General features: G+C 34.2%; 46 protein-coding genes and 1 other RNA gene (2 of these 47 cut by a window edge). 21 read left to right on the forward strand and 26 right to left on the reverse strand.

The genetic code is table 11. From position 1 onward, the window contains the following. Window positions 1-545 carry the beginning of a phosphoglucosamine mutase gene (gene glmM / locus RB619_RS14200; protein WP_308098551.1) on the reverse strand. It extends 844 nt beyond the left edge of the window, so the window shows 545 of its 1389 coding nt (coding positions 1-545); it begins with the start codon at window positions 543-545; its stop codon lies beyond the left edge, outside the window. Between the two features lie 252 nt (window positions 546-797). Between glmM and RB619_RS14205 the strand changes: the two genes are divergently transcribed. From RB619_RS14205 to RB619_RS14235, 7 genes are all read left to right on the forward strand, one after another. Next, complete coding sequence (locus tag RB619_RS14205; protein ID WP_308098553.1) at window positions 798-1382, forward strand: acyl carrier protein phosphodiesterase; 585 nt, start codon at window positions 798-800, stop codon at window positions 1380-1382. A gap of 30 nt (window positions 1383-1412) precedes the next feature. Beyond that, window positions 1413-3095, forward strand: coding sequence for a gamma-glutamyltransferase (gene ggt / locus RB619_RS14210; protein WP_308098555.1), 1683 nt, complete (start codon window positions 1413-1415; stop codon window positions 3093-3095). Between the two features lie 80 nt (window positions 3096-3175). Next, window positions 3176-4960, forward strand: coding sequence for a chloride channel protein (locus tag RB619_RS14215; RefSeq protein WP_308098557.1), 1785 nt, complete (start codon window positions 3176-3178; stop codon window positions 4958-4960). A 143-nt stretch (window positions 4961-5103) separates the two neighbouring features. Further along, window positions 5104-7935 carry an excinuclease ABC subunit UvrA gene (gene uvrA, locus RB619_RS14220; RefSeq protein ID WP_308098559.1) on the forward strand — a complete coding sequence of 944 codons (2832 nt, stop codon included), beginning with the start codon at window positions 5104-5106 and terminating at the stop codon, window positions 7933-7935. Between the two features lie 433 nt (window positions 7936-8368). Further along, window positions 8369-9097: a TIGR00730 family Rossman fold protein gene (locus RB619_RS14225; RefSeq protein ID WP_308098561.1), complete on the forward strand. Its 729-nt coding sequence runs from the start codon at window positions 8369-8371 to the stop codon at window positions 9095-9097. A gap of 303 nt (window positions 9098-9400) precedes the next feature. Continuing rightward, the gene (locus RB619_RS14230) at window positions 9401-12151 is read left to right on the forward strand and encodes an aminopeptidase (protein WP_308098764.1); all 2751 of its coding nucleotides are present in this window, start codon (window positions 9401-9403) and stop codon (window positions 12149-12151) included. A 188-nt stretch (window positions 12152-12339) separates the two neighbouring features. Further along, window positions 12340-14751, forward strand: a complete 2412-nt coding sequence (locus RB619_RS14235; RefSeq protein ID WP_308098563.1) for a thiamine pyrophosphate-dependent enzyme — start codon at window positions 12340-12342, stop codon at window positions 14749-14751. A gap of 189 nt (window positions 14752-14940) precedes the next feature. Here the strand turns inward: RB619_RS14235 and kdsB are convergent, their stop codons facing one another. The 4 genes from kdsB to RB619_RS14255 form a co-directional block, all read right to left on the reverse strand. Continuing rightward, window positions 14941-15675, reverse strand: coding sequence for a 3-deoxy-manno-octulosonate cytidylyltransferase (gene kdsB, locus RB619_RS14240; RefSeq protein WP_308098565.1), 735 nt, complete (start codon window positions 15673-15675; stop codon window positions 14941-14943). 154 nt (window positions 15676-15829) lie between these two features. Next, window positions 15830-16642: a class I SAM-dependent methyltransferase gene (locus RB619_RS14245; RefSeq protein WP_308098567.1), complete on the reverse strand. Its 813-nt coding sequence runs from the start codon at window positions 16640-16642 to the stop codon at window positions 15830-15832. A 296-nt stretch (window positions 16643-16938) separates the two neighbouring features. Beyond that, window positions 16939-17769, reverse strand: a complete 831-nt coding sequence (gene ygiD / locus RB619_RS14250; RefSeq protein WP_308098569.1) for a 4,5-DOPA dioxygenase extradiol — start codon at window positions 17767-17769, stop codon at window positions 16939-16941. A gap of 84 nt (window positions 17770-17853) precedes the next feature. Continuing rightward, window positions 17854-19263, reverse strand: a complete 1410-nt coding sequence (locus RB619_RS14255; protein ID WP_308098571.1) for an AAA family ATPase — start codon at window positions 19261-19263, stop codon at window positions 17854-17856. Between the two features lie 340 nt (window positions 19264-19603). Here RB619_RS14255 and RB619_RS14260 point away from each other — a divergent pair, with 340 nt between their 5' ends. After that, window positions 19604-20425 carry a DUF3822 family protein gene (locus RB619_RS14260; protein WP_308098573.1) on the forward strand — a complete coding sequence of 274 codons (822 nt, stop codon included), beginning with the start codon at window positions 19604-19606 and terminating at the stop codon, window positions 20423-20425. Then, window positions 20422-21027: an RsmD family RNA methyltransferase gene (locus tag RB619_RS14265; RefSeq protein ID WP_308098575.1), complete on the forward strand. Its 606-nt coding sequence runs from the start codon at window positions 20422-20424 to the stop codon at window positions 21025-21027. The genes RB619_RS14260 and RB619_RS14265 overlap by 4 nt, the downstream gene beginning before the upstream one ends. Before the next feature lie 55 nt (window positions 21028-21082). Here RB619_RS14265 and RB619_RS14270 read toward each other — a convergent pair whose 3' ends face one another. Then, window positions 21083-23185 carry a TonB-dependent receptor domain-containing protein gene (locus RB619_RS14270; protein ID WP_308098577.1) on the reverse strand — a complete coding sequence of 701 codons (2103 nt, stop codon included), beginning with the start codon at window positions 23183-23185 and terminating at the stop codon, window positions 21083-21085. Window positions 23186-23454: 269 nt separating this feature from the next. Here RB619_RS14270 and RB619_RS14275 point away from each other — a divergent pair, with 269 nt between their 5' ends. Together RB619_RS14275 and RB619_RS14280 are read left to right on the forward strand one after the other, a co-directional pair. Beyond that, window positions 23455-24813 carry a HAMP domain-containing sensor histidine kinase gene (locus RB619_RS14275; protein WP_308098579.1) on the forward strand — a complete coding sequence of 453 codons (1359 nt, stop codon included), beginning with the start codon at window positions 23455-23457 and terminating at the stop codon, window positions 24811-24813. A 10-nt stretch (window positions 24814-24823) separates the two neighbouring features. Beyond that, window positions 24824-25513 carry a response regulator transcription factor gene (locus RB619_RS14280; RefSeq protein WP_308098581.1) on the forward strand — a complete coding sequence of 230 codons (690 nt, stop codon included), beginning with the start codon at window positions 24824-24826 and terminating at the stop codon, window positions 25511-25513. Between the two features lie 31 nt (window positions 25514-25544). On the opposite strand, the gene RB619_RS14285 is transcribed toward RB619_RS14280, so the two are convergent. After that, complete coding sequence (locus tag RB619_RS14285) at window positions 25545-26090, reverse strand: DUF3575 domain-containing protein (protein ID WP_308098583.1); 546 nt, start codon at window positions 26088-26090, stop codon at window positions 25545-25547. A gap of 179 nt (window positions 26091-26269) precedes the next feature. Between RB619_RS14285 and RB619_RS14290 the strand changes: the two genes are divergently transcribed. Beyond that, window positions 26270-26464 carry a hypothetical protein gene (locus tag RB619_RS14290; protein ID WP_308098585.1) on the forward strand — a complete coding sequence of 65 codons (195 nt, stop codon included), beginning with the start codon at window positions 26270-26272 and terminating at the stop codon, window positions 26462-26464. 86 nt (window positions 26465-26550) lie between these two features. On the opposite strand, the gene RB619_RS14295 is transcribed toward RB619_RS14290, so the two are convergent. Together RB619_RS14295 and rnpB are read right to left on the reverse strand one after the other, a co-directional pair. Beyond that, window positions 26551-27801 (reverse strand): cation:dicarboxylate symporter family transporter, encoded by a 1251-nt coding sequence (locus RB619_RS14295; RefSeq protein ID WP_308098587.1) that lies wholly within the window; start codon window positions 27799-27801, stop codon window positions 26551-26553. 31 nt (window positions 27802-27832) lie between these two features. Further along, window positions 27833-28161, reverse strand: an RNA gene (gene rnpB, locus RB619_RS14300) — RNase P RNA component class A. Window positions 28162-28286: 125 nt separating this feature from the next. Here rnpB and RB619_RS14305 point away from each other — a divergent pair. After that, on the forward strand, window positions 28287-28580 hold the full coding sequence (locus RB619_RS14305) for a hypothetical protein (protein ID WP_308098589.1): 294 nt from the start codon (window positions 28287-28289) through the stop codon (window positions 28578-28580). Between the two features lie 130 nt (window positions 28581-28710). On the opposite strand, the gene RB619_RS14310 is transcribed toward RB619_RS14305, so the two are convergent. The 7 genes from RB619_RS14310 to RB619_RS14340 all read right to left on the reverse strand — a co-directional run bounded on the left by RB619_RS14310 (window position 28711) and on the right by RB619_RS14340 (window position 31871). Continuing rightward, the gene (locus tag RB619_RS14310; protein WP_308098591.1) at window positions 28711-29004 is read right to left on the reverse strand and encodes a type II toxin-antitoxin system RelE/ParE family toxin; all 294 of its coding nucleotides are present in this window, start codon (window positions 29002-29004) and stop codon (window positions 28711-28713) included. Next, complete coding sequence (locus RB619_RS14315; protein ID WP_308098593.1) at window positions 28997-29245, reverse strand: type II toxin-antitoxin system ParD family antitoxin; 249 nt, start codon at window positions 29243-29245, stop codon at window positions 28997-28999. Before RB619_RS14315 ends, RB619_RS14310 begins: the two co-directional genes overlap by 8 nt. A gap of 197 nt (window positions 29246-29442) precedes the next feature. Next, on the reverse strand, window positions 29443-29814 hold the full coding sequence (locus RB619_RS14320; RefSeq protein WP_308098595.1) for a LysM peptidoglycan-binding domain-containing protein: 372 nt from the start codon (window positions 29812-29814) through the stop codon (window positions 29443-29445). Window positions 29815-29820: 6 nt separating this feature from the next. Then, on the reverse strand, window positions 29821-30297 hold the full coding sequence (locus tag RB619_RS14325) for a BON domain-containing protein (protein ID WP_308098597.1): 477 nt from the start codon (window positions 30295-30297) through the stop codon (window positions 29821-29823). 154 nt (window positions 30298-30451) lie between these two features. Beyond that, entirely contained in the window at window positions 30452-30931 is a 480-nt protein-coding gene (locus RB619_RS14330) for a cupin domain-containing protein (RefSeq protein WP_308098599.1), read from the reverse strand. Between the two features lie 47 nt (window positions 30932-30978). Next, window positions 30979-31428, reverse strand: a complete 450-nt coding sequence (locus tag RB619_RS14335) for a nuclear transport factor 2 family protein (RefSeq protein WP_308098601.1) — start codon at window positions 31426-31428, stop codon at window positions 30979-30981. Between the two features lie 44 nt (window positions 31429-31472). After that, window positions 31473-31871: an NIPSNAP family protein gene (locus RB619_RS14340; RefSeq protein ID WP_308098603.1), complete on the reverse strand. Its 399-nt coding sequence runs from the start codon at window positions 31869-31871 to the stop codon at window positions 31473-31475. 172 nt (window positions 31872-32043) lie between these two features. On the opposite strand from RB619_RS14340, the gene dnaX reads away from it, so the two are divergent. Continuing rightward, window positions 32044-33129, forward strand: a complete 1086-nt coding sequence (dnaX, locus tag RB619_RS14345) for a DNA polymerase III subunit gamma/tau (RefSeq protein WP_308098605.1) — start codon at window positions 32044-32046, stop codon at window positions 33127-33129. Window positions 33130-33515: 386 nt separating this feature from the next. Then, entirely contained in the window at window positions 33516-33803 is a 288-nt protein-coding gene (locus RB619_RS14350; protein WP_308098607.1) for a DNA polymerase III, read from the forward strand. Here RB619_RS14350 and RB619_RS14355 read toward each other — a convergent pair. The 4 genes from RB619_RS14355 to RB619_RS14370 form a co-directional block, all read right to left on the reverse strand. Beyond that, on the reverse strand, window positions 33800-34381 hold the full coding sequence (locus tag RB619_RS14355; RefSeq protein WP_308098608.1) for a TMEM175 family protein: 582 nt from the start codon (window positions 34379-34381) through the stop codon (window positions 33800-33802). The two genes, RB619_RS14350 and RB619_RS14355, sit on opposite strands and share 4 nt — an antisense overlap. 134 nt (window positions 34382-34515) lie before the next feature. Further along, complete coding sequence (locus tag RB619_RS14360) at window positions 34516-35406, reverse strand: Ppx/GppA phosphatase family protein (RefSeq protein WP_133526950.1); 891 nt, start codon at window positions 35404-35406, stop codon at window positions 34516-34518. A gap of 31 nt (window positions 35407-35437) precedes the next feature. Continuing rightward, complete coding sequence (gene ppk1, locus RB619_RS14365; protein ID WP_308098611.1) at window positions 35438-37516, reverse strand: polyphosphate kinase 1; 2079 nt, start codon at window positions 37514-37516, stop codon at window positions 35438-35440. 5 nt (window positions 37517-37521) lie between these two features. Further along, on the reverse strand, window positions 37522-38007 hold the full coding sequence (locus tag RB619_RS14370) for a histidine phosphatase family protein (RefSeq protein WP_308098613.1): 486 nt from the start codon (window positions 38005-38007) through the stop codon (window positions 37522-37524). A 500-nt stretch (window positions 38008-38507) separates the two neighbouring features. Here RB619_RS14370 and RB619_RS14375 point away from each other — a divergent pair, with 500 nt between their 5' ends. From RB619_RS14375 to RB619_RS14390, 4 genes are all read left to right on the forward strand, one after another. Continuing rightward, entirely contained in the window at window positions 38508-39059 is a 552-nt protein-coding gene (locus tag RB619_RS14375; protein ID WP_308098615.1) for an Fn3-like domain-containing protein, read from the forward strand. Between the two features lie 49 nt (window positions 39060-39108). Beyond that, entirely contained in the window at window positions 39109-49227 is a 10119-nt protein-coding gene (locus RB619_RS14380) for a gliding motility-associated C-terminal domain-containing protein (protein ID WP_308098617.1), read from the forward strand. A gap of 151 nt (window positions 49228-49378) precedes the next feature. Then, window positions 49379-50296, forward strand: a complete 918-nt coding sequence (locus tag RB619_RS14385; RefSeq protein ID WP_308098619.1) for a type IX secretion system membrane protein PorP/SprF — start codon at window positions 49379-49381, stop codon at window positions 50294-50296. An 11-nt stretch (window positions 50297-50307) separates the two neighbouring features. Continuing rightward, on the forward strand, window positions 50308-52248 hold the full coding sequence (locus tag RB619_RS14390) for an OmpA family protein (RefSeq protein ID WP_308098621.1): 1941 nt from the start codon (window positions 50308-50310) through the stop codon (window positions 52246-52248). Window positions 52249-52383: 135 nt separating this feature from the next. On the opposite strand, the gene RB619_RS14395 is transcribed toward RB619_RS14390, so the two are convergent. The 4 genes from RB619_RS14395 to RB619_RS14410 form a co-directional block, all read right to left on the reverse strand. Next, on the reverse strand, window positions 52384-52887 hold the full coding sequence (locus tag RB619_RS14395) for a CAP domain-containing protein (protein ID WP_308098623.1): 504 nt from the start codon (window positions 52885-52887) through the stop codon (window positions 52384-52386). A 175-nt stretch (window positions 52888-53062) separates the two neighbouring features. Then, a complete protein-coding gene (pdxH, locus tag RB619_RS14400) occupies window positions 53063-53707 on the reverse strand; it encodes a pyridoxamine 5'-phosphate oxidase (RefSeq protein ID WP_308098625.1) in 645 nt (214 codons plus the stop codon). Between the two features lie 171 nt (window positions 53708-53878). Then, window positions 53879-54784, reverse strand: coding sequence for a ribonuclease Z (locus tag RB619_RS14405; RefSeq protein WP_308098627.1), 906 nt, complete (start codon window positions 54782-54784; stop codon window positions 53879-53881). Window positions 54785-54878: 94 nt separating this feature from the next. Then, complete coding sequence (locus RB619_RS14410) at window positions 54879-55211, reverse strand: ribonuclease Z (protein ID WP_308098629.1); 333 nt, start codon at window positions 55209-55211, stop codon at window positions 54879-54881. Between the two features lie 19 nt (window positions 55212-55230). Here RB619_RS14410 and RB619_RS14415 point away from each other — a divergent pair, with 19 nt between their 5' ends. Next, window positions 55231-55395 carry a hypothetical protein gene (locus RB619_RS14415; RefSeq protein ID WP_308098631.1) on the forward strand — a complete coding sequence of 55 codons (165 nt, stop codon included), beginning with the start codon at window positions 55231-55233 and terminating at the stop codon, window positions 55393-55395. A 23-nt stretch (window positions 55396-55418) separates the two neighbouring features. Here the strand turns inward: RB619_RS14415 and RB619_RS14420 are convergent, their stop codons facing one another. Next, complete coding sequence (locus RB619_RS14420) at window positions 55419-56348, reverse strand: aspartate carbamoyltransferase catalytic subunit (protein ID WP_109194141.1); 930 nt, start codon at window positions 56346-56348, stop codon at window positions 55419-55421. 107 nt (window positions 56349-56455) lie between these two features. Next, window positions 56456-56995 (reverse strand): bifunctional pyr operon transcriptional regulator/uracil phosphoribosyltransferase PyrR, encoded by a 540-nt coding sequence (gene pyrR, locus RB619_RS14425; protein WP_308098635.1) that lies wholly within the window; start codon window positions 56993-56995, stop codon window positions 56456-56458. Window positions 56996-57006: 11 nt separating this feature from the next. Between pyrR and RB619_RS14430 the strand changes: the two genes are divergently transcribed. Next, a protein-coding gene (locus RB619_RS14430; RefSeq protein WP_308098637.1) for a hypothetical protein crosses the window boundary here: on the forward strand, window positions 57007-57671 show its 5' portion. 226 nt of this gene lie beyond the right edge of the window; only the first 665 of its 891 coding nucleotides appear in the window; its start codon is at window positions 57007-57009; the stop codon falls past the right edge of the window.

Below are 57671 nucleotides of genomic sequence, written 5' to 3' on the forward strand. Positions count from 1 at the left end.
TTAGCCGCTTTTACTGCTTCAATATCAACTAAAGGCAAGTTTAAAACTTCGTCAATATGAATATCCATATAAGCGTCATTTGAAATTATTTCGCCCAAATTATCAACATCAGAAAAATCAAAAGCTTCAGCTTCTGCAATTTCAAGAATTTTAGCGCCATCAGCACCGCTTAAAAACTCCCCTTTTTCATTCAATAATTTTAACGCATTCCATTGTTTTGGATTATGAGAAGCTGTCAGGATAATTCCTCCATCTGCTTTTTCTAACGGAACAGCAACTTCAACAGTTGGTGTTGTTGAAAGTCCAAGATCAATTACATCAATTCCTAAACCAATCAAAGTATTCACAACCAAATTGTGAATCATTGGTCCAGAAATTCTGGCATCACGACCAATTACAACCGTTAATTTTTCTTTTGAAGTGTTATTTTTTAGAAACGTTCCGTAAGCCGATGCAAATTTCACAGCGTCAACTGGAGTTAAGTTATCACCTACTTTTCCACCAATTGTTCCGCGAATTCCGGATATAGATTTTATTAAAGTCATTTTTGTGAGTTAAGGTTATTTTATTACAAATATAGAAAAGATGCTAAGGTTCTAAGATACTAAGGTGCTAAGATTTTTTAAAAAGTTTCTAGGTTGTCATGATTTTAAATAATTATCAAGTTTAGAGACTGCACAACGCTTCAATAAATTGATATTAAAAACTTTTCATACATTTACTAAAATAACTTATTTTTTTGCAACTTAAAACCTTAGAATCTTAGTATCTTAGAACCTTAGCATCTTAAAAAAAAAATGAACTTCCTTGCCCACATATACCTTTCCGGCGATAATGATTTAATCAAAATTGGCAATTTTATGGCCGATGGCATTCGCGGAAAACAATTTGAACATTTTCCAGAAGATGTTCAAAAAGGAATTCTTTTGCACCGATTTATTGATACTTATACAGATTCGCACGATATTTTTAGACAAAGTACCAAACGTTTGCATGAAAAATATCATCATTACGCGGGTGTAATTGTAGATATTGTGTACGATCATTTTTTAGCTAAAAATTGGACTAAATATTCCGATGAAAATTTGGAAAGTTTCATCAACCGATTTTATAAATCATTAGACGAAAACTATTCCATTTTAACGGAGAAAACCCAAGGATTAATGCCGTATATGATTGAAAGAAATTGGCTTTTAAGCTACAGAACCGTTGAAGGAATTCATCAAATCTTGACTCAAATGGACCGAAGATCTAGAAACGTTTCAAAAATGCAGTTTGCAAGCGAAGAATTAAAAGAATTTTATTCCGAATTTGAGCAGGAATTCACTGTTTTTTTTGAAGACCTCAGACTTCACGCCAATCAAAAATTACTATCCTTATAAAATCAAACCGATTTAATATTTATGCTTTTTATGAAAAAAAATTCGTTTTTATTCTGTCTTATATCAATTTGCAGTTTTGCTCAGCAAGCTGTGCATCCAACAGGTTTTACCGCTTCAAAAGCAATGGTTGTTTCAGCTCGAGAAGAAGCCTCAAAAATTGGTGTCGAAATAATGAAGAAAGGCGGTAATGCATTTGACGCAATGGCAGCAACAGAATTAGCCTTAGCAGTAGCTTATCCATATGCAGGAAATTTAGGCGGAGGTGGATTTATGGTATACCGAAAAGCAAATGGCGAAGTTGGAAGTCTTGATTACAGAGAAAAAGCACCACTTGCTGCAACAAAAAATATGTTTCTGGATAAAGATGGAAATGTCATAAAAGGGAAAAGTACTGAAACGGCTTTGGCAATTGGAGTTCCAGGAACCATTGCTGGCGTTTTTGCTGTTCATAAAAAATTAGGTTCACTGCCAATGTCCGAAATCTTAAAACCAGTAATTGCACTTGCAGAAAGAGGCGTTGTTGTTACTTTAAAACAGCAAAAGCAATTAGAATCCTATCATGATGCCATTGTAAAAGTGAACGGACCAAATACACTTATGGCTAAAAACTTTAAAGAAAAAGACACGATAAAATATCCGGCACTAGCCAATACCTTAAAACGAATTTTAAAAAATGGAAAAGACGAGTTTTACAAAGGCAAAACAGCACAAATTCTAGTTGATTATTTAAAGAAAAAAGGAAGCATTATTACGCTTAAAGATTTGGCACTTTATGAAGCAAAATGGAGAAAGCCACTTCAATTTGATTACAAAGATTTAAAAATTACTTCAATGGCGCCTCCAAGCAGTGGCGGAATTTGTCTAGCTCAGATTATGAAAATGATTTCTCCATTTTATCTTTCAAAAATGGGACATAACTCAGAGCAATCAATACAAGTTATTGTGGAAGCAGAAAGAAGGGCTTATGCCGATAGAAGCCAATTTTTGGGAGATCCAGATTTTGTGAAAATTCCAATTAATGGTCTTTTGGCTGATGATTATCTTAAAGGGCGAATGTCAAATTTTGATGCAGAAAAAGCCACTTTGTCATCAGATATTAAAGAAGGAACAGTGACTTATAATGAAAGTACAGAGACAACCCATTATTCAATTGTAGATCAATTTGGAAACGCCGTTTCGGCCACAACGACAATCAATGACGGATTTGGATCGAAATATTATTGCGATGAATTAGGCTTTTTCTTAAACAATGAAATGGATGATTTTAGTGCAAAACCGGGATCTCCGAATATGTTTGGTCTTGTTGGAAATGACGCAAACAGTATTGCTCCACAAAAAAGAATGCTAAGTTCTATGACGCCAACAATTGTAGAAAAAAACGGAAAACTATTTATGGTAGTAGGTTCGCCAGGAGGATCAACAATTATAACTTCTGTTTTGCAAACTATTTTAAATGTTTACGAATATAATTTAAGTATGCAGGAAGCGGTAAATGCACCACGTTTTCATCATCAATGGTTGCCAGATTTGATCACTTTTGAACCTAAAACTTTCAGTGATAAAACATTAGAAAGTTTAAAAGCAAAAGGTTATTTAATAAATGAAAAAACAACTCCGGTAATTGGCAAAGTTGATGCTATTTTAGTCTTGCCTGATAATATGCTAGAAGGTGGTGCTGATTTTCGCGGTGATGATAAGGCAGCAGGATTTTAAAAACATTTACATCAAAAAACTTGAAAAAATTGATTGTTTAGAGCTAAATTTGTATCCCTCTACAACTTTGTAAAAAAATTATGATAAAACGACTTTTTCGAAAATTAGAAACTATTATTGCATTAGCTCAATCATTATTGACGCCAAAGCAGTTTATTTTTTTATCGAGCGTATTAGTCGGTATTTCATGTGCTTTTGCGGTAATTGTTTTAAAAACTTTTGCTCATAGCGTTTTTTCTTTTGCAACCTATATCAGTGGAATTTTAAAACTTAGCTTTATTAACAGTATCCTGCCAATTATTGGAATTCTGCTTACTGTTCTTGTTGTCAAAAAAGTTTTAAACGGAACAATACAAAAAGGAACGTCGCAAATTTTATATGCTGTTGCAAAAAAAGCAAGTATTATCCCTAAAAAACAGATGTATGCGCAAATTGTAACAAGCTCTTTGACTGTAGGTTTAGGAGGTTCTGCCGGATTAGAAAGCCCGATTGTTGTAACTGGAGCTGCTTTTGGATCTAATTATGCTCAAAATTATAAATTAGCTTACAAAGACAGAACCTTACTAATTGGATGCGGTGTTGCTGCCGGAATCGCGGCAGCCTTCAACGCACCAATTGCGGGAGTTCTTTTTGCTATTGAAGTTCTATTAGTTGATGTAAGTATTGCGGCTTTTACCCCAATTATGATTTCTGCCGCTACAGGCGCATTGGTTTCAGCAATTGTTTTAGATGAAACTATTCTTTTATCTTTTAAAAAGCAGGAAGTTTTCAATTACCATAATATTCCTTTTTACGTTATTCTTGGATTTTTGACTGGCTTTATGGCTATTTATTACTCCCGTAACTTTCAGCGTGTTGAGCATTACTTTGGAAAAATGGAAATTGGGCCTTATAAAAAAGCTTTAATAGGATCATCGCTTTTGGCCTTGCTGATTTTTATTTTCCCAACTTTGTTTGGTGAAGGATATGAAAGCATCAAAACTTTATCTGAAAGTGATCCGGGACAATTATTAGACAATACATTATTTGCTAATTTTAGAAACAACCAATGGATTTTGCTACTATTTGTTGGATGTACAATGATGGTAAAAGTTTTTGCTTCCGGACTTACAATTGGAAGCGGTGGTAACGGAGGGAATTTTGCTCCTTCTCTATTTTTAGGTTCTTATTTAGGTTATTTTTTCTCAAAATTTATAAGTTTAACCGGTTTATCAAATTTGCCAATCAGTAACTTTACGATGGTAGGAATGGCCGGAATTTTGAGCGGATTATTTCATGCGCCACTGACCGCAATTTTCCTTATTGCTGAAATAACTGGAGGTTATGGATTAATGATTCCACTTATGATAGTTTCTTCAATCAGTTTCGCAATCTCAAAACGTTTTGAGAAATATTCGCTTGACGTAAAAAATCTGGCTAAAAAAGGGCATGCATTTACTAGCAACAAGGATTCAAATATTTTATCGACTTTAGATATTGACACTATTATTCAGTGCGATTATTTAACGGTTCATCCTGATGAAAATTTAACCAAACTAGTTGATCTTATCTCGCATTCAAATCAAGTTGTTTTTGCCGTTGTCAATAATGAAAAAGACTTGGTTGGTGTTGTGCATTTCAATGATATTCGAGAAATTATTTTTAATGCTTATCGTATCAAATACACTCAAATAAAGGATGTTATGAAAACCCCAGCTGCAACTATTTCTTCTTTTGATAGCATGGAAATCGTTATGAAAAAATTTGAAAATTCGAAATCAGCATTCCTTCCCGTTTTACGAAATGAAAAATATTATGGGTTTATTTCAAAATCTATTGCACTTGAAGCTTATCGAATGAAACTACGTTCGATGACAATTGAGTAAAACTAACAATTACATTTTTTATTTTTATTTTCAAAAGCTCTTTTATAATCAATACCATTTTGTTACCAATTGTAACATAAAGTTTTGCTATCGAGCACAAAAAGAACAAATCAAAGTGGTAACTTTGCGTTTTGCTCAAAATTATGTTAGAAAAAGACAATACTATTGAAGTTCTTGGTGCAAGAGTTCATAATCTTAAAAATATAGACATTTCTATTCCGCGTGAAAAATTGGTTGTAATTACTGGTTTATCAGGTTCGGGAAAATCTTCTTTGGCATTCGATACAATCTATGCCGAAGGTCAGCGTCGTTATGTTGAAACTTTTTCAGCATATGCTAGACAATTTCTTGGAGGCTTAGAACGTCCTGATGTGGACAAAATCGACGGACTTTCTCCAGTTATTGCAATTGAACAAAAAACAACCAGTAAAAGTCCGCGATCAACTGTTGGTACTATTACTGAAATATATGATTTCCTTCGACTTTTGTACGCTCGTGGCGCTGATGCGTACAGTTATAACACAGGCGAAAAAATGGTTTCCTATTCTGATGAACAAATCAAAGATTTGATTATTCAGGATTACAACGGAAAACGAATCAATATTTTGGCTCCCATTATTAAAGCCAGAAAAGGTCATTACGCCGAATTATTTCAACAAATAACCAAACAAGGATTTCTTAAAGTTCGTGTAAATGGCGAAGTTCAGGATTTAGTTTCGGGAATGAAATTAGATCGTTACAAAACGCACGATATTGAAATTGTTGTTGACAGAATGCAGATTGAAGATACACCAGACAATCAGAAAAGATTGGCTGAAAGCATTAATACTGCAATGCATCACGGAGAAAATGTTCTGATGATTTTAGATCAGGATTCAAATGAAGTACGTTATTTCAGTAGAAATTTAATGTGTCCGACAACTGGAATTTCGTACCAAAATCCGGAACCGAATTTATTTTCATTCAACTCTCCAAAAGGTGCTTGTCCACATTGCAACGGATTAGGAACGGTTCATGAAATCAATGTTAAAAAAATAATTCCGAATCCAAAATTATCAATAAAAGCAGGTGGTTTTGTGCCACTTGGAGAATATAAGTCTTCATGGATTTTTAAGCAATTAGAAACTATTGGAGAAAAATTTGGATTTAAGCTTACTGATCCAATTGAGAAAATTCCGGAAGAAGCCATGACCATGATTTTACATGGCGGAAAAGATAAATTTACGGTAAGCTCAAAAGATCTTGGCGTAACAAGAGACTATAAAATTGACTTTGAAGGAATTTCAAATTTCATCAAAAATCAATATGATGAAAGCGCAACAACGAGCATAAAACGTTGGGCAAAAGATTTCATGGACGAAATTCCTTGTCCGGTTTGTGAAGGTTCTCGTCTTAAAAAAGAAGCACAGTTTTTTAGAGTAAATGAAAAAAATATCACCGAATTGTGTGATATGGATATTTCAGATTTAACGGCTTGGTTTCAGGATCTAAATAATCATTTGACAGACAAACAACTTTTGATTGCTTCTGAAGTTGTAAAAGAAATTAAAGATCGTTTGAATTTCCTTATGAATGTTGGTTTGAATTATTTGGCTTTAAGCCGAAGTTCAAAATCGCTTTCGGGCGGTGAAGCGCAACGTATTCGATTGGCAACACAAATTGGTTCGCAATTGGTTGGTGTTTTATACATTTTGGACGAACCAAGTATTGGTTTGCACCAAAGAGATAATGAAAAACTGATTCATTCTTTAGAACAATTACGTGATATTGGAAACTCTGTTATTGTAGTGGAACATGATAAAGACATGATTGAAACGGCTGATTATGTAATTGATATTGGACCGAAAGCTGGAAAATATGGAGGTGAAATCATCAGTATTGGAACTCCTGCAGAAACTCTAAAATCAAACACGATTACCGCTCAATATTTGAATGGTACAATGAAATTAGAGATTCCTAAAAAGCGTCGTGAAGGAAACGGAAAGTTTTTAAAATTGACCGGAGCAACAGGAAATAATTTAAAAAATGTTTCAATCGAAATTCCGTTAGGGCAATTAACTTGTGTAACTGGAGTTTCTGGAAGTGGAAAATCGACTTTGATAAATGAGACGCTCTACCCTATTTTGAATGCGTATTATTTTAATGGCGTAAAAAAACCACAACCTTACAAAAAAATTGAAGGTTTAGAACATATTGACAAAGTAATTGATATTGACCAAAGTCCGATTGGGCGCACGCCGCGCTCGAATCCGGCGACTTATACAGAAGTTTTTACAGAAATCAGAAATTTATTTACCATGACTTCTGAAAGTATGATTCGAGGTTACAAAGCCGGACGTTTCAGTTTCAACGTAAAAGGCGGGCGCTGTGAAACCTGCGAAGGTTCTGGAGTTCGAACAATTGAAATGAACTTTCTTCCAGATGTTTATGTAGAATGCGAAACGTGTCAAGGGAAACGTTTTAACAGAGAAACTTTGGAAATCAGATATAAAGGCAAATCCATTTCGGATGTTTTGGACATGACAGTTGATGAAGCGGTTCCGTTTTTCGAAAATATCCCGAAGATTTACAGAAAAGTAAAAACGATTCAGGATGTAGGTTTAGGTTATATTACACTTGGTCAGCAAAGTACAACGCTTTCTGGCGGTGAAGCACAGCGTATTAAATTAGCCGGAGAGTTATCTAAAAAAGATACCGGAAATACTTTTTATATTTTGGACGAACCAACAACAGGTTTGCATTTTGAAGATATTCGGGTTTTGATGGATGTTATTAATAAATTGGTCGACAAAGGAAATACGATTCTTGTTATTGAACACAATATGGACGTTATTAAACTTGCCGATTATATTATCGATATCGGCCCTGAAGGAGGAAAAGGTGGCGGACAGTTAGTCGCAAAAGGAACTCCGGAAGAAGTGGCAAAAAATAAAAAAAGTTATACGGCTAAGTTTTTGAAGAAAGAGTTAGAGTAAAAAATCAAACTTTGTCAAAGTTTAAAACTTTGACAAAGTTCTTCAAACCAAAAATAATTCCAAAGCAATTTAATTTGGAAAAAAACTTCCATAATCAATTGATAATGAAATTAAACCCTAAATCTCATTATTACCAAAACATTACTTTTAGATTATAACCTTCCCGTTTTGTAACAATTCTAATAAAAAGTGTTAATTTAGCATCCGCCTTTTTTCAAAATTTTAAACTTTGAAGAAAATGTTTCAATTAAACCAATTGTCTATTTGAAACCGATTGCCCTAGCCCTGATGGGAGCGGCATCCTTTTGTGGTGGTCCCGATAGCTATCGGGAGGCGCAAAAGATATAGTGGACAGCAGGAATCAGCTCCTTCTCCTAACTATAGTCAAAAAGAATCAGCTTAAATAAAAATATAAATAATTAAAATACCTAAAATGAGATTAGAAGATTTTGATAATGATGAAGATAAAGTAATCCAAGACAGTTTAAAACAGAAAACTTGGAATGAAATAAGAACCAATGACAGCTGGGCGATTTTTAAAATCATGTCGGAGTTTGTGAATGGTTATGAAAGTATGGGACGTATTGGTCCTTGTGTTTCGATTTTTGGATCGGCAAGAACAAAACCGGATGATAAATACTATCAATTGGCTGAAAAAATTGCTTTTAAAATTAGTAAAGCCGGTTACGGTGTAATTACGGGAGGAGGCCCGGGAATTATGGAAGCCGGAAATAAAGGCGCACATTTAGGAGGCGGAACTTCAGTTGGTTTGAATATCGAACTGCCTTTTGAACAGCATTTCAACCCTTATATCGATCACGATAAAAACCTGAATTTCGATTATTTTTTTGTGAGAAAAGTAATGTTCGTTAAATATTCGCAAGGTTTTGTGGTTATGCCAGGAGGTTTTGGAACTCTGGACGAAATGTTTGAAGCAATTACTTTGATTCAGACTAAAAAAATTGGAAAATTCCCAATTATATTAGTTGGAGTTGAATTTTGGTCAGGTTTGATCGAATGGGTTAAAACAGTTTTGGTTGAAAAAATGAAAACAGTAAGCCCAGAAGATTTAAACTTATTCAAAATCGTTGACACTGAAGATGAAGTAGTTGATGTTCTAGATAAATTCTACAAGAAATACGATTTAAGTCCAAATTTCTAAAATATTTTTAAACCATATAAGTGATATAAGTTCATTTAAATTTAATGCTCAAAGCAATCCTTCTACATGAACTTATATCACTTATATGGTTAAATTTTACTGCAAGTACGCAAAAATTGAGAGCTGTTTTTTAAAACAGCTTTTTTTATGCTATTTTTACAAAAAACCGAAACAATTTTAAGTACGTATCTTAAGGTATATCCATAATTTTTAAGCCATTTTTTGAAATCACTTTTTAAAATTATTATCCTTTCTTTTGTTTTATTAAGCTCGATAAAACAATATGCACAACATCAATCTAAGATGGAGGTGGCGGTTAATCTCGAACTTAAAACACTGAATGTAAAACAGGATATTACCTATTACAATACTTCAAACGACACTCTGATTTCGATTATTCTGAATGATTGGAACAATGCTTTTTCAGACAAAAATACGCCTTTGGCAAAACGCTTTTCTGACGAATTCTACAGAGGTTTTCATGTTGCAAAACCTGAAGAAAGAGGAAATACAACAATCCTGAATCTTACCGATTCTGATAATATGGCACTGGAATGGGAAAGAACAGATAAAAACCCTGATTTTATAGTTGTAAAATTAAATCGAAAACTGCATCCGGGCGAAAAAATAGATTTGCATCTTACTTATATTTCTAAAATTCCGAGTGCAAAATTTACGCATTATGGTTTTGACCAAAATGGCGGAATGAACCTCAAAAATTGGTTTTTAACCCCTTCCCGATTTGAAAATCACCGTTTTGTAAAAAACAACAATTTCAATCTAGATGATATTGCAAATGCAACGGTTAATTATCAGCTTGAAATAAAAATTCCCACTAATTATTCGATCAGTACTGATTTGAATTCGGTTTCAAAAGACGATTCAAATCCTGCTTTCAGTACTTACACTTTTTCTGGAAATGATAGAACCGATTTTAATTTATTTATTGAAAAACAAAACAGTTTCAGAAGTTATACAAATGGAAATCTGGAAGTTGTATCGGATCTAAAAACAAAAAAACTGAGTGAAATTCAGAGAGCAATAGTTATTAACAGGGTTGCTTCTTTTGCAAATGAGTTTATTGGAAAATATCCGCATTCAAAAATTACGGTTTCTCAGGCAGATTATGACCGAAATCCGTTTTATGGACTTAATCAATTGCCATCGTTTATCAGTCCGTTTACAGATGAATTTATATTCGAAATTACTTTTTTGAAAACGTATTTGAGCAATTATTTAAAAAACAGTCTTCGCCTGAATCCAAGAAAAGACAATTGGGTTTATGACGGAATTCAGATTTATGCCATGATGAAATATATGGAAGAAAACCATTTAGATCAAAAAATGCTTGGCAGACTTTCAGACATGAAACTTTTTAAAAGCTACAACATTACCAATCTGACTTTTAACGAGCAATACAGCTATTATTATATGCTGATGGCACGAAAAAATTTAGATCAGCCACTTGGTGATCCAAAAAATACTTTGATCAAATTCAACGAACAAATTGCGAGTAAATACCGCGCGGGTTTAAGCTTGAGTTATTTAGACGATTATTTGAATCATAATATTGTTCCAGAAAGTGTTGAGGAATTTTATTCTTTAAATAAAAAACAGCAAACGAATCGATACGATTTTGAAAAAATATTAACCAAAAACAGTAAAAAAGACATCGATTGGTTCTTTAGAACTATTATCGAATCGCGCGATATTATTGATTATAGATTTACAGATGTTTCAAGAACGAAAGATAGTGTTCAGTTTTCTATAAAAAACGTAACTGGCGTATACGCTCCAATTCCGGTATACGGAATCAAAAAAAATGAAGTTGTTTTTAAAGAATGGATTGAACCAAAAAACAGTGATTCGGTTTACCAATTTACTAGAAAAAATGCTGATAAATTAGTCTTGAATTATGATAATGAAGTTCCAGAATACAATCAACGCAACAATTGGAAATCATTAAAAACGCTTGCAATCACAAATCGTCCTATCAAATTTAATTTTGCCAAAGATTTAGAAGATCCTTATTACAATCAGATTTTATACATTCCTACGTTAACCTATAATTATTATGATGGTATAACGCCGGGAATTCGTTTTCATAATAAAACCATTTTAGACAAACCGTTTACATTTGATATTAACCCAGCTTATTCGATAAAAGCACAAACAATTTCTGGTTCGTCGGCATTTTCTTGGAATCAATATTATCGAAACAGTACATTGTTCAATGTACGCTATTCGCTCAGTCAGAATTATTTTCACTACGCGCCAGATGCAACATATTTGAGATTAAATCCGATGGTGCAACTTCGCATTCGTGAAGAAAACTTTAGAGACAACAGAAAACAATTGATCATGTTTCGCCAAGTGATTGTAAACCGTGAAGCAAGTGTTTACATTACTGATAATTCTAAACCGAATTATTCGATTTTTAATGTGCGTTATTCCAATACAAAAACAGAGTTGGTCGATCATTTTAGTTATATGAATGATGTTCAATTTTCAGGAGATTTTGGAAAACTTTCTGGAGAAGTTGAATACAGACGCTTATTCGAAAATAATCATAAATTGAATTTAAGACTATATGCAGGAACATTCCTTTATAATACAACAAATTCAGATTATTTCAGTTTTGGTTTAGACAGGCCGACTGATTATTTATTTGATTATAATCTTTTTGGAAGATCTGAATCTACTGGATTTTTTAGTCAGCAATATGTAATTGCCGAAGGTGGTTTTAAATCACAATTAGAACCTTCGTATGCAAATCAATGGATGGCAACTTTAAATGCCAGCTATGCAATTTGGAATTGGGTTGAAGTATATGGCGATATTGGTTTTTTAAAAAACAAGCATCAAAAGGAATTCTTTGCATACGACAGCGGTATTCGATTAAATTTAGTTCCTGATTATTTTGAGCTCTATTTTCCAGTCTATTCTAATAATGGATGGGAAATTTCGCAAAGCCATTACAACGAAAAAATACGATTTGTTATCACATTCTCTCCAAAAACATTAGTCACTCTTTTCACTAGAAAATGGTTCTAATTAAATAAATTTTAAACAAAAAGTTGAATTATTATTACATAATTACATTTTTTAATGAAAATTACATAAATAAAATACGTAGTTTTTTGATTTTAAATACAAATAATTAAATTATATTTATTTTAAAGAATTATGATTATTGATTGTTTTTAAGTAATTTCGCAGTCTAAACATGACCATTAAAGATTATGATAAAAGAAAAAAACAATACTACATTAACATTTGAAGATTTCAAAACTGAGGTATTGAACGACTACAGAATTGCAGTAACTAGCCGTGAATGTAGTCTTTTGGGTCGTAAAGAAGTATTAACAGGAAAAGCCAAATTTGGAATATTTGGAGACGGAAAAGAAGTACCACAGCTTGCTATGGCAAAAGCTTTTAAAAACGGTGATTTTCGTTCTGGCTACTATCGCGATCAAACTTTTATGATGGCAATTGGCGAGCTGACTCCAAAACAATTTTTTGCTGGTTTATACGGTCACACCGATTTGGATTTTGATCCAATGTCTGCCGGAAGACAAATGGGCGGACACTTTGTAACGCACAGTTTAAACGAAGACGGGTCGTGGAAAGACTTAACAAAACAAAAAAATTCAAGTTCAGATATATCACCTACAGCGGGACAAATGCCAAGATTATTGGGATTAGCACAGGCTTCAAAAATTTACAGAAACGTTGACGGAATTACCATCAAAGATAAATTTACTGTAAACGGAAATGAAGTTGCTTGGGGAACGATAGGAAATGCAAGTACATCTGAAGGTTTGTTTTTTGAAACTATAAATGCTGCTGGAGTTTTACAGGTTCCAATGGTAATGAGTGTTTGGGATGATGAATACGGAATTTCGGTTCACGCCAAACATCAAACTACAAAAGAAAACATTTCTGAAATCCTGAAAGGATATCAGCGTGACGAAGATTCTAAAGGTTATGATATTTTTAGAGTTAAAGGCTGGGATTATGCTGAACTGGTTTCAACATATGAAAGAGCTGGACAAATCGCGCGTGAAGATCATATTCCGGTTTTAATTCACGTAAATGAATTGACACAACCTCAAGGTCACTCTACTTCTGGTTCGCACGAACGTTATAAAAACGGAGAAAGATTAGCTTGGGAAAGAGATTTTGACTGTATTCGCCAAATGCGTTTATGGATGATTGCGATTAATATTGCATCGCCAGAAGAGCTTTCTGAAATTGAATTCGAATTGAAAAAAGAAGTTCTTGAAGCTAAAAAAGAAGCTTGGAATTCATTCATTAATCCTATTATTGACGAACAAAAAAATCTTCTAGCTTTATTGGAGCAAATTGCTGAAGCAAGTATCAACCACAAAGACAGAATCAGAAAATATATTTCGGAATTAAACGCGATTAAAGCGCCACTTAAAAAAGAATTGCTGGTTTATGCTAGAAAGATTCTTCGTTTTATTGAAGTTCCAAACAGCAAAGTAATTTTAAGAGAATGGATTACTAGATTTTTAAACGAAACTCAGGAAAAATTCAGCAGTAATTTACATTCTGATTCAGATAAAAATGTTTTCTCAGTTCAGAAAGTTCTTCCTGAATATGGAGAAAATACAAAAGCTGATATCGATGGAAGAATGCTTTTGCGTGATAACTTTGATGCTTTATTTGCTAAATATCCAGAAACTTTAATTTTTGGTGAAGATGTTGGAAACATTGGTGACGTAAACCAAGGTTTAGAAGGCATGCAAGAAAAATACGGCGAACTTCGCGTAGCCGATGTCGGAATTCGTGAAGCAACTATTATTGGACAAGGAATTGGAATGGCCTTAAGAGGCTTGCGTCCAATTGCTGAAATTCAATACTTAGATTATTTATTATATGCAATCCAAATCATGAGTGATGATTTGGCTACTTTACAATACAGAACTGTTGGAAAACAAAAAGCGCCATTAATCATCAGAACACGCGGACACCGTTTAGAAGGAATCTGGCATTCTGGTTCTCCAATGGGAATGATTATCAATGCAATTCGCGGTATTCACGTTTTGGTTCCGAGAGACATGACACAAGCGGCAGGTTTCTATAACACGCTATTAGAGTGTGATGAACCGGCTTTAGTAATCGAATGTTTAAATGGTTACCGTTTAAAAGAAAAAGCGCCATTGAATTTTGGTGAATTTAAAACACCAATTGGAATAATTGAAACTATGAAAGAAGGTTCAGATATTACTTTAGTTTCTTACGGATCTACTTTAAGATTGGTTCAGCAAGCGGCAAACGAATTACTTGATTTAGGAATTGACTGCGAAGTTATTGATATTCAATCGCTTCTTCCGTTTGACGTAAATAAAGATATTGTAAAAAGTATTGCAAAAACGAATCGCCTTTTAGTAATTGACGAAGATGTTCCTGGAGGAGCTTCTGCTTTCATTTTACAACAAATTCTGGAAGAACAAGATGCTTACAAATATCTTGATAGTAAACCACAAACATTAGCTGCAAAAGCCCACAGACCAGCATACGGAACTGATGGTGATTATTTCTCAAAACCTTCAGCTGAAGATATTTTCGAGAAAGTATACAGCATGATGAACGAAGTTAATCCTTCTAAATTTCCTAGTTTATATTAAGGATTTAGAATGTTTTAGATAAAAGAAAAAGCTCCAAAAATTTTTGGAGCTTTTTTGTTTTATAAACCACGTAACCGTAAAGTTTGTCATTTCGACGAAGGAGAAATGACAAGGTTGTGGATAATGCTCAAATCAATTATCAATTATCAATTATCAATTATCAATTATCAATTATCAATTATCAATTAATTAAATATCCTTCAGCATCATTCTTGCTTTCTCTAAATCTTCCGCCGTATCAATTCCAATTCCAACGTGCGTTGTCTCGACCATTTTTATACGTTTTCCGAACTCTAAATAACGTAACTGTTCTAGTTTCTCAGAAGCTTCTAAAGATTTCATTGGAAGACTGTAAAAATCCAATAAAGCCTGTTTTCTAAAAGCGTAAATTCCGATGTGCTGAAAATATCTCACTCCAACATTTTTCTCTCTTGGATACGGAATTATAGATCTTGAAAAATAAAGTGCAAATTGCGATTGATCAACCACAACTTTTACATTATTCGGGTTATTGATTTCGTCTTCATCTGTGATTTCACGCATCAGCGAAGCTAAATCAACCTTTTTATCAGGATCATTTTTAAAAACCGATAAAACTTGCGCCAAAGGTCCAGCTTCTGTAAATGGCTCATCGCCCTGAACATTTACCACAATATCAACATCTAAATTTGCAACGGCTTCAGCGATTCTATCACTTCCGGATTCGTGTTCTTTAATACTCATGATCGCTTTTCCGCCATTAGAAACGATTTCATCAAAAATCAAATCAGAATCGGTTACTACAAAAACATCGTTGAATAATTTCGTAGAAACTGCTGCTTCGTAAGTTCTCAAAATTACTGTTTTGCCTCCTAAATCCTGCATTAATTTTGCGGGGAAACGTGTTGAAGCATATCTGGCTGGAATTACCGCTATTATTTTCATTCTTATATTTTACTGAGTTTAAAAAACTCAAAATTTAGTAATTTAATTTTCACCGATTTTAAGTGTTTGCAAATATGCAAAAATTACTTTTAAATTTTCTGTTTTCTATTTCTGTAAAGGATGAAAATCATGTTCAAGATATTAAAACCAAAATTTAAACCAAAACTGTAACACGAAGATAAGTTGCGGGAATTGATGTAGAATTTTCGTCATTACTTTTGTTTTGGCTACTAACTAATTCTTCGAGTTTAGCATACAAATCCGAAGTTTTTCCATTTTGTTCAGCAGCTTCAAAAGCATTCATAGTTGGACCGTAGTAATTTTTTAATCGATTTAGCCACTCCGAAGGTGGGAATGATGCTTTAAATGTAAAGGTATCTCTCTCAAAAGAAATATTTTCTTTAGGAACACCCGCATTTGTGAATCTTTCGATTACGTTATCTTCAATACCCCAAAGCATTGGGCTTACAAAACCCTCAGGAGGCGGTGGTGTAAATTCAGCGCTAACTTTCAAGATTTGTGCAATCAACGTTGGATCACCCGGTATCCAATTCCCCATAATAATTTTACCTCCAGGTTTTGTGACACGAACCATTTCTTTAGCAACATCAAAAGGTTTTGGAGCGAACATTGCTCCAAAAATGCTCATCGTAACATCGTAAGATTGATCTTTCAATTCATTCAAATCGGTTGCGTCACCTTCTTTAAATACAATATTATCCAATCCTTCCTTTTTTGCTCGAAGATTGCCAGCTTCAACTAAATTTCTTGCTATATCAACACCTAAAACATTGGCTCCTACTTTTGCCGAAGGTATTGCAGTAGTACCATCGCCACAGCCGAGATCTAAAACGTTAGTATCTTCTTTAATTCCAATTTTGGCAACCAATTCGGCACCGCTTTCTCTCATAGATTCTGCAACGCGCGTAAAATCGCCTTTTTCCCATAATGCTTTGTTTGGATTCATCTTAGTTTTATCAGTGATTATAGTGCTGATGCCGCACTTTTACTTAATTTGTAAACATCTTCTATCCTTTTTTAAATTATCACCAGTTAATCACAAAAGGCATTTAAAAAAACTACTTAAAAAGAAGATACAAACTAAATAATCAACTGACAAACAATTACTTATGTAAAAATAAACAAATTTACATGAAACATTTTACTATCTCACCAATTTATTTTTTTTTAACAAATTGTTTCGATTATAACTTTGAGACCGTTATTACATAAGATAGAAAACGATTAGAAAACAAAATACTATTACAATATTTTTACCGAAGTCATACTCAGAGATCCAGCTAATAATTTATCATTAAACAAACTCAATTCTTCTGACTTTTCTTTTAAACCTAAAGTATAAAGTAATGGCAAATAATGATCCGGAGTTGGAATTGCAATTTGGACTGCCTTGCTCATTTTTTCAAAATCAATTAGAGGCTGAAAATTGCCATCTAATAAATAATTATTTACAGTTTCTCTGGCTTCAATTGCCCAATCGTAACCGTAATTGTCTTTGTCAAAATTTCTGAAATCGACCAAACGCAAATTATGAACGATATTCCCACTTCCCACAATTAAAACACCTTTATGTCGCAATGATTGGAGTTTTTGAGCCAATTCAAAATGATATTGCCCAGACTTTGTGTAATCAATACTTAACTGAATTACCGGAACATCTGCATTTGGATATAAATGTTTTATTACGCTCCATGCGCCGTGATCTAACCCCCAATGCTCGTCTAATTCGACCTGAACTGGATCTAATATTTTTTTAGTTTCCAAAGCTAGTTCTGGGCTTCCTTTTGCAGGATATTGCACATCAAAAAGTGCTTGCGGAAAACCTCCAAAATCATGAATCGTTCTTGGCATTTTCATCGACGTAACTTTTGTCCCTTTGGTAAACCAATGCGCCGAAATACACAAAATTGCATTTGGCTGTGGCAAAGTTTTAGCCAATTCACGAAAACCAGTAACAAACTGATTTTCTTCAATTGCATTCATTGGGCTACCGTGTCCTAAAAACAGAACCGGCATTTTATCTGTATTCGAAAACGAAGACGAAATCGAATTTAAGTCATTTAGTGTTGTCATTGTAAAAATGTTTTAAACACGAATTATACAGATTTACACTAATCTTTATCTAAAAAATTCGTGCTAATTCGTGAAATTCGTGTTTTATTCCTCAAAACTCTCGTCTTTAAATCCTATCAAATATAACTTATTTTTAGCACGCGTCATAGCCGTGTAAAGCCATCTGATGTAATCGCGGTCTATTCCGTTTGGGAGATATGGTTGTTCGATAAAAACCGTATTCCATTGCCCTCCTTGTGATTTGTGACAAGTGATGGCGTATGAGAATTTCACTTGCAAACCGTTAAAATATTCGTTTTCTTTTACTTTTTGGAACTTCTTGTATTTTGTTGGTTCATCTTCATAATCTTTCATTACTTCTTCGTACAAACGATTTGATTCTTCGTAAGTTAAAGATGGAGATTCGCTTTTAATTGTATCCAAAAGTAAAACCGTTTCAAAAGGTTTTTGCTCCGGATAATCGACCATTCTGATTTTTACTTTTGCAAAAGTAAAGCCATATAATTCTTTGATTCCGAACATTTCCAGAACTTCAATAATATCTCCGTTGGCAATAAATCCGGCTTCATCAGTTTCTTTAAGCCAGAAATAATTATTTTTTACGACCATCAAAAAGTCACCGACAGAAAGTTCGCTTTCTTTAAATAAAATTCGGGTTCTAATTTGTTCATTGTATTGATTCGCTCTTTTATTGGAACGAACAATAAAAGCCGTATCTTCAATACTGTAATTGCTGTAAGCCGTATTTATGGCATCTTGAATATCATAACCATCCGTCAATCGAACAATGTCTTTGAACTTTTTGACATTGAATTTAAATTCGGTAATAAAGCTTTCTTTCAGAATTTCACGAAGTTCGGTTGCGTTGAACAAAATACCTGAGCTTTCTTCCTGACGCATTACTTCATCCAGTTCAATATGTTCAATTTCTTTATCATAATGAACGCCCAAAGTTTGAATATCAAGAGCTGGAGAAATATCTAAATTTACTGGTGGAAGCTGTGCAGTATCACCTAAAAGAATCATTTTGCAATTACTTCCAGAATATACATAATTAATCAAATCGTCTAGAAGCGAACCGCTATCTAAAGTACTATCAGAAATCATCGAAGCTTCATCGACAATAAAAATGGTGTTTTTATGTTTGTTTACCTGTTTTGTAAAAGCAACTCCTCCACCCGATGATTTCTTAGGAAAATATATTTTCTTGTGAATTGTAAAAGCAGCAGTATTGGAATAATTCGAAATCACTTTTGCCGCACGGCCCGTTGGCGCAAGCAAAACAAACTTTTTATTGATTTCTCCAAGATTATTTACAATAGTCGAAATCACAGTTGTTTTTCCGGTTCCTGCATATCCTTTCAATACAAAAATGGTATCGTTTTGAGGTTCGGTCAAAAAAATAGCGATTTTTTGAAAAAATATATCTTGTTTGTAAGTTGGTGCAAAAGGAAATCTTTTTTGTAAAACGCTGTAAAACAATGTTGAATTCATAGGGTGAAATTGTACTACAAAGTACGTGATTTTAACGGCAATTAAAAAATTAAACCATTTATTAAACCATATAAGTGATATAAGAAAATTTAAGATTACTGCATATTTGAGTTTTGGCATTTTATTAAATGAACTTACATAACTTATATGGTTCAAAATTTTAAGTTCATTGTTTTTTCAAATAAATTATTATGGTAAAGAAAACTTAACCATATTTTAAAATGTTTTTGAAAACGTTTTTTGAAATTGCAATTATTATTGTTCCTTTTTAATTTGTAAGTTTGTGGTCGCCTTAAATTCTTTCTTGATTCAAAAACAGGTAACGAATTGTAAATCAAATATGTCATTGCAAAATACTAACATTACTTCCAAAAATTACAAAAAGCTTTCTATTCAGGTTTCCCTGACTGGATTTTCATTTTGTTGTTTTGATACTTTAAATAATATTATTACTTCCTATAAAGAAATAACGTTTGACACTTCAGGCAAAAGCACAAAAATTGAAGATCTTTTTACCGAAGCTTTTAAGAACAATCCACCTTTAAAAGATACTTATGATGAAGTAATGGTTATTCATACCAACAATCTGTCGACTTTTGTACCAACGGCTTTGTTTGATGAAGAGTATCTAGGAAGTTATTTGCAATACAACACAAAAGTTTTTGAAACCGATTTTTTCACTTTTGATGAAATCACAAATTATCAAATGAATTCTGTTTATATTCCGTATGTGAATATTAATAATTTTTTGATTGATAATGTTGGTTCTTTTGACTACAAACATGCGAACAGCATTTTGGTCGAAAAGATCTTAGACAATTCAAGAAACAATGACGAAAAGAAAATGGTTGTCAATTTTAATCCTGGCCAGTTTGAAGTTATTGTGGTTCAGAATCAAAAACTGCTGTTTTTCAATTCCTTTGAATATCAAACCCCTGAAGATTTCATATATTACCTACTATTTACTGCCGAACAATCGAACTTAAATCCAGAGATTTTTCCACTCGAATTATTGGGCACGATAGACCAGAACGATCCGTTTTATGCCATTGCATATAAATACATTCGTAATATATCCTTCTTGGATGTAAGCACTTTACAGCAAAAAAACAGCTTCTCTTTAACAGAAAATCAAAAACATTATATCTTATTTCAATCATGAGAATCATTTCAGGAAAACACAAAGGCCGCCGAATTTTTCCACCAAAAAACCTTCCTGTACGACCAACAACTGATATGAGCAAAGAAGCATTATTTAATGTTTTGAACAATCATTTTAGTTTTGACAGTTTAAAGGTTTTAGATTTATTTTCAGGAACCGGAAACATCAGTTATGAATTCGCTTCACGCGGAAGCGCGCCAATCACGTCTGTTGATGGAGATTTTGGATGCGTAAAATTCATCAAACAGGTTTCATCAGAATATGATTTTGATATTGCAGCTACAAAAAGTGATGTTTTTAAATTTTTGGAAAACTGCAAAACTTCATACGACATTGTTTTTGCTGATCCTCCTTACGGGTTAGATCAAGCAACTTTTGAAAAAATCGTAGTAACTGTTTTTGAAAAAGATTTGCTTCACGAAGATGGAATGATGATTATCGAACATTCGAAATACACAAAACTAGATCATTTAAGCAATTTTTCTTTTCAGAAAAGTTATGGAGGTTCGTACTTCAGTTTCTTCGAATTAAATTCAACCGACGACGATGAAGAACTTCCTGGAGATTCTCCAATAAAAATCACAGAAGAAGACGAAGGTTAATTTTCGTTTTTTATCATAAAAAAAATCCCTTGAAAATTTCAAGGGATTTTTGTTTTCATCGAACTCTGCTTTCATTTTCATTAACCGTTTTCTCTTTAAACTCGCTTTCTTTAATTTTTCCGAAAGAATATCGTATCGCAATCGAAATCTCGTTTGCATCTACCAAATATCTTGATTTTGAGTTTATATTATTAACAGTAAACTTTTCAGTATAAATTGTACTTTTAAAAACATCATTGTAATTCAATGTACAATTCCAGTTTTTGCCAAAGGTTTTACTCAGCGACATATCAAATACAAAATTGGCTTTTCTTTCAAAAACCCCATCATACTGTTTTGTGGTTCCCCAAAAAGTAAACATATAAGTAAAGGCTTTTGGCAATTTGAAACTGTTGTTGGTATAATAATATAAATACGGTTTTGAAGAAGTAAACAATGCTGCATCATCTTCAACCTTGCTTTTTATAAAAGTCAAAGAATTAGTTGTCGTCCAAATTTTATACGTAAAAGGCAATGTAAAATCAATTGTAAAACCGCTTTCTCTTTTAAAATTAACTTCAGTGAGAGTCAAAACATTCGTTTCCTCATTAAACAAAAAACTGTAATTGGCCGTGTTTTTAGTTCTAAAATAACTCATTTTTACCGACTTGTCTAGATATTGAAAAGAGCTCGAAATTTCATCTGTAAATGCCGGACCTAGATTTATACTACTTCCGTACAAAAAATAAGGATTTATATAGGTTGCAATTTGGCTCAAAGACGAATATTTAGGTCTTACAATATTTTTCGCATAATTTAAACTTACATTTTTTGTACTGTCAATTGGGAACGAAAACTCAACTTTAGGAAACAAATTCGTGTAGTTTTTATCAATTGAAGAGAAGGAATTGGATTTGTATTTCCCGTATGCATTTGTATTTTCTAGCCTTAATCCAACAGAAAAATCAGCCTTTTTAATCTTTCCTGACAATTGCGTGTATGCAGCTAAATTTGTTTCTTTAAAATCATAATTCAGTATCGTATTTTCATTTTGTTCAAAATCAAAAATATCTGAATCCGATTTGGACTGTGCATTTAAATAAAGTGCTCCGTACTCTAAATTCATTTCATTTTTGAATTTTTTCTCCAAATCTATTCTTCCCGAAAATACATCAACATTAAACTTCTGATCGCGGTTTTGAGACAACTCAAATTCGGTTTCTTTAAAATTATTTTGAACCAAACTCAATAAATGCTGGTTATAATTAGAATATTGAAAACCAGCAAAAAATTTTGTGTCAATGAATTTCAGCCTTTTAGAATAATTCATAAACGCATTCACGAAATTCTTGTTGCTAGAATTCTCACTCCAAGTAAAAACGTTATTCTCAACATCCTGATTCCTATTGTACGTAAACGTATTAATGCCAAAATCATCATCTCGCAGTTTTCCGCTTACATTGACCGAAAAATAATCCTCTTCATTTATTTTATAAAATAAACCGCCTCCAAAAACATATTCCTTTACGTGCGAATTGGCCGTCACATCATAATTCGAAACAATTGAAGCTTGCGGAATTTCGTAAGCAATACTATGATTTTCCCAAGGATTTCGTCGATTATAATTGAAATTAGCTTTCCATTCTAACTTACCTTTTTTAAAATTTGAATTGAATCCGAGGTAATTATTGTAATTCTTTTTGAAAGAAGCTGTTTCCGAAATTTCAGTTTTAAAACCTTCTTTTTTACTTAATTTTCTGGTAATTAAAATTACTGCACGCCCTTCCGCCTCATATTTTGAAGATGGGTTCTGAATGATTTCAATAGTTTTGATATCAGCGACAGCCAAAGCATTTAGATCGTTCATTGTCGCACGCTGATTATCAATATAAATTAGAGGATTTCCTTTGCCCACAATTGAAATTTTCTCACGATCAGAGCTAACCTGTACCAAAGGAAGTTTCGCAAGCAAATCAATTGGATTTGGAATAGTATTGTAAATGGAATTCGCAACATCCACTTTTATGTTTCCGTTTGAATTTGTAAAAGTCTTTTTGTTTTGACTTATCACAATTTCATTCAAATGAGTTGACGTCGAGTCTTTTGGTGTTTCGTTTTGGGCTTTTGCAAAAAACGAAAACAAAAAAAGTAAAATTAGAAGGAGAATTTTAAGAGGCATATAAAAAACATTTTTTAGATTATTTTGATTTGAGAAAGTGCAAAAGTGGTTCTAAAAAAAAGTTCTGAAAGTTAATTGTAGGTTAATGCGCGGTTAATGGCTTTTTTGTTTTATAAAAGCATTATTTTTGGGTGGAGAAAATTGGCCCGCAGATAACACGGATGAAACTGATTTACACAGATTAAATTTTAGTGGATCGTGGAAATAAAACAACCCAGCGGGAATCCGTTTAATCCGTGTCATCTGTGGCCCATAATTTCAATTAAAAAATGAAACAAAAAATCAATTTATTAATCGTTTTTTCTGTCGTAGCACTAATTGTTTTAACGACCGTGCAGTGCTATTTGGTAAAAACAGCTTACGATTATAAAGTGGCCGAATTTCATGCGCAGATTAAAAATGAAATTGCTCAGATTACAAATAATTACAGCGATATTGATTCGGTTTTAGTTTCTAAAAAAGAAGCGCTTTACAAAGATTTATCAGAAAAATATATCCAAGGAAAAAACAATAAAATTGATGTCAAAAAGGGGATTTTAGGAAACGATTATCAAGACATTTTAACACAAAGAATCAAGCTTAAATTTGAAAGAGATCTTCCTAATTTCAAAATAGATTTTGCTATTGTACTGAACAAATTCATTTTGTACAAAAACGCAAAAAAAGCCGATACCATTTTTTCTGAAAAACCTTTTATTCAAAACAGATTATATGGTAATCTAGCATCTTTAAATCACGCCTTTTTAGTCCGAAATTATGTTGGGACGACAAACGGAACTTTTGAAAACCAAAACTATAATTTGCTGACGGAAGACTCAATGTATGTTTCGGTTATTGATTGGGAAATGATTATTTTAAGGCGAATGACCTTTATTCTGATTTTATCTTTGTTTTCAATTGCAACGCTAATCAGTCTTTTTGTAATTGCGATAAAAGCTTTAATCAAACAAAAAAAAGTAAGCGATGTAAAAACGGATTTCATCAATAATATTACGCACGAACTTAAAACGCCTTTGGCAACTTTAGGGATTTCGACAAAGATTTTAGAGCAGAAAAACATTCGTGACAACGATGAAAATTTCAATTCAATTGTAAATACTATTTCGCGTCAGAACAATCGTCTTCAAAGTTTGATTGATCAAGTTATGGCAAATTCATTGGCAGAAAATGAATTAGAACTCCAGAAAGAAAAAATTAAAACCGAAGATTTTCTGCTGTCAATTGTAAACGATTTCAAAATCACTTTCCCAAAAATTGACATCAAAACCGATTTTCAAACGCAGGAAACAATTTTAGTTTTAGATAAATTCCATTTAACAACTGCATTTTTAAATGTGCTTGAAAATGCTGTAAAATACGGTTCGAATCAAATTACAGTTAAAACACGAATACTTGAAAATCAGTTTGCCATTAGTTTTGAAGATGATGGAATTGGTATTGCAAAAAACAAACAATCATTGTTGTTTGACAAGTTTTACCGCGTTGAGCAAGGAAATCTTCACAACACAAAAGGTTTAGGTTTAGGACTTTATTACGTAAATCAAATTGTGAAAGCGCATCAAGGTTCTATTAATGTTGTGAGTGATTTAGGAAAAGGAACTCAGTTTACTATTTTATTAAAAGTTTAATTCCCATATTTTGAAAAAATTACTTTTAGCCGAAGACGATTTTGACTTTGCTGCAATTTTAAAACAATATTTAGAGCTGCATGGATTTGAAGTAATCTGGGCAGAAAATGGCGAAATAGCTTTAGACTATTTTAAAAACCACACTTTTGATATTTGCGTTTTTGATGTCATGATGCCCGTATTGGACGGATTTTCATTGGCCGAAAAAATAATTACAATCAATCCTGAAATTCCTTTTATTTTTCTAACCGCAAGAAAGTTAAAAGAAGACAAAATCATTGGATTAAAACTTGGCGCCGACGATTATATTGTGAAACCTTTTGAAGTCGATGAACTTGTTTTGCGTTTGCAGAATATTTTAAAAAGAATCGAACAAAAGAGAAGTCTAGACGGAAATAATATAATTGAAATTGGTTCATACATTTTTGATAATGAGAGATTAACGCTCAATAACAAAAATCACGTTCAGCAACTGACAGAAATGGAAGCGTCTCTGATCGAATATTTGTATCTCAATCATAATCAGTTATTAAAAAGAGACCAAATCTTAATGTCGGTTTGGAAAAAAGATGATTATTTCTCTGGCCGAAGCATGGATGTTTTTATCAGCAGACTTAGAAAATATTTTAATTCAGATCCGAAAATCAAAATTGAAAGTGTTCGTAATATTGGCTTAGAATTTAAAATAGAAAAACCTTGACAAATCAAGGTTTTTCTATTTTAAATGAGATTTATTTTCCTAGAACCCAGCCTAAAGTAAAACTTCCTACTGGCACAAATTCTGTGTCATATTTATCAAAATTCACACCAGGTCCTACACTAAATTCAAGATTGAATTTTCCTTTGTAAGTGCGTTGCAATCCCCAAACCGCGCCTAGCGTAAATGATGGTGCATAGCTGCCATATTCGTCATTAGTTGAAATTGACTTAAAATTATACATAGCTTGTCCAGCAATATAATTTCCTGAGTTAAAAGCTGTTCTTTTTCCTTTAGCTGCTCTTTTTTCTAAATTATAATAATGACGAAATTGTTCTGTGATTAATGGTGAAATAAAAAAATTCCCATCATTGTGATAGCTGTTATATTGATAGCCGACACCTAAAGCCACTTCTGAATAAAGTGTATTTTTTTCTGAAAGTCCGTGCTCATAAACAAATCCCGGAAATAACATATTGATTTTAAATTGATTTTTTACAACTGAAACCGAAGCTTCATCTTGTGCATAAATTGATGTGACTGCAATAAGCAATGCTAGCAAAAAGTAATTTTTCTTCATTATAGGTTTATCGATTAGTTTACGTAAAATACTATTTAAACAAGACGAAGCTGTTAAAAACAAAATTATTTTCTTACAAATTTATTCCTTCAAATCATATAATTTTCATAAGTAATTGTATAACAATATTTAAGACTTACAATAATAAATTTGTTATAGAACTTTTAAATCTAATTATCATGAACCTAAAAAGATTATTCGGCGGATTATTGACCATCCTCGGAATTATAGGACTTATTTATACTGCTGTGATTTTTGCCGGCACAAGCGGAGAAACCAGAGATGTTAAATCATTAATTATTTACGGAATTTTAGGAATCGTATTTTTTACGTCAGGAATCAGTTTGGTTCGAACTACAAAAGACGAGTCTTAATTTTGGAGTGAAAAAGGGACAAAGTGACAAAGGGAAAAAGTTTTAAATACTTTGTCACTTTGTTTCTTAGCAACTTTATAAAAAAATTATTCTTCTGAAACCGAACTCAAATTCAATTCTGTAAAATCTCTTTCTGTTTTTGAGATTATAATTGTTGCGACCGTATTTCCAATTAAGTTGGTAATCGCTCTAGCTTCGCTCATGAATTTGTCAACGCCTAGTAAAAACGCTAGTCCTTCAACCGGAATTTTATGAAGTGCTGTCAATGTAGAGGCCAAAACAATAAAACCGCTTCCGGTTACTCCTGCCGCGCCTTTTGAAGTAATCATCAAAATCCCAATAACACTTAAAATTTCGAAAAAGCTCAAATGTACATCATACAATTGCGCTATGAACAATACCGACATTGAAAGATAAATTGAAGTTCCATCCAGATTAAAAGAATATCCTGTTGGAATTACCAATCCCACAACTGATTTACTGCAACCCATTTTTTCCAGCTTTACCATAATACTTGGCAAAGCAGCTTCAGAAGATGAAGTTCCAAGAACCAGTAAAAGTTCTTCTTTTATATATTTTAAAATTGAAAAAATGCTGATTTTATAGTATTTCAAAATACTTCCTAAAACTAAAAAGACAAACAAAGCCATTGTCAAATAAACGCAGAGCATTAATTTCCCAAGCGGAATTAAAGTAGCTAATCCGAATTTACCAATTGTATATGCCATTCCGCCAAAAGCACCAATTGGAGCCAGATACATTACATATTTCAAACCTGTAAAAACGACATTCGAAATTCGTTCTAAAACTAAAATCGTCTGCTCTCTTTTTTGATAAAAATTCAAGGCAATGCCGCACACAATCGCAGCCACTAAAACCTGTAAAGTAAAGTTAGATAAGAAAAACTGCAACCACGAAAAATGTTCGGCGGCGCCTTTTGTAAATTGACTTGCATCGCCAATCGCTAAACCTGATTTATCAATTTTTCCGGGCTTAAAAATATAAGCAACCGCAACACCAATAGCCAATGCAACTGTCGAAACTACTTCAAAATAAGCCAAAGCTTTTACGCCAATTCGGCCCACTTTTTTAAGATTTCCCATTCCAGAGATTCCCAAAACGATCGTCAAGAAAATAATTGGTCCAATAAAAATCGAAATAAGCTGAATAAACTTTTTGCCTAAAAACTCCATTTTTACACCATTTTCAGGCGAAAAATGCCCAAGCAAAACACCAGCGATAATTGAAATTAAAACCCAAAAAGTAAGATTTGTTATAACCGAATAAAAAACACTTTTCTTGGTTTGTGAAGAAGGATTTGGAGCGGGAATATTCATGAAAATTAGTTAGATAGTTTCACAAATATATAAAAAAAGCAGACCTATAAGCCGGATTCTGTTCTTGTCAAGTTTTGCAACGAGACAATACCTTATCATTTATCTAGATCCCGAATTGCTTCGGGACTCAAGCTACCTACCCTTCAACAACGGACGAGAAGCCCTTAAATGCTGATATACTTGGTATTTCACCGCATAGAGTTTACCTGGTTTCACTACAGCATTACCTGTACATACTTTCTGTTGCACTTGTCCTTGCCCTATTTCTAAGACCGACGGGTGTTACCCGCTATGCTTCTCTTTGGTGTCCGGACTTTCCTCCCTCCCGATAAACGGAACGACGATAAGGCGGTCTGCGGTGCAAAAGTAACACTTTATCAATGAAGAATAATGATTTTAAATTTCTCATTTTATGAATTTTATCATAACTTTTTAATTTTAAATTAGTTATCTTTAAAATTCCATAATTTTTAAATTCAGTTACTATGAAAAGAATGTATCATTACGCAACTGTTTCAAAGGCTTTAGATCAATTGAATGAGAAAGGATTTACGTGCGATTTTAATCGAAATGCTGACGTGATTAAAAAGAATCCTGAGAAATTTGAAATTGTTCATGTGTATCGATACGAAGGCGATTCAGATCCAGGCGATGAGGCAGTTGTATACGGAATCAAGTCCGTTAACGGAAAAAAAGGAGTTTATGTAGCGGGTTTTTCTGCCGATTCAGATCAGGAAACAGCACAATTTTTGTTTAATTTAAGTATTAGGGGAAGGTAGTTTTGAACTTTCTTTACCAGTTTTGTCAGTCTGAGCGAAGTCGAAGACCTTTTTAATTCAAGAATGTTTCGACTTCACTCAGTTTGACATATAACAAATAAAGCCTTTGCGGACTTAGTGGCTAAAAACTTTAAATTTTACTTTTCAAATCCATTCTTCCATGAAGAATTCTAATAATTTCAATTTCGATATTTGATATAATTTGATAAAAAAGAATGTGCTCATTAGATTTATATCCTAATAATTTTTCTGCAACAATATCATATTTCTTTCCTAAGCAAGGATTTTCAGCAACTTCTTGGCAAGAACCTAAAAGCAATAAATAATATTTGTCAGCTTGTTTTTCAGACCACTCATCAAAAGTATAATTCCAAATATCTTCTAAATCCTCAACAGCTTTATTCGTTAAATGATATTTAGCCATTTTTTCTCTTTGCTTTTAAATCTTGAAGGTGTTTTTTAGGATCGAAGTTTTCTGCACGGCCACTCTCCTTTCCTTCGTGAACTGCTTTTTTAAGAATGATCAATTTATTTTCTTCTTCTTCTAAAAGACGTAATCCAGCTCTCACAACTTCACTTGCATTTTTGAATCTTCCTTCTGAAAGACTATTTTCAATGAAGTTTTCAAAATGATTTCCAAGCGATATTGAAGTATTTCTTCCCATTCTTATTCTTTTTAGAATGTAAAGTTACCAAAAATTGGTAATATATTGTTTGCATAAAATTAAATTACTGAATTATCCACTGTCTATACTAAAAAAAACTTCGCGCACTTAGCGTAATTCTTTGCTCCCGATAGCTATCGGGATTGCGGTTAAATATAAAAAAAGTCCATCGTAAGACGGACTTTAAAAACAGTAACTTAAACTGTCGGTATTTTTAATTTCCAGCCAGGCTGAATTAAATCAGGGTTAGAAATAATATCTTTATTGGCTTCAAAAATATCTTGCCAAGAAACTCCATAAGCCTTTCCAATCTTAGAAAGAGAATCACCCACTTCAACTGTATATTCTTTTGAAACGCGTTCTTCGACTTCAATATTCATTACCACATCTGCAGATCTATAATCGGGATCAATTTCGCCATACGCATTCCAAAGTTTCTCTTTCTCTGATGCCGATTTTACTGTACCATCAATATACAATACATTGTCTTGTTCTCTTACCTGTAAATCTGTTGTCCCTAACTGAGAAGCCAGATCGGTCAATTCTCTATATTTATCTTGTAAACTCATAACAATTTATTTAATAGTTAATTTGTTATCAACTTTTTTGGGTTTCAATTCCTGTACACTTTGAATCAAAGGTTGTAATTGCTCTTTTTTAATTTCACCAGATAACGTTACAACACCTCCTACCACAGTAGCACTCACACCATCATACGCTTTTATAACTTTGCCCACCGATTTATCCAATTCATTATCTGGATTAATTACGACAGCCGCTGCTGCAGGTTCTACATTTGGAACTGGAATCTCGCAGTTATTCACCACCGATTTAACTCCTTGCACTGATTTCACAGAACGCTCAATATTCTTTTTAAAAGCTTCATCATCACAGGTTCCCACAATTGTTGCAACACCTTCATGCACGGTCACATGTACTCCGGGTGTATTCAATTTTTCACTAATTTCTTTCTCTAAATCAGCATCCTTTGGACTGCATGACAGCAAAGAAACGGCAAGCCCCATTCCCAATAAAATTGATTGAATTTTCATAACGCTATATTTAATAATTAACTATCTAAAATTAAACAGATTAAGCGCTAAAACTTTATACGATATGGTTATGATTTTTATATTTTTTCCAGTTCTTTTTTTATAGCCACGAAGACTAAAACTGGAAATTTAGATTGAAGTTGGTAATAAAAAATTAATCTAAATAATTAGGCGGAAACATTTGTTGTCCGTATTTTTCAAAAATCAAGTTTATTTTTTCTTTCTTTTCACTTTCAGAAGCTGAAGAATTCGTTTCCATATAACTAGCAATTTCCCCAAACAAATTGTCTAATCCAGCTGGAGTAACCGTACATAACAATTTTGCAGGTTCATTGCTTAGATTTTTAAATCCATGAACAATGCCTCCTTTCGGAATATTGACAAAAGCATTTTTCTTGGCAACATAAATCCCTAATTCTGATTTAAAAGTAACCTCGCCTTCCAAAACAAAAAATGTCTCAGTGAAATCAGCATGCGCGTGCGGATTTGGTCCAGCACCTGGTGGCACCGACATTTCGATTACAGCATATTCACCATTGGTTTCTTTTCCAGAAATAATGATTCGGTAATTTCCTCCGGCAATTTTTAATTTATGTCCTTGCGCTTCGTCGACGGTTATGATTGGATTTTTCATTTCAAATCTTTATTAGCATTCATTTTTAGTTTTTCAGCAAAATGAAATTATTCGTGCTGTTTCACATCGTTATATTGCCAAAGTACATTGATGATCTTCCATTCACCATTTTCTTTCACAATATGCATATAATCAATCCAAGCATCGGCAAGTAATTTAACCGAAGCTGTTTTAGCAGAAACATCTAGCAACTTGATTTCTTTTCTTGGATTCTTTGGAAATTTATCACCTTTTACATTATAAGTTTCTGCCAAAATAATCATGTTTTCAGCAAAAAACTCTGAGATATAATCTTTTTGAGCAACTTTGTTTCTAAAAACAGATCTTTTTACCATTCTCGGATGCAGTGCACTTTCCATCAATTTTGGATTTGGAGTATGTTGTGCTTCAATATATGCTAAAGCAACGCGTTTAATATCTAGCGAATCCTGTTTCGTTTGTGCCTGAATTTTAAGTGAATAAAATATAATTGTAATGAGTAATAAATATTTTTTCATGTAAAATAGTTTAGGATTTATCATATCGATTATTGTCAGCTCGTTTAGTTCGGAGAATAATCAAGTTTTGTCAAAACTCGATCTTCAATATTCCCCACAACGTCACCGTATTTTTTAGTAAATTCTTTTTTAATTTCGATCCATTCTTTATCAGCTTTAAAACCCTCCCAAGCTTGTTTCATGATTTTTTCGTCTGGCCATTCCAAAAAATAAACAAACTCGGTCTTCTTATCTGATTTTGATTCGTAAATAGACGTAATTTTAAAATTGTATTTTTTCATGATTCGCATCGCGTGTTCGCGAAAACGTTCATGAAACTCTTTTTTATTGCTTTCGAAAATTTCATAAATACGCAATTGAAAAATTGGAGTCTTTTGAGGTGCATTTTGCGCTTTAACAATAAATCCGATAAGTAAAACTAAAACTATCAAATATTTTTTCATGATTTATAGATTTATCAGGTTTCTGTTTTTACAATAAAACTATTACTTTTTTTTCAAATCCAAGAGAAATTATTTTTTTCTTTCTACAATTCAACCACTTAAAAATCTTTCAATTTTTAAATTTTTAAATCATTAAATTATACTCTATATTTGCTATCGAATAAAAAAGAATATGGAACAATTTGTAGTATCGGCACGTAAATATCGCCCGCAGACCTTTAAGGATGTTGTGGGGCAAAAAGCCATTACAAACACTTTGTTGAATGCTATTGACAGCAATCACCTTGCTTCTGCACTTTTGTTCACGGGACCGCGTGGAGTTGGAAAAACTACGTGCGCGCGTATTTTGGCTAGAAAGATTAATCAGCCTGGATATGACGATCCAAATGAAGATTTTGCGTTTAACGTTTTTGAGCTAGATGCTGCTTCAAACAACTCGGTTGACGATATTCGTAGCCTTATTGATCAGGTTCGAATCCCGCCACAAACCGGACAATACAAAGTATATATTATTGACGAGGTTCATATGTTGTCTTCGGCTGCTTTTAATGCTTTTCTTAAAACATTAGAAGAACCGCCAAAACATGCTATTTTTATTTTAGCAACAACAGAAAAACACAAAATCATCCCGACGATTTTATCTCGTTGCCAGATATTTGATTTCAAAAGAATTACAGTAAAAGATGCTAAAGAACATTTGGCTGATGTTGCTGCGAGCCAAGGAATCAATTTTGAAGATGATGCACTGCACATTATTGCTCAAAAAGCAGATGGAGCTATGCGTGATGCTTTGTCTATTTTTGACCGTGTAGTTTCGTATTGCGGCACAAATTTAACGCGTCAAGCCGTAACTGAAAACTTAAATGTTTTAGATTACGAAACTTACATCTCGATTACTGATTTACTTTTAGAAAATAAAATTCCGGAACTTTTATTAGCATACAACGATATTCTTTCAAAAGGTTTTGACGGACATCATTTTATTGCCGGATTGGCATCTCATTTTAGAGATTTGTTAGTAAGCAAAACTCCTGCAACTATTGCTTTATTAGAAGTTGGAGAGCAGGCACAACAAATGTATGGTGTTCAGTCGCAAAAATGTTCTCAGGAATTTTTATTAAAAGGAATTGACATTGCAAACGACTGCGATTTAAAATACAAATTGAGTCAGAATCAACGACTTTTAGTTGAATTATGTTTGATGCAATTAGCCTCTATCAACTTTGATGGAGAAAAAAAAAAGTTGAGCAATTCATAATTCCGCCTACTTATTTTAAAGATGGAAGCTTTTCAATTGTTGAAGTTCAAAGTGTAAAGTCCAAAGTTGAAAACCAAAGTGTTTCCGAAAATACAAAATCAGAAAATATAACGACTTCAGCTGAAGCCGAAAGTACGCAAAATACAACTGTTTCTGAAACTCCAAAAGCTCAAACTCCGGAAGCTCCAAAAACAGAAATAGACAACACGCCAAAAGTTTCCGCATTTTCTTTAGCGAGTATCCGCAAGAAAAAGGAATTAGAAGCCAGCAGTAAATCTTACGTAAAACCTTCATCTGTTTTACCTACTGAAGATTTTACAGAAACAGAAATGTTGCTCCATTGGAACAAATATGCGGAACGTTTAGGTCAAAAAGGCCTTAAGATCATGGAGTCCATATTATTGATTAGTGATCCCGTTTTAAATGGCACAACAATTAGATATGAACTGCCAAACGAAGGTTCTAAATTAGAATTTGAAAGTCAAATGAATGCCTTACTAGGCCATTTAAAAGGTCATTTACACAATCATGACATTACAATTGACGTAATCGTAAATGAACAAGCCCAAACAAAACGAACTTATAATAATCAGGATCGTTACAATCGTTTCCTGGAAATCAATCCAAACATTGAACTTTTACGCAACACTTTTGGATTAGATTTAAAGGATTAATCATTTGAATAAAAAGCTCTCTCAATTCTCTTGTCTGGAATAAGCCATAACATTGCTACAATAAAATAAGCTGCACCCGAAATCCATTCGTTGTAAAACGAGGACGCAATTCCGATAATATACAAAACGGCCGAAACTTTTCCTTTTACATCTCGATTAAGTGCTTTTCGCAATACTGAATCTTCGCCTTCACTGCACATAATTACATATTGCAGAATAACATATGAAATCGCACAAAGCAACAAAATGATTCCATATAAAGCCATTGATGCTTTTGCAAAATTATGTTCGCCCATCCAGCCTGTTGAAACCGGAATCAATGAAAGCCAAAACAATAAATGTAAGTTGCTCCATAGTACTTTTCCGTTCACTTTAGACAAACCGTGAAGTAAGTAATGGTGATTGTTCCAATAAATTCCAACATAAATAAAACTCAAAATATAGCTTAAAAATTTAGGAATAAGCGGTTTTAAATCGGCGAATTCATGTCCTTCCGGCACTTTAATTTCTAAAATCATAATAGTTATGATGATTGCCAAAACACCGTCACTAAAGGCTTCAAGTCTAGTTTTATTCATTTATTATAAGTGTAAGTTTGCCACGAATTACACCAATTTACACGAATTAATTTAAACTATTTTGAGAATAAAAATTTGTGAAAATTAGTGTGATTGCTTCGCCAGTTCGCTATCGCTCGGGTCGTGCCAAAAAATTAAATTTTACCGTAGTACATTGCTTTTACTATTCCGTCAGAAAGTCCAATTTTTGGAACATAAATTTGGCGTGCACCGCTCCATTTCATTGCGTTTAAATAGATTCGTGTTGCGTGGATAATAACGTCGGCACGGTCAGAGTTCAAACCTAACTCAGCAATTCTCTGTTCGTAAGTCAATGAATTCAAGAAAGCGTATTGTGAATTAATATAAATGTAGGATAACGGTTTTTCCTGCTGTTTTCCAGACATTTTAAATAATTTATTGATGTTTCCGCCAGATCCTATCAAAGTAACCTCATCATAATCAGCAGTATTGGTTTTAATCCATTTTTCAATTTCATCCCAAACGACATCGCAAACCATATTATTTAGTAAACGCACCGTTCCTGCTTTGAACGATCTTGAATTTATCATTTTTCCATCAGAAAATAATGTAAACTCAGTACTTCCACCACCCACATCAACAAATAAATACGTTTCATCTGTTTTTAATAAATGGTGCAAATCTGTAGAAGCAATAATTGCTGCTTCTTTTTTTCCGTCGATAATTTCGATTTTAATGTCGGCTTTCTTTTTAATCAAAGCCACAACCTCCTTGGCATTGTAAGCTTCACGCATCGCCGATGTAGCAAACGCCATATAGCGTTCTACTTTATGAACTTTCATCAAAAGATTGAATGCTTTCATAGCATCCACCATTCGATCTGTATTTTCTTGTGATATTTCTCCAACAGTAAAGGCATCTTGTCCCAAACGAATTGGAACACGAACAAGAGAACTTTTATTAAACTGAGGTTCTTTGCCATCTTGTTCTACAACATTCGATATCAGAAGCCTCATGGCATTTGAACCGATATCTATTGCTGCAAATTTTCTAATATTAATCATGCTCACTTATGATTTGAAAAATTGGTTTTTATTAATTAATTTTTTGTGGTACCGCTTCAGCAATCTCAATTTTATTCTGGTAATATTTATAGGTTTCAAATTGCGCTCTAAACGGGGCATGATGATTACGAGGCTTGTATTTGTTATCTAATTTATAGGAATGATATCTTACTTTAACATTTCCTTTCCAAGCAATATTGAAGTTATCAATCAGTTCTTTTTTAATTTCTAAGTCATAAATTGGGCAAGTTACTTCAACCCTTCCATCAAGATTTCTGGTCATAAAATCGGCTGATGAAATATAAACTTCGGTCAAGCCTGCGTTTCCAAAAATATAAACTCTTGTATGTTCTAAATAATTATCGACGATACTTATCGCTTCGATATTTTCGCTCATTCCTGGAATTCCGGGAATTAGTGAACAAATTCCTCTTACCTGAAGCTGAATTTTCACACCTGCATTACTAGCTTCATAAAGCTTGTCGATCATTTTAAAATCAGACAAACTATTCATTTTTAATTTAATGTGCGTTTTTCTACCTGCTAGTGCGTGCAAAATTTCACGGTCAATTAATTTTACGAATTTACTTCGCGTGTAATGTGGCGAAACAATTAAATGTTTGTATCTGTGAACTCTATAATTAATATCAAAGAATTCAAATATTTTTGATGTGTCTTTCAAAATTCCCTGATGACAGGTAAACAACGTTACATCGGTATATATTTTTGCTGTTGATTCGTTGAAATTTCCAGTTGAAATAAATCCGTAGCGACGTGTTTTTCCTTCTTCACTTCTTTCAATTACACATATTTTACTGTGTACTTTCAGGCCTTTAATTCCAAAAATCAAATCAATTCCTTCGGTTTGCATTTGTTCAGCGTAAGAAATATTGCTGGCTTCATCAAAACGAGCTTGAAGTTCAATTTGAACAGTTACTTTTTTACCATTTTTAGCTGCGTTGATTAGCGAACTGATAATCTGTGAATTCTTTGCTAAACGATACAACGTAATTTTTATACTTGTAACTTTTGGATCTAAAGCTGCTTCTCTCAGAAATTTAGTTAAATAAGAGAATGATTGATAAGGCGCATGCACCAAATAATCTTTCTTGCTGATTTTTTCTAAAATACTTCCATCCAAACTCAAGCCTGGAACTGGTAAAGGCTCGTTTGGTTTATATAATAAATCGTAACGTCCTAAATTTGGAAAATCCATATAATCACGGCGATTGTGATAACGCCCGCCTGGGATAATACTGTCAGTTTCTACAATTTTCATTTTTTCCAAAAAGAATTGCAGCGTATCTTCTTCAATTAAATTATCATAGATAAAACGAACTGGTTCACCAATTCGGCGATCCTTTACAGAAGTGGATATTTTTTCCAGCATACTTTTGCTCAAGTCACTATCGATATCCAACTGTGCATCACGCGTAATTTTGATCATATGTGCCGAAACACTTTTGTAATCAAATATATTGAAGATACTTTTTAACTTATAACGAATCACATCATCAATTAGAATTACATATTGCTTCTCATCTTCTGAAGGAAGCACAACAAACCTGTTGATGTTTTTTGGAATTTCAATTAAAGCGTAACGAACTTCATCATTTGCTAATTCTAATCGAACTGCCAGATAACCCAAAGTGTCTTTCAAAATTGGAAAAACAGCCAAGTCATTAAGAATGATTGTTACCAATTCTGGACTTAATTTTTGTGTAAAAAAGTCCTTTAAGAAACATTCTTGTTTTGAGGTAATTTGAGTTTCATTAATAATAAAGATATTTTCTGCTTCCAGCTCAGCTTCAATATTTCCAAGAATACGCAAACTTTCAGACTGTTGCTGAATTACAATTTCAGTAATATCTTTAATTAATTGATGAGCAGAAATTCCGCCCAAATATTTTTCGCCAGAAATACCTGAAAGACTCAATCTCCGAATTGCAGCATACCGAACTCTGAAAAACTCATCTAAATTGTTTGAAAAAATTCCAACAAAACGCAGTCTGTCCAAAAGTGGAACTGTGTTATCTGCTGCTTCTTGAAGCACTCTTGCATTAAACGCTAACCAACTTTTTTCTCTATCGATATATTTCTGTTCGTACACTTTATTTATTTTAAATCTTTGGGGAAAATTGTTTTATGTGTCTTGCCTTTATTTAACGCGTCCCAGCTGTCTGAATCGAATTGCAGGGAAACAAAACCTGAAGTCGGGACGTTTTCGATAAAAACATCCCCAAATTTATTAACAAAATTTGTAATAGCCTCGTTATGTCCGAAAAGAATAACGCTTTCGAAACTATTATCACACGATTTGATAACTTTTTCGAGTTGTTTTTCATCAAAAGTATAAAGATCGTCTTTGAAAACGATACTTTCTAAAGGATAGGAAATATTTTGAGCAAAAATAAGAGCCGTTTCTGTAGCACGAGCTGCAGTACTGCTCCAAATTATATAGGTTTTTGGGAGATATTTTGAAATATTTGAAGACACTTCATGAGCATCTAAAATCCCTCTTTTCATTAAAGGTCTGTCAAAATCTTTCAGAGGTGCTTCCCAGCTTGATTTTGCGTGTCGTATTAAAATTAAGTTTTTCATAAAAAGAGATTATTAAAAATAAATACACTGTAAGAAAACTGCTTTCTAAGTTCTAATTTACAAAAGAATTTTTAATCCTCCTCTATTTTTTATTTCTGTTAACATTCTGTGAAAATTTTAACAAGAATATCAAATCCTCAAAACTTTAACAATCCAAAAAATAGGTAATTATATTTTAACAAAAATGTGTACTTCATCTATTAAAACTTACACTTCATCGATATTTTACAAATCAATAAAATTTTAACTAAATAATTGATTATTAGATATTTACAAAGATTCAAAAAGTACATTTTTAGCTAAAAAAGGAAGAAAAACAAATAACTTATTTAGTAAAAAATGGTCAAAAAAAGATTTTTTTCGATCATTTTTTTGTTAAAAAAAGGTAGTTAAACGAGTTTTTAGGTTAGTTACAGACAAAAAAAATTAAATACAAAAACTCTAATATAATTTTGATTCTGTTAAAATTTCATAAATACCACAAAACTAAATCTTAAGTTATGAAAAGTAAATCTACTCTTGAAAAAGCAGTGAAATTTATTACCAATTGTAAGGCTATTTTTTCGGTAAGAAAAAAAATCTTCCAAAAAGGTATTTTTCCAATACTGCTCTGCTTGATTACGACTGTTTCATTTGCCCAATCTGGTTCTTGCAAGGCAACTCTAGGAGTTGAAAAAGATAGAATCTACAGCAATGCAGGCAATGATGGTGCTTATTTTACGCTGATCCTGACCAATTCGGGAAATTCAGATGATGTTTATAATTTAAGTGTTTTAAACATAAATTCGAGCTGCTCGAATAATGACGGCAGCAGTTCGTCACAAAATGTGAATTTGGTTGGCAGTTTTCTTGACAACAGCAATGTCCCGATCACATCAGTTTCACTTCCAGCTAATCAAACAGCTACTTTTCAGGTTCATTTAACTGTTCCGCAAGGCACTGCGTACAATAGATGGAACTGCATGCAAATCAATGCTACTTCAACAAACTGTGCTAATTACACAGTAAATACTGTTGTACATACGATCGTAAACAATCCTTCTGAAAATTAAATATTCACAGCAAAATATTTAGTTGTTTTTCAATTTAAATTCCTATAAAATGAAAAAAACATTACACTTAATCCATTTAATAAAAAAAGCCTGCATACCGTTTTGTATGTTGCTTTTCTTATTTTCATCTAGCATAGGGTTTGCGCAAACAATAACGCCAACAAAAACAGTTACTGTTGCTCCTGGAGTTTGCGGAGCGCTGGATGTTGAATTAAAAATTCAGGGTTCAAATCCAGTTACTAGACCTTTAGAGGTTGTTTTAGTTATTGACGTATCTGGAAGTATGGGGGATGGAAACGGTAAGAAACCTCTAGCCTATGCTCAGGATGCTGCTATTGATTTTATCAATAAAATGTTTCTTCCTGCTAATAACCCGACAGGGAAAAACAGAGTGGGTATTGTAACTTACAGTTCAACTGCGTCAATTAGAAGATATTTAACAAATAGCAGTGGTCAAGCGGACTTAATATCAGTAATAAATGGACTTTCTGCAAATGGAAACACCAATATTCAAGATGGTTTGACAAAAGCCAGATCAATATTACTAGATCCTGATCCTGCTAAGGGCGCTACTTTCGATTGTGCTACAGCAAGAAGTGTCGTTTTATTAACGGATGGAGTTCCAAATAGAACCGGTACTAATGGTGACGGTTGTAACGGATCTTGCTCACCAGCAATTATAACTGCTGCAAATAATATTAAATCAGTTACTGTTTCAGGAACTAATTATAGCAATCAAATTTTTTCTGTTGGACTTTTTGGCGCTATTAGCGGAACAGAACAGTCAAATGCTGAGACTATACTTAATGACGTTCAGTCAGGCGGTTCATTTTTCACAGAATCTGGTGCAGATTTGACTGGAATTTACAATCAAATTTTCACTCAATTATCTTGGGTTGCAAAAGCGATTTCAGGAACACCTTTTGAAAAAGAAACTATAGGTGCTAATTTCACCATTGGATCTGTTACTGTAACCAAAGGAACAACAACAATTACAGGACAAGAAATTGCCTGGAATATTGATTTCTTAAATGTTGAAACGATCACTTTAAAATATCGATTGACTCCAAAACCAAATACATGTGGCAGTCAGCAAGTGAGTTCGTCGAAACTTTACTTTCAAAACGCTCTCTGTGCTAATACAACGCAGGACATTGTGTCTCCAATGACCGATGTTCCATGCCCTATTATTACTGTTGCATCAAAAACAAATGTAAAATGTTATGGAGGAACTACAGGCTCTATTACACTTAATAATCCAACTGGAGGACAAGGTCCATACACTTACAAATGGAAAAAAAACAATGTAGATTATGCTACAACACAAAACATTTCTAATCTAACCGCTGGAACATATACAGTTAGCGCAACAGATAATAATAATTGTGCAACAGGAATTTTAACTATTGAAATAACACAGCCAGCGGGGGCTTTAGCACTTGGTATTTCTAGTAAAACAGATGCTTTGTGTTATAACGCTAGTACTGGAAGTGTAACTGCCGGTGCAGTTACAAATTCTGTTGGTACTGTAACTTATTCTTGGAAAAACACTTCTAATGTTGTAGTAGGAACTACTGCTTCTGTATCTAATCTTCCTACTGGAATTTATACAGTTACTGTAACAGATGAATGTTCAAATCAATCTAATTCAGTAACTATCGGACAGCCATCTGCCGCTTTAACACTTGGAGATTCTTCCAAAACCGACGCAGCTTGTTTTGGAGCTAGCACAGGAAGTGTGACTGCTGGAGCTGTTACTAATTCGGTTGGAACTGTAACATACTCTTGGAAAAACGCTTCCGATGTTGTAGTTGGAACAACTGCATCAGTATCTAACCTTCCTGCCGGAACTTATACCTTAACCGTAACAGATTCATGTTCTAGTAAATCAAATTCGGTTACTATAGGACAACCATTGGCAGCTTTAGCACTTGGAGCTTCTACTAAAACCGATGTTCTTTGCTATGGTGCCAGCACAGGAAGTGTAACTGCTGGAACTGTTTCCAATTCAGTTGGAACTGTAACATACTCTTGGAAAAACGCTTCCGATGTTGTTGTAGGAACAACTGCTTCTGTATCTAATCTTCCTGCTGGAACTTATACTTTAACGGTAACGGATTCTTGTTCTAGCAAAACGGATACAGTAACTATTGTACAACCGAATGCAGCTTTAGCACTTGGAACTTCTTCAAAAACGGACGCCTCTTGTTATGGAACTAGTACAGGAAGTGTAACTGCAGGAACTGTTAGCAACTCGGTTGGAACTGTAACATACTCATGGAAAAACGCTTCTAATGTTGTAGTGGGAACAACTGCTTCTGTATCTAATCTCCCTGCTGGAACTTACACCTTAACCGTAACCGATTCTTGTTCTAGCAAAACGGATACAGTAACTATTGGACAGCCAACTGCTGCCTTAGTTGCTTCGATCGATACAAAAACAAATGTAGACTGTAAAGGAAATGCGACTGGTTCAGCTACAGCTTCAGCGACTGGAGGAACAGAAGCTTATTCTTATTCTTGGAATACGAATCCAGTACAAACTACAGCAACTGCAATTAATTTAACTGCAGGAACTTACACCGTAACAGTAACAGATCAGAAAGGCTGTACTGATACGGAACAAATTACAATTAATGAACCTCAACTTGTTTTAACTTGTTCAGTAGTTCAAAATAAACCAGTTACTGCAAACGGATTAAGCAACGGGGAAGCAACGGTTACGCCTCTTGGAGGAAACGGAGGCTATACTTATGCTTGGGACAATGGAGAGACTACAGCTAAAGCAACAGGTCTTAACGCAGGAACTCATACTGTAACTGTTACAGATTCTAAAGGATGTAAAACAACTTGTACAGTTTTAATTACGCAGCCTGACGTTTTATCTTGCAGTGTGGTTCAGAACGATCCAGCTAAATGCTACGGAGACAGCAACGGTAAAGCTACTGTAACGCCAGTTGGCGGAAACGGAGACTATACTTATGCATGGGACAACGGAGAAACAACTGCTCAGGCAACTGGCCTTAACGCAGGAACTCACACAGTAACTGTTACTGACAAATTAGGTTACAAAACTACTTGTACAGTAACTATCGGTCAGCCTCAGGCAGCATTGACATGTTCAGTAGTTCAAAATAAACCAGTTACTGCAAACGGATTAAGCAACGGTGAAGCAACTGTTACGCCTCTTGGAGGAAACGGAGGCTATACTTATGCTTGGGACAATGGAGAGACTACAGCTCAGGCAACTGGTCTTAACGCAGGAACTCATACTGTTACTGTTACTGATTCTAAAGGATGTAAAACAACTTGTACAGTATTAATCACACAGCCTGATGTTTTATCTTGCAGTGTGGTTCAGAACGATCCAGCTAAATGCTACGGAGACAGCAACGGTAAAGCTACTGTAACTCCTGTTGGTGGAAACGGAGACTACACTTACGCATGGGACAACGGAGAAACAACTGCTCAGGCAACTGGTCTTAACGCAGGAACTCACACAGTAACTGTTACTGACAAATTAGGTTACAAAACTACTTGTACAGTTCTTATCGGACAGCCTCAGGCAGCATTGACATGTTCAGTAGTTCAAAATAAACCAGTTACTGCAAACGGATTAAGCAATGGGGAAGCAACTGTTACGCCTCTTGGAGGAAACGGAGGTTATACTTATGCTTGGGACAACGGAGAAACTACAGCTCAGGCAACAGGCCTTAATGCAGGAACTCATACTGTAACTGTTACAGATTCTAAAGGATGTAAAACAACTTGTACAGTATTAATCACGCAGCCTGACGTTTTATCTTGCAGTGTGGTTCAGAACGATCCAGCTAAATGCTACGGAGACAGCAACGGTAAAGCTACTGTAACTCCTGTTGGAGGAAACGGAGACTATACTTACGCATGGGACAACGGAGAAACAACTGCTCAGGCAACTGGCCTTACTGCAGGAACTCACACAGTAACTGTTACTGACAAATTAGGATATAAAACTACTTGTACAGTTCTTATCGGACAGCCTCAGGCAGCATTGACATGTTCAGTAGTTCAAAATAAACCAGTTACTGCAAACGGATTAAGCAATGGGGAAGCAACTGTTACGCCTCTTGGAGGAAACGGAGGTTATACTTATGCTTGGGACAACGGAGAAACTACAGCTCAGGCAACAGGCCTTAATGCAGGAACTCATACTGTAACTGTTACAGATTCTAAAGGATGTAAAACAACTTGTACAGTATTAATCACGCAGCCTGACGTTTTATCTTGCAGTGTGGTTCAGAACGATCCAGCTAAATGCTACGGAGACAGCAACGGTAAAGCTACTGTAACTCCTGTTGGAGGAAACGGAGACTATACTTACGCATGGGACAACGGAGAAACAACTGCTCAGGCAACTGGTCTTAACGCAGGAACTCACACAGTAACTGTTACTGACAAATTAGGATATAAAACTACTTGTACAGTTCTTATCGGACAGCCTCAGGCAGCATTGACTTGTTCAGTAGTTCAAAACAAAGCCGTAACTGCTAACGGATTAAGCAACGGTGAAGCAACTGTTACGCCTCTTGGAGGAAACGGAGGTTACACTTACTTATGGGATAACGGAGAAACAACTCAAAAAGCAGTTGGATTAAATGCTGGTCTACATTCTGTAACTGTAACAGACTCCAAAGGATGTACAACAACTTGTACTGTTACTATCAGTGAACCGAATGTTCTTTCTTGCAGCATAACTCAGGATGATCCAGCTAAATGTTACGGAGACAGCAACGGAAAAGCAACTGTAGTAGCAATCGGAGGAAACGGAGATTACACTTACTTATGGGATAACGGTGAAACAACTGCTCAGGCGACTGGCCTTACTGCAGGAACTCACACAGTAACTGTTACTGATAAATTAGGTTACAAAACTACTTGTACTGTAACTATCGGTCAGCCTCAGGCAGCTTTGACTTGTTCAGTTATACAAAATAAACCAGTTACTGCAAACGGATTAAGCAATGGGGAAGCAACTGTTACGCCTCTTGGAGGAAACGGAGGTTACACTTACTTATGGGATAACGGAGAAACAACTCAAAAAGCAGTTGGATTAAATGCCGGTCTACATTCTGTAACCGTGACAGATTCTAAAGGATGTAAAACAACTTGTACCGTAACAATCACGCAACCTGATGTTTTATCATGTAGTGTGGTTCAGAATGATCCAGCTAAATGTTTTGGAGACAGCAACGGTAAAGCTACCGTAACTCCAGTTGGAGGAAACGGAGATTACACTTACTTATGGGATAACGGAGAAACAACTGCCCAGGCAACTGGCCTTAATGCAGGAACTCACACGGTAACTGTTACTGATAAATTAGGTTACAAAACTACTTGTACTGTAACTATTGGTCAGCCTCAGGCTCCTTTATCTGCTACTAAATCGCAAATAAATCCAGGTTGTGGTGGCGCTGCTACTGGATCGGCTACGGTTGTTGCTTCTGGCGGAACAGCTCCATATACTTATTCTTGGAACACAAATCCGGTACAGACTACAGCTACTGCAAGTAACCTTGCTGCTGGAAATTATACAGTAATAATTACAGATGCAAAAGGATGTAAACACAGTGAATCATTCGAAATTATCGATGGAGATTCTATACTGCCAGTTATCGATCCGTTACCTGCAACCTCAACAATTAATTGCCCTGCAGAACCTGTATTTGCACAAGCAACTGCAAGCGATCTAAATGGAACTATCTCTTCATTAACTTATGTAGATTCAGTTACACAAGGCAACTGTGCTGGAGCATACACTAAAACAAGAACTTGGACAGCCAAAGATGCTTGTGGAAATGTTTCGCTTCCAGTAAGTCAAACGATTATCGTTCAAGATATCACAGCTCCAACTTGGACTACGCAAACTGCTTCTTTAAACAAAACTATTGAATGTAGTGACGCGCAAGCTTTGGCAACGGCGCAAGCCTTATTCCCAACAGCAACTGATGCTTGTGATACTGATGTTTCAAATATCGTAAAAGTAAGCGGACAATTTGTGGCTTCTCAAGGATGTTCAAATGCTGGAACTTATACCAATACTTGGACTGTAAAAGATGCATGCGGTAATACCTCTGAAACTTTCACTCAGGTGATCACAATTCAGGATACTACTGCTCCAACTTGGACTACACAAACTGCTTCTTTAAACAAAACTATCGAATGTAGCAATCAAGAAGCTTTGGCATCGGCGCAAGCCTTATTCCCTGTAGCTTCAGATTTATGTGATACTGATGTTTCAAACATTGTAAAAGTGAGCGGACAGTTTGTAGCTTCTGAAGGATGTTCAAATGCTGGAACTTATACCAATACTTGGACTGTAAAAGATGCTTGTGGAAATACTTCTCAAACATTTACTCAGATAATTACAATTCAAGATACTACTGCTCCAACTTGGACTACGCAAACTGCTTCTTTAAACAAAACTATTGAATGCAGTGACGAGCAAGCTTTGGCATCGGCGCAAGCCTTATTCCCTGTAGCAACAGATTTATGCGATACTGATCTTAAAAATATAGTAAAAGTAAGCGGACAATTTGTAGCTTCTGAAGGATGTTCAAATGCTGGAACTTACACCAATACTTGGACAGTAAAAGACGATTGTGGTAATACTTCTGATACTTTCACGCAAGTGATAACTATTCAAGATACTACTGCTCCGGTATTTAGTGGAGAACTTCCAACAGATATCACAGTTTCATGCGATGCAGTTCCAGAACCAGCTGATATTCAAGCTTCAGACAATTGTAGTGGAGATCTTCCAATTGTATTGGCTGAAACTAAAACTGATATTAAAAACGAATGTGGTACTGAATATACTTTGACTCGTAAATGGACAACAAGTGATTGTTCTGGAAATACAGTTTCATTTACTCAAATTATAACTGTTCGTGACACAACACCACCAACAGGAACAGCTCCAGCAGATGTAGCAAATTTACAAAATGCAGCAGATATTCCAGCTGGAAGCCCAAGCGACATCACTGATGAAGCTGATAATTGTGGCGGAAATGTAACGGTTACTGTAAGCGATTCTAACAATGGCGCAAATGGATGCGACGGAAATGCTTATGTATTAACTAGAACTTATACATTAACAGATTGTGCAGGAAACAAAACAGAATTAGTTCAAACATTTACTGTAGACAATCAAGTATCAGTTTCTGGAGTTCCAACAAACGTAAGCTGTCTTGACGGAACTGATGGTTCAATAGCTGTAACTAGCAGTCCAGGCGCAACAGTTGTTATTACGAATTCTAATAATGAAGTAGTTGGAAATACTAATTTGCCAGCTGGAACTTACACTCTTACTGCTACTGCTCCGGTAAATGGCGAAGGTCAAGTTTGTACTGCAACAGCTACAGTAACAATTACACAACCTAATTATAAAGTTAAAATATCTGGACAAATTATTAATGTAGACACTAACACTCCAATTGCTAATGTTCCTGTTACATTAATTCCGCAAGGTTCAACACCTGGCCCAACTTTAATAAGAATTACAAATGCTAATGGTGAATATACTTTTGCAGGTATGGTAGCTGGAAGCTATTTGGTTCAAGTTCAAGATGCCAACTTAAACAGTGCATATCAATTATATCCTGTTGATTCAAGTTTGTTCTTTACAACGCTTGAAGAATGTAAATTCCAAGTTCATGACTTCTTATATGGAAAATCAGATCTTCCAGTTTTAGGAGATTATGTTTGGTACGATGTGAACAGCAACGGAATTCAGGACGAATGGTATGATGCTAATAATGATGGAGTTGTAACTAAAAACATTCCAGACAGCAATGGCGCTATTGACTACAGTTTATGGGAATGGCTTGACTTTAATGGAGACGGAAGCTTTGTGGGACCTCAAAATGCTGGTGAACTTAATGCCGGCGGATTTGGAAATGCTCTAAGCTCAAATATTTTCATTGATGGTCCAAATGGATATCACGATGATGTAATTATCGGAATTCAAGGATACTGGAGAAACAGACCAGAAAGTCCAAATCCATTTGGTGAATACACCGTGAAATTTGTACGAGATGCAAACTTAGATGCTGTTGGTGCTGCTTTAGGAGCTACCGGATTAGTTAAAGTATTGCCATCTTCATCATCAAATGTAGACAGAAAAATCAAATCAAAAACTGGAAAATCACAATTGCATACTGTTTGTACAACAACCAGTGCCGATGGCTACGTTGTAAATGTAACTCCAGAAGATTTGGTTCATTTAGATGTTGACTTTGGAGTAAGTTGTAAAGAATACCTAGACATTGTTGCTAATGATGACAATGGAGGTCCATTCCCAGGGGTTAATACTACGACACCAAATGTATTGAACGTATTAACAAATGATACACTTGAAGGTCAACCGATAACAGCTTCAGATGTTGTTATCACAACCGTAACTCCAAACGAGTTCTTACAATTGAATCCTGATGGTTCAGTAGATATTTTGCCAAATGCACCTGCTGGTACTTTAACATTAGTATATCAAATTTGTGAAGCTGATCAAACTTCAAATTGTGATACTGCAACTGTAACTATTACAATTGAAGCTCCTGTAATGACAGTAACTGCAACATCAATTTGTGTGAACGATGTTCCATATCTTGATTATTCAGCAACAGCTGTAAACTTTACACCTGTAAATGGCGTAACTATTACATGGGCAGACAGCAATAACAATGTGGTGACTACAATGACCAACTTACCGCTAAGTGGCCGAGTGCTATGGCCTGGAGCTGTAGTTGATCAAGCTGGAAACGGTATTGACTGGCCAGGATGGGTTTTCCAAGATAATAAATGGATTCAGGCTCCAGACGGATTTGAAAAACTTCGTCCAACTGCTACCGTTACGATCTCTGTTAACCCAAGTGAAACGATCGTTGTAAATTACCCACCAGCTGATCCTTATTGTATCGCAAGACCAACATTTGCAATTGTTGCTAATGATGATACTACAAGCGCGCCGGGAGTGACAGGAGCAACTAATGTGATAAATGTTTATACTAATGATACTCTAAATGGAAGCCCTGTAGTTCCATCAGATGTCACACTTACAGTTGTAACACCTGATCCAACTGGAGCTTTAATACTAAATCCTGATGGATCAATAGATGTAAAAGTTGGTACAACCGGAGGCACCTACACATTGACTTATCAAATTTGCGAAAATGCCGATTTTGGAAACTGTGATACAGCAATTGTAACTGTTACAGTAGTTGATCCTGCTCCACCACCACCAGTATTAGCAAATGATGATACTTACAACAATGTTGGATGCAACACATTTGGATCAATTAGAAACGTATTAAGCAACGACTTAATAGGCAATGTTCCAGCAACAATACAATTAGTAAACTTTACTTTACTAGCTTCAACTAATGGTCAGGTGACTAATCCTAATATCACTATTGAAGCAGATGGAAACGTAAAAATATTAAGCACAACACCTGCTGGAACGTATACATACACGTATCAAATTTGTGAAAAATTAAATCCAAACAATTGTGATACAGGTACAATTACGATAACAGTTGTTCCAAATGGAGTTATCAATTTAAGCAGTTCAGCATGTAATGATGACACAACTTTGATTGACTTACTTGCACTGCTTCCAGCAGAAACACCAAGAAATGGAACTTGGGTTGATACAAACAACACGCGTGCATTACAAGGTGGTATTTTAAATGCCTTTGGTTTAGCTCTTGGCAACTATGTATTTGAATATAAAATTGCCGATCAAAACTGCCCACGAAGCGTATTGCTTACTATGGAAATCAATGATGATTGTAAAGTATTGCCTTGTGAAAATATAGTAGTTCACAATGCATTCTCTCCAAACGGAGACGGCATAAATGATGTATTTGTAATTGATGGTATTGGCGACTTGACCTGTTACCCAGGAAACACAGTCGAGATCTATAATCGTTGGGGAATATTAGTCTTTGAAACCACTGACTATAACAACACAACGAATGCGTTTGATGGAACTTCGAGAGGAAGAACTACTGTTAATAAATCTGAAGGATTACCAACAGGAACTTATTTCTACATAGTTACTTACAAATCTCTAGACGGAAATAATGTAATTCAATATAACAAAAAAGACGGATACCTATATCTTTCAAAATAAACCCAAGCTGCAAAGGCTGATATAAAATACTATATCAGCCTGATACAGCTGAGAACATTAAAAATCCGGGAATTGAAAGAATAATATCATGGATTTTTTTAGGGGATTTCATTAATAATCAATAGTAAAATTGAAATAATAAATATCTACTATGAGAACAAAATTATTTTACTTCGTCATTCTGTTGGTAACTATTGCAGGTCACGCGCAGCAAGATGCTCAATATACGCAATACATGTACAACACAATAAACATAAATCCTGCCTATGCAGGTTCTCGTGGAGCCTTAAGCATTTTTGGTTTGTACCGTACACAATGGGTTGGTTTGGATGGTGCTCCTGAAACAAGCAGTTTCTCAGTAAACACTCCAATAAATAACAGCAATCTTGGAATTGGAGCTTCGCTCGTTAATGATAAAATTGGGCCAACAAATGAAAATACCATTTCTGCTGATATTTCGTACACTGTGCAGACCTCAGCAAATTGGAAACTTTCATTTGGTATCAAGGGAACAGCTAATATATTCAATTTGGATGTAAGCAAACTGAATCCTGATATTTCAGGGGATCCTCAATTTCAGGATTTAGATAACAAATTTACTCCTAATGTAGGAGCTGGAGTTTATTGGCACTCAGATAAAGCTTATATTGGTTTGTCTGTCCCAAATTTCATCGAAACAAATCGTTACGATGATAATGATATTGCCATTGTCAAAGACAAAATAAATTACTACTTAATGGCAGGTTATGTATTTGATCTTGATAAATACCAATACATCAAATTCAAACCTGCTGTACTTACAAAAATGGTTGAAGGCGCGCCTCTTCAAGTTGATCTTTCTGCAAACTTTATGTTCTATGACAAATTCGTCGTTGGTGTTGCTTATAGATGGAGTGCTTCCTTAAGTGCTATGGTTGGGTTCCAAATCACAGATGGTCTTTATTTAGGTTATGGTTACGATCGTGAAACTACAAACCTGAATAATTATAATTCAGGATCACATGAGATATTCCTGCGTTATGAATTCTTTACTAAAAATGGTAAAATTACAACTCCTCGTTTCTTCTAAAAATAAGTACTATGAAAAATTATATTTTCCTTTGCCTAACATTTGTAAGCGTTTTTTCATTGGACAGTTATTCACAGCAGTCAAAACTGAATTCTGGTGATAAAAAGTACAATAATTACGCTTATGTTGATGCAATAAAGACGTATGAAAGAGTAGCAGATAAAGGATATAAGTCTGAAGAAATGTTCAAGAAACTTGGTAATTCTTATTACTTTAATTCAGATTTTGACGGAGCTGCTAAGTGGTATGGCGAGTTATTTGCAATGAATTCAAATGTCGAGCCCGAATATTACTATAGATATGCACAGTCTCTAAAATCAATTGGAGAAACGACCAAAGCAAATAAAGTTCTAGATGAATTTGATGCCAAAAACAAAAACGACAACAGAGCAAAATTATATAAAGAAGATGTAAACTATCTCGATCAGATCAAAGCAAATTCAGGCCGATATAAAATCGAAAATGCCGGAATCAATAGCAAATATTCTGATTATGGATCTTTCGTTTACAACAACAAATTATACTTTGCTTCGGCTAGAGATACTGGAAATTTTTCGCAGAGAAAACACAAATGGACCGGTGAATATTTTACTAACATTTATGACGCCGATGTTGATCCTGCAACCTACAGTGCTGGCAAAGTCAACAAGTTCAAAAATGCTTTAAACAGCAAGTTCAACGAAGCAACTCCTGTTTTTACTAAAGACGGAAAAACAGCATACTTTACAAGAAACAATTATGTAGACGGCAAAAAAGGAAAAGATGCCAATAAAGTTACTTTAGTAAAACTTTATAAAGCTTCAATTGACAGCAAGGGACAATGGGCAAATATTACCCCACTGTCATTTACAAGCGACAACTACAGCACGGCGCATCCGGCACTTAGTCCTGATGGAAAAACACTGTATTTCGCGTCTGATATGCCAGGAACTGTTGGTCAGTCTGATATTTATAAAGTAGCTATAAATGGAGATGGAAGCTATGGAACTCCCGAGAATTTAGGAAAAAGCATTAATACAGAAGGAAAAGAAACATTCCCGTTTGTTACAGACGACAATGAAATTTATTTTGCCTCTGATGGTCATCCCGGGCTGGGCGGATTAGATGTTTTTGTTGGTGATATTGACAGTGACGGAACGGTCAGCAATATTCAGAATGTAGGTGCAGACGTCAATTCTCCAAAAGATGATTTTGCCTACTTTATTGATCCTGTCAGCAGGCTTGGTTATTTTAGTTCCAATAAAGATGGCGGAGAAGGTTCTGATGATATCTATAAATTCCTAGAAACAAGAAGACTAAAATGTATTCAAGAACTAAGCGGTTTGATAACCGATGTTGAAACAAAAGAAATCTTGCCTGGAGCAAAAGTTACTTTATACGAAAATCAAGTCATAAAAGCGACCACAACAGCAGACGCCACAGGATTATATAAACTTCCTGTTGAATGTAAAAAAACGTACAACGTTCGTGCTGAAAAACTGGATTACGACACTAAAGAAGTCAGCGTAACAATAGACAAAGTAAGCGGAAAAACCGACTTGCCAATTGCTTTAAACAAACGCATGTGCCGTGTAACCGTTGGTGATGATTTAGGAAAATGCTTCGGCATCAAAATGATTTATTTCGATTTAGATAAATCAAACATCAGACCTGAAGCAGCGCTAGATTTAGAAAAAATACTTGCTGTATTAAATGATTATCCTGCAATGAAACTTGATATTCGCTCACATACAGACAGCCGTGCAACGCACCAATATAATGAAGCCTTGTCTGATAGAAGAGCCAAATCTACAATTCAGTGGTTGATTAAAAATGGCATCAAAGCCGATCGCTTAACCGGAAAAGGATATGGTGAAACACAGCTTGTCAACAAATGTTCAGACGGAGTTCCTTGTACTGAAGAAGAACATCAAATGAACAGACGAAGCGAGTTTATCATTACAGCACTTTAGTTATTAGTTTATATTATCTTGTTTTGGAAAAAAAAGCTGCCTTTTCAGGCAGCTTTTTTTACGTATAAAAAAAAATCGTCACAGCTTAAAAAAAACTGCAACGATCACTAAAAACCAACCAGTTTTTAATTAATGTTATATTCTAACAAAAATATTAGTGTAGTATTTTTTACCCGTTCTAGCATCAACTGTTACCGAAATGCCAAAATGAGTATAATTCCCTTCAATGTTTTCTTTATGTCCTGGACTATCTAACCAAGCTTTTAATGCCGCTTCAGAAGTCTTATAATTGTAGGCAACATTCTCTCCTACTTTTTTGGCACCAAGAACTTTTTCAAGATTTTCAGAACGCGCTACAAAATCATTATGATCAACAACATTTTTTTCGATCATATATTTGTTGTGTTCTTCGCATTTAGCCGAAATATGATTAATTGACTCTAAAGCATTTAGACCAATACTCACACGGTAATCGTTAATCAATTTCATGGTTTCTAATTCTGAATCATTGTACGAGTAGTTCGTAATCAGAATCTCAGTTGAAGTACTGTTTTCAGTTCCCTCTGCAGTGTCGGCAGAACATGCGTTCATTGCAAAAATTATTGCAATGAACGTCATGATGCGCATTATCTTCTTCATAATCATACAGTAGTTTAATGCTTAAAGTAAATGTTGGGGCAAATCCTTTAAATTTTTATATTTGAATAATATTGTTTCTTTTTCTTACACCAAACGTATTCAAATTGTCGGTAAACTACAAAAATAATCGATGAAATACACTATATTTTTATTTTATAAGGTAATTTTCTTACAACTAAGAAGAAAGTCGCTCAATTTTCCATGAAAAATCAGATTGACTTGTATATCGAATTCTGTCATGCAGTCGGTTAGGTCTTCCTTGCCAAAATTCTACTTGTAAGGGAGTTACTAAATAACCGCCCCAATTTTCAGGTCGCGGAATTGTTTTTCCTTCAAATTCAGTTTCTAGTTTCTTTAGATTTTCTTCTAAAAAACTTCTCGACGGAATCACCTCACTTTGGTGCGAAACAATTGCACCAAGCTTGCTTCCATCAGGTCTCGAATCAAAATAGTTATCTGAAATATTTTCAGAAGTCTTTTGTGCAATTCCCTTTATAATTACTTGACGTTCCATTTCCTGCCAAAAAAACGAAAGGCAAACATTTGGATTCGCTTCAATCGCTTTTCCTTTTTCCGAATTATAATTGGTGTAAAATATAAATCCTTCCTCAGAGAATTTCTTCAACAAAACAACTCTCGATTTCGGAAAACCATCTAATCCAATTGTAGAAACGGTCATGGCATTCACTTCTCCGCTTCCGCCAAAATCTTCTACTTCATGAAACCATCTATTAAATAAATTAATTGGATCTTCTGGAATATTGGTTTCCAATAATTCGCTTTTCTCGTAAGACTTTCTATAATTGCTTAAATCGTTCATGATTTATTATTTTAGATTGTTGATTTTAGATTTTAGATTTTTTGTTCTGCTTTGTCAGGCTGAGCGAAGTCGAAGCCCTATCCTATTGCAAAAGCCCTTCGACTTCGCTCAGGGTGACAACTACATAAAAACTTAGCATCTTAGTATCTCAGAACCTTAGTATCTTTAAAATTAAAACTCAAAAGAAACCCCATCATCTGCTAAAAGCACATTTGGGAAAATTTCTTGAGCTTCTTCTTTAAAACGCTCAATTCCGTCATATCGTGTTGAATAATGACCTAAAACCAATTGTTTTACATTTGCTTGTAATGCAATATGCGCCGCTTCCTTTGCAGTTGAATGCAATGTTTTTTGTGCCAATGAAGCTTCAGACTCTAAAAAAGTAGATTCGTGGTACAAAACATCGACATCTTTTATTATCGGAATAATCGCTTCGTGATAAACAGTATCGGAACAAAAAGCATATTTCATTGTTGGAGCCGGATCAAAAGTAAGTTTCTCGTTTTCAATTATCGTTCCGTTGTCAAGCGTGATATCGCCTCCGTTTTTTATTTTCTGATAATAAGCAACGTGAATATCATATTTTTGAACTGCTTCAACATTTAGTTTTCTCTCATCTGGTTTTTCTTCAAAAAGATAACCATTTGTATAAACACGATGTTTTAACGGAATCGTTTTTACTATAACTTTCTTATCTTCAAAAATAATTTCACTTTCTTTCGACTCTAATTCATGGAAAAACAAATTATAAGTCGTCCAGGATTCCGTCAGTTTTAATTGAAGCAGAATAAGTTCTTTAATTCCTTTTGGTCCGTAAATATGTAAATCGGTGGTTCTTCCTAAAAGCGAAAAAGTCGAAATGGTTCCGATCAATCCGTAAAGATGATCACCATGAAGATGCGAAATAAAAATGTGATTGATTTTTGAGAACTTAATCTTATTCTTCCGAAGCTGCACCTGAGTTCCCTCACCGCAATCAATTAAAAACAATCGGTTTTTAATCTCTAAAACCTGTGCAGTCGGATTGGTAATTGTTCTAGGAGTTGCGGCATAACAGCCAAGTATCGTTAGCTTCAATTTGTTTATTTGTTTAATCGGTAAATCGTTTAATCGGCTAAAATCAAATCAAAACGATTAAACAGTTAAACGAATAAACAATTAAACCTTATTTTTAAAATCCTAGGTCTCTTTCAATTTCTTCCATTTCGATAATATCGTGTGCTTCTAGAAGAGAAGGAACGACAACCAATTTATCTGAAATAGCATTAAAATCAAGATCTGAAGCTACAATTACAAATGATTTTTTGGCTTTTTTCTGTTGTTTTGAAAGCGGTAAAAAAAGCTTCAAATCATTTTCAGTCAAAGCAGTATCAGATGAAAGGTCGATTATAATATTATGTTTTTCAAAAGTCTTGATTTGTTGCGTCACTTTTTCCAAGAAAGAATTTACATCTCCTTGTGTATCCTTAATTGTAACGGTATGTCCTTTTTGATCTACTTTCATTTTATAATTTATTACGCTAATGTACGAAGTTTTTCTATTAGTTGTTTCAAGTTTCAGGTTTCAGGTTTATCAGGCTGAGCGTCCAGAGACTTCGGGAGAAGCCCACGTTTGCAAAGCAAGTTCTGTTTTCAAAAGCACTTCGACTCCGCTCAGTGTGACAACGGTCTTCAAAACTGAACACTAAAAAATGAATACTGAATACTAAAACTATTGTTGAATCTTAGAAGCTAAAAGATAAATCACCGCCATTCTAATCGCAACTCCATTCTCCACCTGATTCAAAATTACTGAATGATCAGAATCAGCCACTTCAGAAGTAATCTCTACTCCTCTATTGATTGGTCCCGGGTGCATGATTACGATTTCTTTTCCAAGAGAATCCAAAAGCGGTTTGTCAACTCCGTATTGTTGTGCGTATTCACGTGTCGATGGAAAGAAATTCACATCCATACGTTCGTTTTGTACACGAAGCATATTAGCAACGTCGCACCATTCTAATGCTTTTCTTAAATTCGGTTCAACTGTAACTCCAAGTGATTCGATATATCTCGGAATCAATGTTTTTGGTCCGCAAACTTTAACTTCAGCGCCTTGCATCTGCAAAGCATATATATTGGATAAGGCAACTCTCGAATGCAGAATATCGCCTACAATAACTACTTTTTTTCCGGCAACATCGCCAAGTTTCTCTCTGATAGAATAACTATCTAATAAAGCCTGCGTTGGGTGTTCGTGCGCTCCGTCTCCGGCGTTTACGATACTCGCTTTGACATTTTTAGATAAAAAATAAGCCGCTCCGGGATTAGAGTGGCGCATTACAACCATATCTACTTTCATCGAAAGGATATTGTTAACAGTATCAATCAAGGTTTCTCCTTTTTTAACAGAAGATTGAGCTGCTGAAAAACTGATCACATCAGCAGATAAACGTTTCTGCGCTAATTCAAAAGAGAGTTTGGTTCTAGTACTGTTTTCAAAGAAAATATTGGCAATGGTAATATCTCGTAATGAAGGAACTTTTTTAATTGGCCTATTAATGACTTCTTTAAAATGATCTGCCGTTTCAAAAATCAGGTTAATATCATTCTCGTTGATATATTTTATTCCTAATAAATGATTTACGCTTAATTCTTTCATTTTTAATGTTTATTTGTTTATTCGTTGAATTGTTTAATCGTTTTTTTTGTGAAATCGGTTAATCGGTTTTGCTACCGATTAAACAATTAACCGGTTAACCGATTAAACTAATTCGTTACTAAGTGAACAACATCTTCACCATCATTTTCTTTCCAGCTCACTTTTACTTTTTCGCCATTAATAGCATCTACCTGGCGGCCTCTATAATCGGGTTGAATTGGTAAATTACGGCTGAAACGTCTGTCAATTAAAACCAATAATTCGATTTCTGAAGGTCTTCCAAAAGATTGAATTGCCGTTAAGGCAGAACGAATGCTTCTTCCGGTAAACAATACGTCATCAATAAAAATGACTTTTTTGTCTTCGACTATAAAATTGATTTGGGTTTTATTGGCTTCAAGTGGTTTATCAGTACGACGGAAATCATCTCTAAAAAAAGTGATATCCAAGTATCCTAAAGAAATTTCAGGAACCTTATATTCGTTTTCTAATATTTGTTTTAAACGTTCAGCTAAAAAAACACCTCTTGGCTGAATTCCCACTAAAATAGTATCGGAGAAATCCAGATGTTTTTCGATTAACTGACAAGCCAAACGATGGAGTATGATAGTAACTTCTTTTGAATTAAGTAATACTTTTTGGCTCATAAGTAATTGTAATGTTTGGTTGGGCAAATATACGGAATCTGATTTTATTTGTTGGGGTGTTGAGTGGGGAAATATTTATTTCTAGTTTGGTAAGGGAATTTGGGATTTGGAAATGGATTTTTGGTATCTTTCATTATTTAATTTTAAAGTCAATAAATCAAATTTTAACAATACCAAAAATCCAACATATTTCAGATATGATCAATCAAAATCATTTAAAAGAATTTATAGAAAATAACAAAGAAGAAACTCTTATTGATTACAGAGACAAACTTTACAACAATTTACAAGAACTTATAAAAAAAGAAGAAAAGCAAACACTGATTTTATTGATATTAGTCATTCTTTATTTCTTTGTAGATTACAAATCGTTATCTGACATTTCCCTTGGTATAATTACAATAACAAATTCAGAAAATTTAGTTATTCAATTAATACCGATCACCTTTTGTTCGTTATTATTCAATCTTTATCGCATAGGAAAAGATAGACAAGATCTACATGAAAGTTTAAAAAAAATCACATCACATTTAACAAATAATTTAATTAATTCTGAATTAAAAGATGAATTACTAAACAACACACTTTATAGACTATATCTTCCAAATTCAATTGCTAATTTCGCGTCTTCAATTACAGCTAGAAAGCCGATTATCCTAACTGTCATTGGATTTAT

Origin of the sequence: Flavobacterium sp. LHD-80 (assembly GCF_030929605.1) — a bacterium.
Lineage (GTDB): Bacteria > Bacteroidota > Bacteroidia > Flavobacteriales > Flavobacteriaceae > Flavobacterium.

Coding starts and splice junctions, on each gene's coding strand:
- RB619_RS14205 (WP_308098553.1), top strand. CDS start 798: ATGAACTTCCTTGCCCACATATACCTTTCCGGCGATAATGATTTAATC.
- ggt (WP_308098555.1), top strand. CDS start 1,413: ATGAAAAAAAATTCGTTTTTATTCTGTCTTATATCAATTTGCAGTTTT.
- RB619_RS14215 (WP_308098557.1), top strand. CDS start 3,176: ATGATAAAACGACTTTTTCGAAAATTAGAAACTATTATTGCATTAGCT.
- uvrA (WP_308098559.1), top strand. CDS start 5,104: ATGTTAGAAAAAGACAATACTATTGAAGTTCTTGGTGCAAGAGTTCAT.
- RB619_RS14225 (WP_308098561.1), top strand. CDS start 8,369: ATGAGATTAGAAGATTTTGATAATGATGAAGATAAAGTAATCCAAGAC.
- RB619_RS14230 (WP_308098764.1), top strand. CDS start 9,401: ATGGAGGTGGCGGTTAATCTCGAACTTAAAACACTGAATGTAAAACAG.
- RB619_RS14235 (WP_308098563.1), top strand. CDS start 12,340: ATGATAAAAGAAAAAAACAATACTACATTAACATTTGAAGATTTCAAA.
- kdsB (WP_308098565.1), bottom strand. CDS start 15,675: ATGAAAATAATAGCGGTAATTCCAGCCAGATATGCTTCAACACGTTTC.
- RB619_RS14245 (WP_308098567.1), bottom strand. CDS start 16,642: ATGAATCCAAACAAAGCATTATGGGAAAAAGGCGATTTTACGCGCGTT.
- ygiD (WP_308098569.1), bottom strand. CDS start 17,769: ATGACAACACTAAATGACTTAAATTCGATTTCGTCTTCGTTTTCGAAT.
- RB619_RS14255 (WP_308098571.1), bottom strand. CDS start 19,263: ATGAATTCAACATTGTTTTACAGCGTTTTACAAAAAAGATTTCCTTTT.
- RB619_RS14260 (WP_308098573.1), top strand. CDS start 19,604: ATGTCATTGCAAAATACTAACATTACTTCCAAAAATTACAAAAAGCTT.
- RB619_RS14265 (WP_308098575.1), top strand. CDS start 20,422: ATGAGAATCATTTCAGGAAAACACAAAGGCCGCCGAATTTTTCCACCA.
- RB619_RS14270 (WP_308098577.1), bottom strand. CDS start 23,185: ATGCCTCTTAAAATTCTCCTTCTAATTTTACTTTTTTTGTTTTCGTTT.
- RB619_RS14275 (WP_308098579.1), top strand. CDS start 23,455: ATGAAACAAAAAATCAATTTATTAATCGTTTTTTCTGTCGTAGCACTA.
- RB619_RS14285 (WP_308098583.1), bottom strand. CDS start 26,090: ATGAAGAAAAATTACTTTTTGCTAGCATTGCTTATTGCAGTCACATCA.
- RB619_RS14290 (WP_308098585.1), top strand. CDS start 26,270: ATGAACCTAAAAAGATTATTCGGCGGATTATTGACCATCCTCGGAATT.
- RB619_RS14295 (WP_308098587.1), bottom strand. CDS start 27,801: ATGAATATTCCCGCTCCAAATCCTTCTTCACAAACCAAGAAAAGTGTT.
- RB619_RS14305 (WP_308098589.1), top strand. CDS start 28,287: ATGAAAAGAATGTATCATTACGCAACTGTTTCAAAGGCTTTAGATCAA.
- RB619_RS14310 (WP_308098591.1), bottom strand. CDS start 29,004: ATGGCTAAATATCATTTAACGAATAAAGCTGTTGAGGATTTAGAAGAT.
- RB619_RS14315 (WP_308098593.1), bottom strand. CDS start 29,245: ATGGGAAGAAATACTTCAATATCGCTTGGAAATCATTTTGAAAACTTC.
- RB619_RS14320 (WP_308098595.1), bottom strand. CDS start 29,814: ATGAGTTTACAAGATAAATATAGAGAATTGACCGATCTGGCTTCTCAG.
- RB619_RS14325 (WP_308098597.1), bottom strand. CDS start 30,297: ATGAAAATTCAATCAATTTTATTGGGAATGGGGCTTGCCGTTTCTTTG.
- RB619_RS14330 (WP_308098599.1), bottom strand. CDS start 30,931: ATGAAAAATCCAATCATAACCGTCGACGAAGCGCAAGGACATAAATTA.
- RB619_RS14335 (WP_308098601.1), bottom strand. CDS start 31,428: ATGAAAAAATATTTATTACTCATTACAATTATATTTTATTCACTTAAA.
- RB619_RS14340 (WP_308098603.1), bottom strand. CDS start 31,871: ATGAAAAAATATTTGATAGTTTTAGTTTTACTTATCGGATTTATTGTT.
- dnaX (WP_308098605.1), top strand. CDS start 32,044: ATGGAACAATTTGTAGTATCGGCACGTAAATATCGCCCGCAGACCTTT.
- RB619_RS14350 (WP_308098607.1), top strand. CDS start 33,516: ATGGAGTCCATATTATTGATTAGTGATCCCGTTTTAAATGGCACAACA.
- RB619_RS14355 (WP_308098608.1), bottom strand. CDS start 34,381: ATGAATAAAACTAGACTTGAAGCCTTTAGTGACGGTGTTTTGGCAATC.
- RB619_RS14360 (WP_133526950.1), bottom strand. CDS start 35,406: ATGATTAATATTAGAAAATTTGCAGCAATAGATATCGGTTCAAATGCC.
- RB619_RS14370 (WP_308098613.1), bottom strand. CDS start 38,007: ATGAAAAACTTAATTTTAATACGACACGCAAAATCAAGCTGGGAAGCA.
- RB619_RS14375 (WP_308098615.1), top strand. CDS start 38,508: ATGAAAAGTAAATCTACTCTTGAAAAAGCAGTGAAATTTATTACCAAT.
- RB619_RS14380 (WP_308098617.1), top strand. CDS start 39,109: ATGAAAAAAACATTACACTTAATCCATTTAATAAAAAAAGCCTGCATA.
- RB619_RS14385 (WP_308098619.1), top strand. CDS start 49,379: ATGAGAACAAAATTATTTTACTTCGTCATTCTGTTGGTAACTATTGCA.
- RB619_RS14390 (WP_308098621.1), top strand. CDS start 50,308: ATGAAAAATTATATTTTCCTTTGCCTAACATTTGTAAGCGTTTTTTCA.
- RB619_RS14395 (WP_308098623.1), bottom strand. CDS start 52,887: ATGAAGAAGATAATGCGCATCATGACGTTCATTGCAATAATTTTTGCA.
- pdxH (WP_308098625.1), bottom strand. CDS start 53,707: ATGAACGATTTAAGCAATTATAGAAAGTCTTACGAGAAAAGCGAATTA.
- RB619_RS14410 (WP_308098629.1), bottom strand. CDS start 55,211: ATGAAAGTAGATCAAAAAGGACATACCGTTACAATTAAGGATACACAA.
- RB619_RS14415 (WP_308098631.1), top strand. CDS start 55,231: ATGTACGAAGTTTTTCTATTAGTTGTTTCAAGTTTCAGGTTTCAGGTT.
- RB619_RS14420 (WP_109194141.1), bottom strand. CDS start 56,348: ATGAAAGAATTAAGCGTAAATCATTTATTAGGAATAAAATATATCAAC.
- pyrR (WP_308098635.1), bottom strand. CDS start 56,995: ATGAGCCAAAAAGTATTACTTAATTCAAAAGAAGTTACTATCATACTC.